Raw genomic sequence first — 57,671 nt, 5'->3', positions numbered from 1 at the left:
TCGATAATTTTTCGGCGATGCTGGAAGGGCAGGAAATGGAACGCAAAAGGCTCGCCCGCGACCTGCATGATGGCCTTGGCGGCACCATGGCCAGCATCCGGCTGAAGACGGCCGACATCGCCGATGAGGCCGCACGTGGCGGCGATGCGAAAGCCCTCCACCGGATAGTAGCGGAGCTCGACGGCGCATCACAGGAGCTACGGCGCATTGCGCATAACATGATGCCGGAAACATTGCTGCGGTTCGGGCTGGAGGCAGCGCTGAAAGATCTTTGCGCCGCTATTCCGCAAAATGGTATCAATATTGTGTTCCAGGGTTTCGGCATACAACCGGATCTGCCGCAGCCGCACCAGATCATGATCTACCGGCTGGTGCAGGAACTGGTGAACAATGCCGTCAGGCATGCGGGTGCGCGCAACATCCTGGTGCAATGCCTGCAAAGGGACCATGAACTGTCTGTCACCGTGGAAGACGACGGCAAAGGATTCGACACAAACGCTCCCATCCCGGAAAACAGCATGGGGTTACAGAATATTCAGGCACGTGTTGATTACCTGAAGGGGAAACTGGATATCCAGTCTACGCCCGGCACAGGCACAACGGTAAATATTGAGATCGATGTACAACAAACAACACCCGGTATCGCTACTGATCATTGAAGACCACCTCCTGATGCAGGAAGGCATCAGATCGCTGCTGGCCAATAACCCGGACATCGCACTAGCCGGCAGTTTTACGCATGGGCTCGAAGCGCTGGCTTTCCTGGAAACGCAGCCTGCGGACGTGGTGCTGCTCGATATCAGCCTGCCGGACATCAGCGGCATCGAGCTTTGCCGGCGGATCAGGCAGCTCGACAAGTCCATCCGGATCCTGGCGCTGAGCGCATCCGCCGAACGCACCATTATCCTGCAGATGCTGCAGAACGGCGCCAATGGCTACATGCTGAAAAACACATCGTCCGCCGCCCTCACCGACGCCATCAAACAGCTGATCGACAAACGCATCGTACTGGGCGCCGACGTGCAGGAAATCCTGGCTGCCGGCGGCAGTCCCGGGCCCGGTGAAATCCCCCATTTGACGCGCCGCGAAAAAGAAGTGCTGCGGCTGATCGCCGGCGGCCTCACCAACCCGCAGATCGCATCCACGCTTGCCATCAGCATTCTCACGGCCGAGACCCACCGGAAGAACATCATGCAGAAACTGAAAGTCAACAACGCCGCCGCGCTGATCAAGGCCGCCATCGACTATTCCCTGCTCTGACACGCGCCTTTTATTTAAAATATACCATCAACACGGTAGATCCGTCTACCGCCGCCATGGTATTGCCGCCGCTGTCGTACCGGTCTATTTTTGCAGCACCAATCATGGTGATTTATCAAATCAAGGCATATGAACATGACAGCATTCAACACCCACATCCTCCGCCTTGCGGCCATCCTGTTAACCGCGGGCCTGTTTGTTTCCTGCAGCAAAGACAAACCCGCACCTCCCGGTGGTGGCGGCTATCCGAAAGAAGTAACGATCGAATACAAGGTGACCGTACTGACTGGCGGGCTTACGGTAGGCAACATCGATTACGTGAATGAAACCGGCGGGATTACCATGGACAGGGACAAACCGCTCCCCTATTCCAAAAGTTTCAAAAGAACGGTGAACCAGTACGAATATGCGACTTTCACTTTCGCCAGCAGCAAGCCGGGCAGCGTTAAAGCGGAGATTCTCGTAAACGGGCAGCCGATGGAAACACAGACCTTCGCCGGCAGCAGCGGATCGTTTGCCGGTTCCGTCAAATACATTTTTCCTTAACGCCGGCAAAGCGGGCCATGCGGTGAGATTTTCGTATGGCCCGTACTGTTGCCTTCTGATCTTATGCGGCGGGATAGCCCCTCTCTTCCTCTCCGGACATCACATCCGCTACTTTTCCCCATTTCACCTACGGGTTTGTTTTTAACACTTTCGTGTTATGTTAAGAAAACCTTAAATTCCTATTATTGTGACGTCATTCCTGTACAGTAACGTAAACAAATCTAAATCGAAGAACTGCTTGTGAAGAAAGCCTTCTCCCGCTAACCTGTCTATAACCGCCTGAAAATACAATCGCGGGTTCTCACAGCTTTAAAGGTTTTGTTTCAACTGCGGCAATGTCGTCGAGTGTTTCATCTATGTCCATTGCCTGATCATGCCATCGGGTGGTCGACCATTTATTTCTATTACTAAAATCTAAATCGCTTCACATGAGGAAATTTCTATTCAGTGTAGTGCTATTGCTGTTGACAACAGGGGCGCTCTTTGCTCAGAGGACCATCAAGGGCAAAGTAACTGATGACTCCGGCGACCCGATCCCGGGTGCCACCGTTCAGGTAAAAGGCACTACCACCGGCACCGTGGCAGGTGCGGATGGCACTTATTCACTGGGGGTGCCCGCTTCTGCCAAATCCCTTGTATTTTCTTCCGTCGGCATGGAAACCATCGAAATTGCGATTGGGAGCCAGAGTTCAATTAATGCCGTATTGAAACTGAGTGATAAAAGCCTTACCGAGGTAATCATCACCGGTTATTCCAGGATTAAAAAATCTCAATATGCGGGTGGCGTAACGCGTCTCGACTCCAGAGTAGTGGAAACCGTACCCGTTGGGGCATTCGACCAGTCATTGCAGGGCCGTGCACCTGGCTTGCAGGTAAGCTCCGGTAGCGGCCAGCCTGGCGCCAGCGCCAACCTGACCATCCGTGGTGTTCAGTCGATCGCGGGTGCTTTCGTCCAACCGCTCTTTATCGTGGATGGCGTACCACTGGCCGCCAGCGATATGCAAACGATCAACCCGAACGACTTCGAATCGCTCACCGTACTTAAAGACGCTGCTGCAGCTGCTTTGTATGGCGCGCGTGGCGGTCTGGGCGTGATTGTGATCACCACCAAAAGAGGTAAATCCGGTGTCGGCAGCCTGACCTACCGCACGCAACTGGGCATCACCGAGAAACTCGGTGCAACCAACTTCGACCTGATGAACACGGCTGAAGCACTGGAGTATGAAGAAAGACTGGGGCTCGCAGGGCTCAGCATGAGCACCACTCCAGGCTGGGCTTATTCCAAGAAGAATCCCAGCTATGCTGCAGCCACCGCAGAAGAAAGAGCACGCCGCGACCGGTTATTGGACAGCGTTAGCCGTATCAACACCGACTTCAGGGATATCCTTTTCAGAACTGGTATCTCGCAGACGCATGAATTGAATTTCAGCGGTGGTACCGACAAGACGAAATTTTACCTTTCCGCCGGTTACTTCGACCAGGAGGGGACGGACCTTACGTCCAGCCTGAAACGTTATACAGCACGTTTCAACCTGGACCATGTGTATAATAAACTCACCGTTCAGTTCAACATGGCGGCAGGTTATTCCATCACCAACCTTTCTGAGGGCGTTTTCCTGGGTAACTCCGCCCGTAACTCTTTCCAGATGAGCTGGAGGGCCAAACCTTACGAGAATCCCTATAAAGCCGATGGCTCGCTTAATTTCGGGGCCAGCACCGGCCTCGGGCTCCGCGCGATCGCCAACGTAATCGAAGGGATGGAAAACACCATCATGCGGCAAAATCAGATCAAAATCAACTCCGGGTTTTCGCTCGCATATCAGCTCCATCCGAACTTCGTGCTCGCCAACCGTTTTGGTATAGACATGGCTGACGACCGGTATATCCGTAACATCAAGGCCGATTCCTATGTTGGCACCGTGCAGACGGCAGGTTCCGGTTACAACGCCGAAGCCACCAAAATCAGGGCACAGCTGATCAACACTACCAGTCTGACCTACTCCAAGGTGTTTAACCGCATTCACGATGTGGAAGCCGCCCTTTATTACGAAGCAGTACGGGAACACCAGAAAGGCCTCGGCTTCCAGCAGTGGAACCTTGACCCCCGCCTCACTGAAACAGGTCAGGGCGTTGGTACATTGCCGGTTGGTACAGGTCAGACTACCTATCCGCAAAACAGCTCCAGCGCCAAAGGCGGCTACGGCATACAGTCCTACTTCGGAACCGCCCGTTACACACTGGACGATAAATACACCATCAACGGTACTTTACGCCGCGACGCCACTTCCAGGATTATCAATAAAAACAACCGCAGCATCACCACCTGGTCTGCCGGCGTTACCTGGAATGCGATCAAAGAGAACTTCATGAATTCACAGAAGGTATTGACCAACCTGAATGTGCGCGGTTCTTACGGCATCATCCCCAACATCGGCAGTATCGCTACCAAAACTTACGCCATCAACGGCAGCCTCATTTCCGTTACCAACTACCTGGGCAACCAGCTGGTGGGCTGGACTACTTCCAACGCCTACTACGGTTCGCCGATCACCGGCATTGTTCCCGAAACACCCGGTTACCAGGACCTGAAACTCGAGAGGATCAAAAAACTGAACTTCGGGGTTGACCTCGGTGCCTGGAACAACAGGGCAAGATTGTCTGTAGACTACTACCGGAATAAAACAGTGGACCTCTTCGTAAGAAACCCGCTGACGTTCCTCAGTGGTTTCGACAACCTCGACATCAACGCCGGTATCATGACCAACAAAGGTTTTGAGTTCGATCTGGCCGTGGATGTGGTGAAAACGAGCGACCTGACCGCAACCATCGGCATTAATCACGCCATCAACAAAAACATGATCGAGGACCTCGGTCTGGTTGACGAGTATGTGTCCGGTACTTACCTGATTAAAAAAGGCCTCCCTTACGGCAGCCACTATACACCTCACTACCTCGGCGCCGACCCGCAGACCGGGCGCCCGATGTTTGAAGGAGCAGACGGGAAAGTAGTATATGAAGCCGGTGCTGCGCCGCAGTTCGCCAACTTCGGCACCTTCCTGCCCAAACATGTTGGCGGTTTCAACCTCGACGTACGGTATAAAAGATTTGCGCTCAGCGCACTGTTCTCTTACCAGTTCGACGTAGTAAGAAGCAACAACATCGAAAACTGGCTCGTAAGAGGCACTGCCGGCTACCAGGCTACTGTGAACGGTTCCAAACGCCTGCTGACAGACCAGTGGCAGAAACCCGGCGACAACAAACTGTACCAGTCTCCGCAATACGACAGGGGCTTTACCTCTACCGACCTGCAGGACGCGAAGTTCCTCCGCTTCAGGAACCTGAACCTGAGCTACCAGATACCCGAGCTGAACGTGGGCGGAACACGCCTGATCAGAGGCGCCAAATTTTATGTGCAGGCCCAGAACATCGCTATCTGGAGCCCCTGGCGCGGTCCTGATCCGGAAGATGACAACAATATCAGCCTGAACGAATTCCCGAACCCGAGAATGATGGTGGCTGGGCTTGACATCAATTTCTAGTTTCCTGACAGGAAGGATTGAAGTGTATTACAATTATTAAAAATGAATTTTCTGATGAAAAGATATTCAACAATATTATTGGCGCCTGTTTTAATGATGTCTGTCTCCTGCAGCAAGTTGCTGGACATCCCCGAAACCGATATGATCCAGGGCCAGGATGCGCTGAAAACCGTTTCAAACTGCGAACAGGCTGTAATCGGCGCCTATGGTGCGCTGGGTGTGGAAATGCCCATCCTGCTGAACGCAACATTTTCAGACGAGGTAAAAAAATCGGAGTTCTACAATGCGGCCACCACGCACGAGTGGCAATATAGCAGCGTAGACGTGGGCATCCGCGACAACTTCACGGCCATGCGCCCCAACTACCGCATCATCGACCGCGCCAACAGGGTGCTGGCGGCGGTGCCGGAAGCAGATTCCCTGAAACCGGCAGACAACACTGCACTGCGCAACAGGGTGAAAGGCGAAGCGCTGTTCCTCAGGGCGTTCGCTCACCTGGAAGTGTTCCGCTATTACTGCGACAAGTACAGCGCTGAAGGCCTTGCAATGCCTTACAAAGAGATCGCTTCTTTGGATGGTGAGGCCAGGATCAAGATGGCCCCTTACTTCGACAAACTGATCAGGGACGTAACGGAAGCCAAAAACCTGCTGCCCGCCAGCTTTGCCGGCGATGGCATCAACCGCGCTACCAAAGCAGCCGCCACCGCGCTGCAGGCCCGCATCCTGCTGTATAAAAACGACTGGGCCGGTGCCGAAGCTGCCGCTACGGAATACATCACCCAGAAACCGCTGTCGCCCATCGCCGAATTCGGTGACCTGTGGAAAGACAAAAACACCAACGAAGTGGTATTCCAGCTGGTGCGCACCACCGCCATCCGGCTCGGAAGCCTCTGGCGCAATACATCCGCCAGTGCTGCCAACATCGGCACCGTAACCTGGATGCCGACCGATAAACTCTGGAACACCTTCGATCCCGTCAACGACGTGCGGTTTGCCGCTTATCTGAAAGACGAGCCCCTGCTGTCTACCAAAGGCCGCCCCTCTAAAATCGTCGCGAAATATGCGGGAACTGACTACGGTACCGCTAATGAAAACGTAAACAATGCCAAAGTTTTCAGGACCGGTGAAATGTACCTTATCCGCGCTGAGGCCAGGGCCGAGCAAAACAGGTTTACCGGCGCCAACTCCGCCGAAAGCGACCTGAACGCGCTCCGGGCCGCACGTATCAGGAACTACGTCAACGTAACGCTGGCTTCCAAACAGGCCGCCATCGACGCTATCATGCTGGAGCGGTTTAAAGAGCTTGCTTTCGAAGGCCACCGTTTCTGGGATCTCAAAAGGAAAGGCCTGCCGGTTGAGCGTTTAGCCGCCGAAGCGCCGTCTACCGCCGCCGTAACACTGCCCGCCGGTAACTACCGCTTCCTGTTGCCGATTCCGAACGTGGAGATCCAGGCCAACAAACTGATGGAACAGAATCCCGGTTACGCGAACTAATTGCATAACGATTCCTGCCGACAGGAAAAAACAAAAGGCCGCCTCATCTTGCCGGGGCGGCCTTTGTGTTTCCCGGCGGCATTAAATACCAGGTGGTGTAACATTGTAAGCCCCGAAACCGTTTCATTTTTAACCAAAATCCCCATCTGATGTTCCGTCCCCTTTTATCCACCGCGAACCTGGTCATCCTCGTACTGGTGATGCCGTTTTGCCTTGCCTGTAAGAAAAACAAAAACACCCCTGCTCCCGGCGTGTTTAACGGCACTTACCTTGGCGTTTATTACAAAGAAAAAAACAGCACCGGCACATTATCCAGCGTGAATGTACAGGTTAGGTTTTCGGGCAGCGAATTCCGCATTACGCCCACTGGCACACCCCAGCAAAGCATCACCTTCAATCCCGACATCCCCGGTACTTACAGGACACGGGGTTCCGACAGTATTTTCATGGAGCAGTTCAGTCCCGTTTCCGCCCTTTATTCCCATAATTTCAAATTCTCTTTCGAGGGCGATTCCGTCATATTCAGCGGCTGGCGTGGCGACGACGTGTATGAGTTCCTCCGGATGAAAAAACAATAGCGCTTCACAAAGCATAAAACATTGCCGGAGCAACTTCCCTGAAAGTGGCCCGCCGATAATGTAGGGCTGCCCGCAAAACCAGCACTGCCGGTTCCTGCTGTCCAAACTCATCATAGCGCCGCATGCCACCTGCACGCGGCGTTTTTTTATACACCGGCCCGAAGCAGGTGAATATCCGCTCATAATCGGCCACAACCGTATCACCATCTCCCGGCGCCTTGTTGTACATTAGGATACCCGGCGGCTATTTGCATCATTCTTAAAATTCCATTTATGAAAATCACATTGTTTCTCTGCCTTTCTCTTTTAATGACGGTATGTCTGTCTGCCATCCCCTCCCGCCGCACCGCGCCGGGAAAAACGAACATGCGGGACTGGGGCGCGGCATGGATAGCCAGCAATTTCGATTTCCAGGCCTGCGAGGGCCAGCGTTACGAGGTGCGCGACGTCGAAACCGGCGCCACCTTCAAATGGTATGTGGTCGAAAACTCCTGGGGCAGCCCGCGGTATTACCTGGGCAATACCTCCCCCATCTGGATCGACCTGCAACCCGGCGATGAATTACAGCTTGAAGTGGATTTGCCCGACGACGGCGAAGACTATATGTACTGGGACACCCTGATCCCCTGCGAACAATAAAACAAACCGGTTTTAACCCGGCCGCCGGACAGCCTTAAGCCTCATGGCTTAGGGCTTTTGTTTTCCCGGATTATCCGTAGATTTATTGCCTAAATGCACGTTATGGGCAAAGCAGTCAACTGGCCGGAAGCGATCAAACCCCTGATCAAAAAATACAAGGGGCAAAAACACCCGCTCGATTATGGGAACACCTACCAGCTGGTAGTCGGCGTCGTTTTGTCGGCGCAGGACTCCGACAGGAATATCAACAAACTGGGCCCGGCCCTGTTCGAGGCCTTCCCGAATATGCAGGCGCTCTCGAAAGCCACCCCCGAAGACCTGTTTCCCTATATCAATAAAATCCGCAACTTCGGCAACAAGGCCAAATGGCTGGTGGAAATAGCGCAGACAATCAAAAAAGACAGCAACATCCCACTCACCCAGGCTACCCTGACCGAACTGCCCGGCATCGGCCGGAAATCGGCCAATGTGATCATGCGCGAATCCGGCGTGGCGCCGGAAGGCATCATTGTGGATCTCCACGTGGTGCGCGTGGCCCCGCGGCTGGGCATCGTCACCGCCACCGATCCGGTTAAAATTGAAAAACAGCTGATGGCGGCGCTGCCTCCTTCGGAGTGGGACGCCGGGATGGCCATGTCGTTTCTCGGCAGGGAAATCTGCCGGCCCACGCCCAAATGCGGCGAATGCCTCATGAACCCGGTATGCGAATATTATCAGAGCACGAAATCCCAGGGAGGGGCGCTGGAAACCGTAAAACAGCAGGAAACCAGGCCCGCAGGCGCTAAATCCGCACCGAAAGCGAAAAGCGCTAAACCGAAGGAACCGAAGGCGGAAGGCGTCAAACTCAAAGCGCCGAAGAAAAGCAAATCGTAAGCCCGGGCCATCGATTCAAACTGCCGCGGGCCGGATTTTCATGATGGCGGCAGCTTCCCCGGTATATTTTCCGGGATTACCGTCACCGGTGAATTCCGGCCGCCCGAAAAGTAGCGGCGTGTACGCCCCCGCATGGGGGAAACTCATCATCTTTTGATTACCTTTGGTGGCAGTAAAATTTATGGGGACCCAAATGATACCAAATCTCAATTGTTTATTGATTGATGACGACAAAGATGATCAGGAGATATTCAAACTCGCGTTGCAGGATATAAATGAGCACATCGTATGCCTTACCGTCGACAATGGTATGGAAGGCCTTCAGCTGTTGCGCAGAAACGAAAGTTTTGTTCCCGGTCACATTTTTTTAGATCTGAATATGCCACGCATGAGCGGAAAGGATTGCCTCGCCGCGCTGCGCAGCATTCCCCGGCTGGCGGAGGTACCGGTAGTGATCTACTCCACCTCTTCAGACCCGCGCGACATCCGGGAAACCAAAGAGCTGGGCGCCACGGACTATATCGTCAAACAATACAGCCTTGCCTCCCTGAAAGAAATCCTCCGCCGTTATTTCAATTAAAAAAGTAGCGCCTGTACCATGAAACTGTTGCCTGCGCTTGCCCTCCCAGCAATCGCATCATACCCTGAGGCCGGTGCATAAAAAATTAAGGGAACAACGCCTATCACCGCGTTGCTCCCTTTTCTGATCCTCACTATTGATTCGTCCTACTTTTTAATTGTTACGGCTGAGCCATTCCTGATCTCGTCATTGGCCTTTTCCATAAGCATATCTCCCGTTGTTAAATTGCCGGATATTTCCACTTTACCGTCCGCTTCTCTTCCTTTCCTTACTTCCACCCACTCAGCTTTCTGGTTATTGACCCGTATCACAAAAATCTTTTCGGTAGAGTTGGCTACGGCGCTCACCGGAACGATAAACACACTGTCGGCGGTATTCAGCGGAATGCTGACCTCCGCCACCATGCCGGGCAGCAGTTTTTTGTCGTTATTGATCACGTCCATTTCGATGCGCTGGGACCGCAGGCGGCTGTCGAGCGCGCCGGAGAGGCGGTTGATGTTGGCCTTGAATTCCTCGCCGGGTAATGATTTAACCGAAAAAGTGACCTCGCTTTTATTTTTAAGATAAGCGGTGTATGCTTCCGGCACCGCCAGCACGAGGCGCAGTTTCTTTTGTTCCTGCAGTGTGAACAGGGGGAACTCGGAACCTCTGCCGGAAGGACCTACATAGGCGCCGGCGCTGACATTGCGCGCGCTGATCACGCCGCTGAACGGAGCGCGGATCTGCAGGTAGTTGCGGTTATCAGAAATTTCACGGTAGGCGGCGCGGGCGGCTTCCTGCTGTGCGAAATCGGATTTCTGTTTAGCCAGTGCCAGGTCGAGGTCGTTCTGGGAAACGGTGCCCGGCGTCTGGCTGGTTTGATACAACCGGTCGTAGTTGGCTTTGCTGGCCAGGTAAACCGCCTCCTGGCTGCGCAGCCGAGATTCGGCGCCGGCCAGCTGCGAGCCGAGCTCGGGCGCTTCGAGGGTGGCCAGCACCTGGCCGGCCGTTACGGCGGAGCCTACGTCCACATATAACTTCTGCACGAAACTGTTCACTTTGGCGTACAGATCCACCTGCTGAAAAGCGATCAGTTCTCCCGGCATCCTGAGGGAAGCGGAGAAAATATCTTTTTTCAGCGCAAAGGCCGGCACCCCGGCAGGAGGAGCCGCCGCCGTTTTGTTGTTGTCCGGTTTACTTTGCGAAACGCCGCAACCCGCCAGCACTGCGGCAGCAAGCAGTGCCAGGTAAAGCGTTTTATTGGTTGTTGTGATCATACAAGGAGGGTATATAATGTTTACTTTCTTTGTTTTCAGGATTGAGTGACACGGATGCGGTGGACGCATTTTTCTGCACCCAGGCAAACACGAGCGGCAATATCACCAGCGCGGCAAAAGTGGAAGCCACCAGCCCGCCGATCACCGCGCGGCCCAGGGGCGACACCTGGTCGCCGCCCTCGCCGTGCCCGATGGCCATAGGTATCATACCGGCCACCATCGCGAGGCTCGTCATCAGGATCGGGCGGAGGCGCAGCGCGGCGGCTTCCTTCGCGGAGGCCAGCGCATCGCCGTTATGGCGCCGCAAATGCTCGGCATTGGTGATCAGCAGCACCGCATTGGAAATGGATACGCCCACCGACATGATGATGCCCATGTAAGATTGCAGGTTAAGCGTAGACCCGGTAATGGTCAGCAGCAGCAGCGAACCGAGTATTACCGCAGGCACCGTGGTGAGCACCACGAACGACACACGGAAACTCTGGAAGTTGGCGGCCAGCATCAGGAATATCACCACGATCGCCACCAGCAGGCCGGACTGCAGACTGTCTAGCGTTTCATTGAGCGTGATGGACATACCGATGGGTTCCATGACCAAACCGCGGGGCAGTTCTCCCAGCGATGCAATCGCCGCTTCCACGTCTTTGGTGGCGGTGCCGAGGTCTTTGTTGTTCACGTTCGCCGTCACGGAAATCATGGGGATGGCGCCGATGTTGTCGTTTTCTCCGTACGTCGTATCCGGCGTAATGGTGGCCACGTCGCTGAGCAGCGGGCGCGCCGCGTTTTTCTGCAACGGTATCTCCCCGATCTCGTGCATGTTGTTCATTTTGTTTTCCGGTATCTGCACCTGCACGCTGTACATGAGGTTCGCCTTTTCATCCACCCACACGTTTTTCTCCGTCAGGCGGGAAGAGGATGTGGAGGCGATCAGCGAGCGCGTTACGTCGGTCATGTCTACACCCAACTGGGCGAGGCGTGTTCTGTCGATATCGATTTTGATGGCCGGGTATTTGGTGGACTGCTGCAGCTGTACATCGCGCAGGTAGTCCACTTCTTTCAGTTTGCCGATGAGTCTGGCGGCATATTCTTCGTTCAGCTTTTTATTCCTTCCGCTGATGCGCACTTCCACCGGCGTGGGAGAGCCCTGGCTGAGGATTTTGTCCGTCAGTTCGATCGGCTCGAAGGACAGCTGCAGGTCCGGCGCGTTTTGTTTGATGATGGTGCGTATCTTTTCTTTCAGCTCATCCAGGTCTGCGTGAAAATCTTTGCTGAGGCTCACCTGCAGCACGGCTTCGTGCGGGCCGGGCATGAACAGGTAGATGGGGCTCACGGAAAACAGCGCGGGGTGCTGGCCTACGTAGGCCGATGAAATGGCGATGTTTTCTTTGCCCACCGCTTCTTCTATACTGCGCAGCGCCACCAGCGTTTTCTCTTCCGTGCGTTCCATCCGCGTGCCTTCGGGCGCCCGCAGCCGCAGCTGGAACTGGCCACCGTTGGTTTTCGGCAGTACGTCGCGGCCGATGTTCATCAGCAGCAATACCGCCAGCCCGCTGATCACGACCAGGTAAGCTATCACCACCGGTGCGCGGTACGGCATGAGACGGTTGATCCAGCGCATGAAACGGGCCCTGAACTTTTCGAAACGGCTCACCTTGCCGTCGAGGTTGCTGTCGCTTCTCTCCACCAGCTGCTTTTTCTGATCCCAGGTATCGTGCTCTCCTTCCGCAGCGGGTACGATATCTTTTTTGCGGTGGCTCTTCATGATCCAGTTGGCCATCACCGGTACAAAAGTCTGCGACAGGAAGTAAGACGTGATCATCGAGAAACCGATCGCCAAAGCCAGCGGCAGGAACAGCGAGCCGGGGATGCCCTTCATCGTGAACGCGGGGGCGAACACGGCGAGGATACAGAAAAGGATCAGCAGTTTGGGGAACGCGATCTCCTTACACGCGTCCCATATCGCCAGCGCCTTGGGTTTGCCCATATCGAGGTGCTGGTGTATGTTTTCGATCGTCACCGTGCTCTCGTCCACCAATATCCCGATGGCCAGCGCAAGGCCGCTCAGCGTCATGATATTGATGGTCTGGCCGAAGAGGCTGAGGAACATCACCCCGGAAATGATCGACACCGGGATGGTGAGGATCACGATGAGCGCGCCGCGGAGGTCACCGAGGAAGAGCACCACCATCAGGCCCGTCAGCACGGCGCCGATGATCCCTTCACTGATGAGGCTTTTAACGGCGTTCATCACGTAGGTGCTCTGGTCGAATTCGTACGACAGCGTTACGTCTTCCGGCAGCTGCGCCTGCAGGCGCGGAATGGCCTTCTTCAGGTTCTGCACCACCTCCCAGGTGGAGGCATCGGCGGACTTAGCCACGTTGAGGTATACGGAACGTTTACCGTCCACCAGGGCATAACCGGCGGCGATATCGGCGCCATCCTCAACTGTGGCTACATCACGCAGATAAAGCGTTTGCACGCCGCCTTTGAACAGCGGGATATTTTCGAAGTCCTTGATGTTCTGGACCGTTGTGTTGACAGGGGTGAGATAGTTTTTATCGCCGATGCGCACGTTGCCCGCGGGGGCTACCTGGTTATTGAGGCGAAGGGCCTCCACCAGCTGGTCGGGCGTCATCTGGTGCGCGCGCAGCGCTTCGGGGTCGGCTTTGATCACCACGGTGCGGATGTTCCCCCCGAACGGCGGCGGCGCCACGAGACCGGGAATGGACGTGAACGAAGAACGCACGTACACGTTGGCCATGTCCATCAGTTCGTTATTGGACCGTTTGGCGCTGCTGAGCACCAGCTCGCCCACCGGCAACGTGGACGCGTCGAAACGGATGATGAACGGCGGCTGCGAACCGGGCGGAAAAATCGCCTGCGCCCTGTTCGAAAACGCGCTTACTTCCGCGGCGGCCTGCGACATGTTGGTGCCGGGGTAAAAGGTCAGCTTCATCAAAGTGAGGCCCTGTACGTTTTTTGTTTCGATGGACTTCACACCGTTCACGAACAATAAAATGTTCACATAGTTTTTCGCAAAAAACGCTTCCATCTGGTTAGGTGTATAACCGCCGAAGGGATGCGCGATGTAGAGCACCGGCATATCCAGCTTCGGGAAGATATCCACCTTTACGTCCCGCACGGCTTTGATCCCGAAGAAAAACAGGCCCGCCACGAGTACGAGTACCGTGATCGGTTTTTCCAGTGCGCTTCTGATAAGTCCCATTATGTTGTATAATTAGAATTCGTTGATAAATAACCCAAAGTTGCCGGCGGCGGCGGCTTTCAGCAGCAGGGCCTGCCATACGTTGCTATAGGCCACATCCCGCTCCGTTTCCGCGCGGTTGAGGGAATAAAGCGCCTGCGTAACATCCACCAGCGTGCTGAGCCCGTTCTGGTACATCACCGTTTTCTGCAGGTATGCCTGCGAAGCGGAGCGCAGCTGGATGCCGGCTTCCTGGTAGTTGCTGAGCGCGTTTTTGATTTTCACGTCGGCCAGCACCAGCTGTGCTTTGAGTTGCTGGTCCACCACTTCCATTTCGTTTTGCAGCGCTTTGGATGTGAACTGTTGCGCGGCCGATTGTTGTTTTACGCGCAGGGGCGAAGTGAGGTTCCACGTAACGCCGATGCCCAGCAGGTAGTTGCTGCGCGTGGGTTTCACACCGTCCCAGTAATTATGTGTAAAGGCCGTCTGGTCTGTGGCGTAAGCCGAACTGAAGCCCGATGCTCTCGTTTGCAGCACGCTGAAAAACGAGAAAGCGGGGAAGTTGAGCGTTCTGATATATTTCTCCTGTTCGTGGCTGAGGTCTATCCGGCTGCGGTAAAACCGGAGCACGGGATGCGCGTCCGTATTGAGCGTTACCGTGTCTGTCATCACGGCGGGCAGCCTCGTCAGGAAGGCGGTATCCAGCACGAAGGCCGACGGCGCCACACCCATGAGCTGGGCCAGCTGGTTGCTTTGTTCCTGTTCCAGGTCGGCCGAGCGGGTCAGCGCGATGCGGGCGCTGGCTACTTCGGCGTTGGCAAGCGAGGAATCCACGCCGGCGATCAACCCGTTGGAGGCGCGGCGTTTCACCACGGCCCTGAACGTATCCGCACGCTCGAGGTTGCGCTCCCAGCTGCGGGTAAGGCGCTGGGCGGCCAGCAGGTTGAGATAGGTGGCGGCCACTTTTATTTCGTGGCGGAAACTCTCCTGCTCGCGGTCACGCTCATCGCGATAGGCGGCGGATTGTGCGGTTTTGACTTTTTCTTTGGCACGGCCGAAGGCAAAAAATTCCCAGTTGATATTGGCCAGGTAAAGCGCCCCGAACGCCGCATTCCAGTTCTGGTCGGGCAAAGGCAGGCCGGAAGAGGCCACGCCCAAACCACCGAAACCATATAACGGGCCGTTCTGGCCGTTCACCGTACCATAGTCCTGTTGAGCGGAAATACTCAGGTTGGGCAGGTAGTCGCGCCGCGCTTGTTCCGCCGTGGCTTTCGAAGCATTCGCATAGTTGGCTTTCGCCTTGATCGTTCCGTAATTGTTCAGCGCTGTTTGTATGGCATCTTTCATCGTCAGTACCTGCCCCTGGGCGGCAGCGGCACTCAAACACATCACCAGCAGAAGCAGATGAACAGGATAGCGTCTTGTCATCTTGGATTAAATGAGCGGTTATTTAGCATGGCCAGCTCTAAAGCTGATATTTCTCCTGCAAATAGCGCTCATCATTTTGAAGCAATTTTGAAGAATTGGCTTCACCTGCAAAGAAAACTTCTACATGATGACGGTCGGATGTATAATGGTAGCGGATTTCAAAGGAATTCATGTCGCAGATCTGTTTGACAATAGACAGACCAATCCCGATGGAATTATTGCTCTGGCTCCCTTTTTTGAAGCGCTGGAACATGTCTTCGGTAGCCCCTTCCGGCGGCAGGCCGGTGTTGCTGATAACGAGGCAGCGGCGGTTGAGGCTCACTTCGATGGAGCCGCCGGGAATGTTGTGACGGATGGCGTTACTGATGAGATTGTTGAGCAGGATGTCCGCCAGTGAGGCATGCAGCCGCACGTCCACATTGGTGTCTATATTGCACTGCAGGGTGAGCGACTTGAGCGAAACCAAGTCGCCGAAAGCGTTCACGGCTTCCTGCGTGTAGTGGCTCAGGTTCACCTCTTCCTCGGTTTCGTATTCGTTGTTTTCGAGCCTCGACAATAAGATCAGCGAGCGGTTGATGCGCGTCAGCTTGTCTACCGCGTTCTGCATGTCGGTGATCAGCACGGCCTGTTCTCCCTGGATGTCGGATTCGGAGAGCAGTTCCAGTTTGCTGCGGATGATGGCCAGGGGCGTTTGCAGTTCGTGCGAGGCGTTTTCGGCGAACTCTTTCAGGGAATTATAATCATCCACAGCCTTGTCGGTCATCTTGCTTACAAAACAGTTGAGCTCCTGCAGCTCTTTGGTGCGTGTGGGCGGTAGCACCAGTTTTTTCTTCAGCTTCAGGTTGAAGCGCTGCAGCTTTTTGAGCGTGCCGTAAAACGGCGCCAGCACAAACCGCGAAGCGAGCCGCGCGGTGAGCACCACGAGGCAGATGAGGATGATGAGCTTCCACATGATGGACGTGCGCAGGCCCGCCAGGATCTGCTCCGAGCGCGATACATAATCGCCTGAAATGATCTTGTAGTGTTTGTTGTTGATGGTGTGGAACGACGCCACGGTGATTTTGCGGTCGTTGTCTTTCAGCTCGGGATCGTGGGTCACATCCTTTTCGGTCACTTCGTACACATCCACCGGGTGGCCGGCGGCGGTGGTTTCCACTTTGATCTTGCAGCCCTGGCTGTATTCGCCCGGCACTTCTCCCCGCTCGATCTGCCCGGCTACCCGCACGTTCACATGTTTCAGCCGCTCAATCGCGGCCTTGTCTATTTCGCGCTTGATGCTCTGGTAGGTGATAAAACTATTCACGGGGATGATCAGCATCGTAATGCCGAGAAACCACAGTGTAAATCTGTCAACGAGCTTCATCAGAATGATTTGTTTAGAGGCAATATTATTGCTTCGATGTATTGAATTTATACCCTAACCCGTACACTGTGCCGATATAGTCCGTTCCGTTGGCCGCGCTGATCTTCTTGCGGATATTTTTCACATGCTGGTATACAAAATCGAAGTTGGCGAGGTTGTCCGTATAATCGCCCCAAAGATGGGCTGCGATCGACTGCCGGGACAAAACCCGGTTTTTATTGACGATGAAATACAGTAGCAGATCGAATTCCTTGCGCGTCATGTCGAGCAGGGTGCCGTTCACATGCGCTTCCAGCGTATCGATATTGAGGCTGATTTCGTTGAAGGTGATCATGTTGCTCCCGTTGAGCTTCTTGCGGCGGTAAATGGCGCGCAGGCGGGCGTGCAGTTCGGGAAGATGGAAGGGTTTGGTGAGATAATCGTCCGCCCCTTCTTCCAGCCCGGCAATCTTGTCGTCGAGCGAGTTTTTGGCCGACAGGATGAGGATGCTGCTTTGCACGCGCTCCAGGCGCATGAACGACAAAATCTGCAGGCCGTTCCCGTCCGGCAGCATAATGTCGAGCAGCACACAATCGTACTGAAATGAGATGAGTTTGTCCTGTGCGTCACGGATATTGTAACTCACCTCACAGATGTACCCTTCCCTGGCCAGGAATTCCGATATACTGCTGGCCAGCTCCAGGTTGTCTTCAATCAGCAACACCTTCATAATCCCCGCAAATTACACACAAATTTGAAGCAATTTTGAAGGCCGCCTCATGGGAATGTCAACAAAAAAGCATATCTTAATGTTTAATCTACTGAAAACCAGGGGCTCATTAATCTAGCACAACCTTTGCAGCTACTGCCCGTAAAAAAACCTATCGCATGAAACCATATCCGGTTCTATTATTCGGGATTGCCTTGTTCGCGGCATGCGCAGGCCCGTCGTCGGAAAAAAAGGCCGAAGGCAGCGACAGCACCATTGCGGCGGAAATCGAGCACACGACAGATATCAGCGCTTACATCGAAAATATCGACGACCAGGCTGCCAAATCAGGGCGCATGCTCGTTTCGCATAATTTTGCCATGGGCGATAACTCGGCCGGCCTCGTGGGGATCTATTCCGCCACCGGCAAACCGCTGCGCCTTTACCTGTACCCGGAAAGCCACCTCCCGGTGGTGAGCACGGAAAGCTGGATATACCTCGACTCCCTGAACGGACAACCCATGATGTTCCGCGAGATCGTCAAAGAAAAAAACACCGTGCGCGAGAACACGTTTTATTATAAAGGGAATAGCCTGGCCTATTCCGAAACCCGCTCCGCGGCCGACCTGGCGGCCCTCGAAAACGCGGCCTTCACACCTTACAAGTCGGCCACGCCCGATAGTGATTTCCGCCTGAAACCGGCCGACGTCAACACCCTGGCCACCCAGGTGATGACCGCACTGAACGCCGAGCGAAAAGACCTGAGCAAGGTGGCCAACGAAATGCGGCTGAAAGGCGCGTCGCACTGGGCTACCGGCAATGAGCCCGGCTGGTCGCTGGCCGTTATCCCGCACGAAAAGATCATTTACACCGGCAACTACGGCGCCGATGTAGTGGAGTTCCCCTATGCCGACGCGCAGAAAGGCGATAAGGATGCCACCGTCTTCACCACCTCCGTGAAAGGCCACACGCTGACGGCCACATTCGAGGTGAAAAGATGCACGGACGATGCCGACAAAAAACACGAACTGACCGTAACGCTGAAAGTGGACGGGAAAGCGTTGCGCGGCTGCGGAGATTCTTTATACTGACCATGGATAACCGGACATAAAAAAAGAGGGTGCGCCTTGCGGTGCACCCTCTTTTATATTTTATAGCCGTCGCTATTTTTTCACTTTTTTGAACGCGTCCAGGCCTGATTTCAGCCAGTTGGCATACTCCTGAATATCCGGCGTATAAGCCACCGGGAAGGTGAGCAGCTGCTCGTCCGGGCTGATCAGCACATACAGCGGCTGGGAGTTGTTGATGAAGTTCACCGTCTGCATGGTAGCGAATTTGTTGCCGATGGTGACGATCTCTTTTTTCTTGCCGTCGGGGAACTGGTACAGGAAGCGCTCTTCGTCGGGCAGTTTGGCGCGGTCATCCGTATACAGGCTCACCAGGATGTAATTGTCTTTGATGAGGGCGTGCACTTCGGGGTCCGTCCACACGTTTTCTTCCATGTTGCGGCAGTTCACGCAGGCCCAGCCGGTGAAGTCGATCAGGATGGGTTTATTCTTCTCTTTGGCGAGCGCCAGCGCTTTTTCGTAGTCGTTTATCACATCCGGTTCCACCGCGCCTTTTTCGTGGGCGTTGTTACCGTACCAGCTGTACGACATCGGGGGCGCAAAACCGCTCATGAGCTTGAGGCGCGCGTATTTGGTATTGGTCACGCCCGGCAGCAGGTAAATTGTATAAGCGCCGAAAACGATGGCGAAAATCCATCTTACCGGGCTCATTTTAGCCGTCCGCTGCAGCTTCCAGTTGAAGCCCAACAGGTACATGGTGAGGCAGATGCCGATGAGGATCCAGATGAGGAAAAACGTTTCCCTGTGCAGGATGCCCCAGTGCGTAACGAGGTCCGCGTTGGAGAGGAATTTCACGGCCAGCGCCAGTTCGATGTAACCCAGCACCACTTTCACGGAGCCCAGCCATCCGCCTGATTTCGGCAGGGAACTGAGCCAGTTGGGGAACATGGCGAAGAGGGCGAACGGCAGGGCCAGCGATACGCCGAAACCGGCCATGCCTGCGGTAAGCAGCCAGGCGCCGCCGTCGGAGTTGAGGGAGCCTGCCAGCAGCGAACCGAGGATCGGGCCGGTACAGGAGAAGGATACCACCACCAGCGTGAGCGCCATGAAGAAGATGCCGATGAGCGTTCCTTTATTGGCTTTGGAATCGGCCTTGCTGGCCAGCCCGCTGGGCAGGGTGATGTCGAACGCCCCGAAGAACGATATCGCGAACACTACGAACACGGCGAAGAAAAACAGGTTCAGCCAGACGTTGGTGGAGATGTTGTTGAAGATCTCCGGTTCTGCCGCGCCGGCAATGTGGAAGGGCACGCTGAACAGCACATAGATCAGGAAAATAAAGAACCCGTACATGCTGGCGTTGAAGATGCCTTTCTTTTTATCCTGCGCGCTTTTGGTGAAGAACGATACGGTCAGGGGGATCATCGGGAATACGCAGGGCGTGATGAGCGCTACGAGGCCGCCGAGGAAACCGAGCAAAAAGATGAACCAGGGATTGGTTTCGCCTTCGTTGCCGATGCCGCCTACTTTGTTGACGGGGTTCTTCAGGTCGATGGCGGAGCGCTTGAGGTCGTTCGCCTTGTCGGCCGATACCTGCAGGCCGCCTTTGCCCACGGTGAGGTTGCCCGTTTCGTCCGCGTTGAAGCGGAAGGGCGTTTCTTCGGGGTTGATCTCCTCCCCTTTGATCACCATGTAGGTGAGGGTGCCTTTGATATCTTTTACGGGGCCGTTGTATTTCACTTCGGCCTGTATGTCTACCGCTCCTTCGAAATATTTGATCTCCAGGTTATCGAGAACTGGCTCAGGCGCCTTTTTCAGGTCGCCGGCCTCTTTGATGCCTGTGATGGCGGCGCGGGTGGCGCTAAGGCTGTCGAACACGATGCGGGTGTTCGGATCATCGTCGCCCATGGTGGTGGAAAACAGTTTCCAGCCTTCGCCGAGCTTCGCTTTGAAATGGAGCGTGTAAATCCCTTCACTTTTCTTTTCCGCGGCAAAATCCCAGTTCACCAGTTTAGGTATGGAGTCCGTTTCCTGTGCCTGGGCGGTGGGGCCGAAAGCAAGCAGGAAGCCGGTTATCATTGAGAGTAAGTACTTCATCCGGTAGTGTTTGTCTTTTTGATTGTCTGATCAAAATATGCCCTGCTGCCTGGTGTGGGCGGGGCGCATATTTCATATGTACGATAGACTTAGCAGATTGTTCTGAACGTAAATGCAAAAAACGAGTTCCTTTGAAAGAACTCGTTCCTGCTATATCTGTTTAGAAGATAATCGTTGTGCTGGTAGTCACCCCCTTCTATTTTCCGCCCAGGTTAACGGTAAATGGAATTTCAGCAGGCGGCAGGCACTGATGATCGTCGCACACCATGAATTCCACGCTGCCTTTCAGTTTGGTGGCGGCTTTACCTTTAACGGTCACTTTCTGTACGAAAGCAACGGTGGTTTCGTAATATTTCAGCTCGGAGTTGAAGTTCTTGTCGAATGCTTTATGGAGCTTACCTACTTCTTTCGGTTTACCGGCTACGGTCACCAGCGGATTTTTGGTAAACTTGATGGACGTGGGGATAGGTCCTTCACCGGCGTCCTGCGCGTACAGGTGCCATCCTTTTTCGATGGTGGCTTTCGCGGTTACTTCATACACCTGTCCGCCAACGTTTTTGGCGGTAAAATCCCATTTCACAGGATTTTCTTCCTGTGCTACTGCCAGTGCAGGCAGTGCAAACATGCACAGTGCAACGAGTAATTTCTTCATAGTCCTTTTTTTTCTGGTTGGTGGTTGATTGGGTTTCTGATCTTAATTATTATTAATCAGGCTCTGGAAGATGAGCTGCCCGTCGCGGTTGCCCAGCAGTTCGTTGCTGGCCCTTTCCGGGTGCGGCATCATCCCAAAAACGTTTTTTTCCTTGTTGCTGATACCCGCAATGTTGCGGATAGCGCCGTTCGGGTTAGCATCTTCAATTATATTGCCAAATTCATCGCAATAGCGGAAAATAACCTGGTTGTGCTTGAAGAGCTCATCGAGGGTGGCCTCGTCTGCATGATACCTGCCTTCGCCGTGGGCGATGGGGATCATCAGCGGGCGGCCTGCCACATCTTTGGTGATGGAGGTATGCAGGTTTTCGCTTTTCATGTAAATGTTCTTGCAGATGAATTGCTGGTTCTGGTTTTTCAGCAGCGCACCCGGCAGCAGGCCGGCTTCGCAGAGAATCTGGAATCCGTTACAAACGCCGATCACACGGCCGCCCTTGTTGGCGAATTCAATCACGCTTTGCATCATGGGGCTGAACTTGGCGATGGCGCCGCAGCGCAGGTAGTCGCCGTAAGAAAAGCCGCCGGGCAGCAAAATGCAGTCTTCCGTACCGAACATGCTCAGGTCTTTGTCTTTATGCCAAAGGGAAATCACCTCCTGGTTCAGATCGTACTGAAGCGCATCGAGCATATCCTGATCACAGTTGGAACCGGGAAATGTAACTACTCCGAATTTCATATTAATTATCTCCGTTAGATTTAGCCTGGAAAAGAGCAAAATTACTGACCATTACGCAATTTCCAATAACCGCTCATCAGTTTTTATGATTCCTATAACATCAATGCGAAAAATATTGCATAATTATCACATATGCCAGCACCAGCAGGTGCACCGCATTGGCGAAGGTGTTATTGGTGATGGTCCAGAAAACGTTGCCGGCAAAGAGCGAGAGCGGCAAAATGGCCAGCACCCAGTAGCCGGGGGTGAAAGTGGCGCTGAAGAACGGGATGAAAATGGCCACCAGTACGTATACCGCCATGGCCGACCATATCTTGCGGCCCTGGATGAGCATCTTGTTAAAGGTGCGCTGAAGCATCAGCCAGCCGGTCACAAAAAACAGCAGCGACACCACAAAAGCGCCCCAGACCTTGTAATTGGTGATCATCGGGAGGTGGAAACCGATGCGGGGCAGGTTTTCGATGGCGTCCCAGCGGTTGGTGAGGAACAGCCAGGTGCCAAGCAGGTAAAAAGGGCAGATCAGCCCCAGCAGGCCAATGATCCACTCCGCCAGCCGGAACGACCGCATGATGAGCAGGCTCACGAAAAGCAGCGCCACAAACAGCAGGGCGGGGAAATAGAACAACCCGCAGATGCCCATGGCGAACCCCAGGTTGAAAGCCACATCGCGGGCAGACGAGCGCATGTACAGATCGGTGATCCCGGAAAATATCCAGAGCATGATGGTGTTGACCAGCACGGCCGGCGAAAACACGTTCCAGCTTTCCAGCAGCGACGTGAAGAGCAGGTAGCTCATGGCCGGCAGGTAAGTATCTTTCGGGAAAAGGCGGTGATTATTGATGATACGGGTCAGCAGCAACGCCTGCAGAAACTGCAGCATCACGGTGGCGGCGGTGAAAAAGAGGGGGCTTTTGCCCACTATCCCTTCCAGCCAGGCGGTCAATGCATCGTATACCAGCCCTTCAGACCCGTCGGCCTGGTAAACAGACGGATTGATGAGGTAGTAGAATTTAACGAACAGGGTGTATATGAACAGCAGCAATACCGTGAGGGGATTGCCCGATCGGAAAAAACGTATCACGTTGCAAAGGTGTGATTAAAAGTCAATTTTAGCAAAGCAAATATAATTCCTGTAAATACAGGGTATCAGCACGCTGCGGGCGCTGATCTGTTTGCCGTAGCGGGGCATCCAGGTAAACCCTTTATCGAGGTTGCGCAGGGTGGGCTTGCGGTTCACCTTCCCGTCGGGCCCGATGGTGTTCTCTGACAGCACATACTGCCGGCGGTCGAGCTCGTTGAACAGGAAATGCAGTTCGCTGCCTACGTTCACCAGCATATAGCTCAGGTAAAGGTCGGCCCCGTCGTCGAACTGGCTTTTGTGCACAAAATTGCTGTATTGCAGGTCGCCTTTTTCGTCGAAGGCCAGGATGGCGATGTTGTCGTAGTGATAACGGGTGCCCTGGCCGTCGTTCCAGCCGTACGGGTTATAATAGTACGGGGAATATGGCGAATAATAATAAGGATTGTACCCGCCGTAGCCGCCGTACATGTAGTTCCAGCGGTTCCAGGGTTGAGTGCGGGAAGTGGTGTAATAGGCTTCCGCCGTGAGCAGGAAGCCCCCGTTGCGGGTGTTCACGATCTTGCGGATGAAGTAGTCGTTGAAGGCGGCGGACTGCGAAGCATCGCCCCTGGCGCTCTGTTTCAGCTCGGCGGAGAAGGCGGTCATCTTTTCGAACAACCGGCTGCCGTTGGTATTGTCGACCCGCAGCATGTAAATCCCTTCCACGTTGCCCCGCTTCTGCTTGTAATAAAAGGAAGTGATCAGCGACTGTTTATCCTGATTATTGACTTTCAGTTTGACCTCATCGAGCAGCAGGCCTTTTGTTTCGAAGGGATATACCTCAAAACTGTCTATCACCGCCCGTTTCATTACCAGGCTGCCGTTCACGATATAGTCGCGGTTACTGGTCCTTTCCAGCTTGGTGAACACCAGGTCGCCTTCGTTACTGAGGCTGAAATTGCTGAGGAACTGGCGCTTGGCCTCCATCGGCAGCGATACGCGGCTGTTGTTGACGAGGTTGAAAGAGCTGTCGTACAGGAAGGTGTAGAACACGTGGTTGTCTTCCTTGTCCTGGTTGATCTTATAAACGAGGATGCGGTTCTTATCTTCCGAGATCTCCACCGAGTAGATTTTGTTTTCCCGGGAGAAGTTGCCGATGCGGGTGGAGTCAACCATGATGGGGGCTTCCCCGAACTGGCCGTTGCCGTCGACCGTTGCGCAGAAGCTGTAGACGGCGTCTTTCCGCTGGAACTGGTAGATCATGTAAGCTTTATCCTGGTAATTCACAAAATCCACGCTGATCAGTTTTTTGGGTAAAAAACCCAGTTTCACACGATCTTTCAGCTGCATGGCGTTATCATATACGGAGATGTGGTATTCCCCCCGGTCGGCCTTGTACACCAGAATGTTCCCGGACACCCTGCCGATGATCTCAAATTCCGTGGTTTTGTAGTCGTCCCGCTCCGGTTCTGAATAGGTGATTTTCTGGGCAGTGGCTATCGTACTGCACAGCATGAACACCCAAATTTGTACGATATGACGAATGCGCATGGATAATTGTTTAATGGATTTGATATAGGATAAACGTTATAATACGCAATTTTATGCAAGCTTGTGCTCCAAACCTACACGAAAATTGTGTGATTGCAAAGTGGTAAGGGAGGGCAGGCGACGAATGTTTCCTTTCACGGCAATTATTTCAGTAATTTTATTCCATAAAAGCTGGCTTTTAATATGATGGACACGGTATTGGTTACGGGTGGCACAGGCCTTGTCGGCAGGGCGTTAACCGCTTTTCTCATTGAAAGAGGGTACAGGGTGATTGTACTGACCCGGAAAAGAATGAGCTCCGATCATCCCCAATTGCAATACGCCCGCTGGGACCTTGCCCGCAAAACACTGGATACCACTGCCTTACAGCAGGCCGATCATATCATTCACCTCGCCGGCGCCAATGTGGCCGAAGGCCGCTGGACGAATGCCCGCAAACAGGAGATCCTCGACAGCCGTGTGCAGAGCAGCCAGGTGCTGTACGACCATCTCCGCCTCCACGCCAACAAAGTCAAAAAGGTGATCAGCGCTTCCGCTACCGGCTATTACGGCCCGTTCAAAGGCACCCCCTTTACGGAAAACGACCCCTCGGCCGACGATTTCCTGGGCACTACCACGCAGGCCTGGGAAAACAGCGTGCGGCAGATGGAAGACCTCGGCAAAAAGGTCATCATCCTCCGTACCGGCATCGTATTGAGCTTAAGAGGCGGGGCCCTGAAGGAATTTTATAAACCGGTGAAGCTGGGTTTCGCCATGGTCATGGGTAACGGCGACCAGTGGGTGAGCTGGATACACCTGCAGGACCTGGTGCGCCTGTATTTCAACGCCCTGGTGAACGACCAGCTGAGCGGCGTGTATAACGCGGTAGCCCCTACGCCGGTCACCAACCAGGAACTGATCACCTCGCTGGCCCGCGCGGCCAAGGGAAACAGCTTCGTTACCCTGCATGTGCCCGCCTTCGCCCTGAAGCTGGCACTCGGAGAAATGAGCGTGGAGGTGCTGAAAAGCGTCAATGTATCCGCCGATAAAATATTGCAAACCGGTTTCCAGTTTTCGTACCCCACGGTGCAGGAAGCGACGGAGCAGCTCCTGCGGGAGAAAAAATAGCCCCTACTCCACTCCCAGCGCGGCCATCAGCGCTTTCGCCTTCAGCTGGCATTCGTCGAACTCCTTTTCAGGATCGCTGTAAAACGTAATGGCGGAACCGGTCTGGAAGGATATGTACGGATTTTCCGCATTGTACAGGATACTCCTGATCACCACGTTAAAATCGAAGTCGCCCCCGGGCGTAATGTACCCGATGGCCCCGGAAAAGAGTCCCCGGCGCGTTTTTTCATAATGTTCTATCAGTTCCATCACCCGCACTTTCGGCGCGCCCGTCATGGAGCCCATGGGAAAGGCGTGGCGGATGGCGTCGGTGAAATGGAACCGCGCATCGAGCGTGGCGGATACGGTGGAGATCATGTGGTGCACCTGCGGGAAGGTATAGATGCCGAACAGCTCCTCCACCCGCACGCTGCCCTGTACCGCGGTGCGCGACAGGTCGTTGCGCACCAGGTCAACGATCATGACGTTTTCGGATTGTTCTTTGGCGCTGTTACGCAGCTCCGATTGCAGGGCGGCGTCGAGCGCCGGATCGGAAGAGCGTTTAGCCGTTCCCTTTATAGGCTGCGAAATCAGCCGGTCGCCTTTTTTCTGCAGGAACCTTTCAGGGCTGGAGCAAACGAGGTAACGCCGGTTCAGTTTATAATAAGCGGCAAAGGGGGCGGGTGAAAGATGATTGAGCCGGTGGAATAGTGTCACCGGGGAATGGAGGGTTGTTTCCATGAACTGCTCGCGGCAGAAATTCACTTCATAACAGTCGCCTTTGCGGATGTGCGCTTTCAGCGCCCTCACGGACTCGAGGTAATAGCTGCGGTCCATTCGCGCCCGGAGCATGCCGCCGAGTGCGGCCCATGTTTCTTCCTGTTCTTTTCCGCAGGCTTCAAAGATGTTCCGCGCTTCCTCTTCCGTGAGATTTTCGCCCTGGATCTGCACCTGCCCGTTCTGCAGCTGCAGCACATAACGGGGCCTGAAAAAACAGAGATCGGGGAAACCCAGCCCGTCCGCGTTGGCGGAGGATAATTTTTCCGTTTCGTTTTTCAGATCGTACGCAAAGTGGCCGAACAGCCAGCCGGGACGGGCGGCGTGCCAATCGCGGAGCTGGTCGAAAGCCGTGCCTGCATTGCATTGCAGCACTTCAACCGCATCTGCGGCCAGCAGCGCTTCAGCGTTTCCGCCGGGAAGGCGGTATTCGTTGTTGTCCAAAAAACAACAAATGTTGAACCGGTTACCCCAGCTCAACATTTGTTGTTTGAATGCGCTTATATTATTTACAGGAAAACTGTATGATAGCACGTTTACGGATTAGAAATCATCATCATCGTCATCATCAAACCGGTCGTTGAACATGCCCATGTCCTTGAACTCGTCGTCGATATCCAGGTCATCGTCGTCACCTTTTTTGGTGCTGGGGCGGCCGCGTTTGCTTTTGGGTTTGGGCATGTCGAACTCTTCGAAGTCGGGATCGTAGTCTTCATCTTCTCCTTTTTCCCAGGCATCGTCATCGTCGTCAAAATCCTCGTCGTCATCCTCTTCATCATCGTCGTCTTTCTTCTTTTTGGCGCCGGCTTTTGCTGTTGGTTTCTTTGCACCTTTTTTCGGAGCATCGTCATCATCATCATCGTCGTCGTCCTCATCTTCGTCTTCTTCTTTTTTGGATTTTGCCGCAAGCTTATCTGATTTTTTTGAAGCAGCAGACTTCCGGGGAGCATCCTCCTCATCCTCCTCTTCATCCTCGTCTACTTCCTTTTTAGGCTTACCTGCAGCCTTCTTTTCAGAGGCTTTGTCAGTCTTTGGTGAAGTAGTTTTTTTAGTCTCTTTTTCTTTATCAGATTTTGATTTCATAATGGTACGTTACAATTAGATTCTAAGGTAAAGTTTTAACAGTTTTTTTGATTAGCCAAATTTTTTTTTGACTCTTTTTTTTGTATTTTTTTGACTTTACTTTTCCAGTATCTGGTCCCTGCCAGGGCCGTTTGACACGTATTGTACCGGTACCCCCAGGTAGCTCTCCACAAAAGATAAGAAATTTTTCATTTCCGCAGGTAAAGCATTGTATTCCCGGCTTGCAGCAGTAGGTGCAGACCATCCGGGAAAACTTTCCAGTACGGGTTTGATGGTAAGGCCGTTGATCTGGAACGGCATCTCTTTCGTTTGTTTACCATTGATTTCATATGCCACGCAGGCGTTGACGGTTTTGAAAGCGTCGAGCACGTCGCTTTTGGTCATTACCAGCTGTGTAACGCCGCTGAGCATGCAGGTATAATCGAGGGCCACGAGGTCGATCCAGCCGCAGCGGCGGGGGCGCCCTGTTGTTGCGCCGAATTCGTGACCTGCCTGGCGGAGCGTTTCGCCGGTTTCATCTTCCAGTTCGGTGGGGAAAGCGCCGCTGCCCACACGGGTGCAGTATGCTTTGGTAACGCCGATCACTTCGCGGATCCATTTGGGCGCAATGCCCAGGCCGGTGCAAACGCCTGCGGAAATGGTGCTGGAAGAGGTGACAAACGGGTAAGTACCGAAATCCACGTCGAGCATGCTGCCCTGGGCGCCTTCGGCCAGTACTTTCTTACCGGCTTTCAGGTGGTTGTTCAGCCAGTATTCGCCGCCTACGATGTTCATTTCCCGGAGGAACTCCACCGCTTCGAAAAAGTCTTTTTCCCATTCGGTGATGTCTTCGGTGAAGTCGTAATTGGCCAGCAGTTGCAGGTGTTTGGTTTTGAGCTTGCCGTACAGCACCTCGAAGTCCGGGTGCAGCACGTCGCCCACGCGCAGGCCGTTACGGCCCGTTTTGTCCATATATGCGGGACCGATGCCTTTGAGGGTGGAACCGATCTTCTCCTGCCCTTTCGACAGTTCGGAAGCCTTGTCCAGCGCACGGTGCGTAGGTACGATGATATGCGTTTTTTCCGCTATAAAGAGGTTCTTCTTCAGGTCGATGCCAAGGGCGGCCACGGTCTGGCATTCTTTTTTGAACGTCACAGGGTCCAGCACCACACCGTTGCCGATGAGGTTGAGGGTATTACCATGGAACACACCGGAGGGAATGGTGTGCAGCACAACTTTCTGATTATTGACATACAGGGTATGGCCGGCATTCGGGCCACCCTGAAAACGGGCAATCACATCATATTTACCCGCAAAATAGTCCACGATCTTGCCCTTGCCTTCGTCGCCCCATTGCAGCCCCAGCAGTACATCTACCATTGTTGAAAAAGATTTATGTTTTTAAAGAAGGAGCAAAAATAAGGCGATTGAATGAATTGTTGCAGGAAATTTAATCTTCCAGGCGGCTGACGCTCTGAATGCCGTCCAGCCCCTTGAGGCGCTGCACCAGCTCTTCCAGTTCGTCTTTGTCGTGTACGAACACTTTGATCAGCCCTTCGAACAGACCTTCCCGGGATTCGATGGTGAGCCCGGCGATGTTGATTTTCAGCTCGCCGGAGATGATGTTGGTGATTTTGTGGATCACCCCCACATCGTCCATCCCCACAATGCGGAGGCCCGTCAGGAAAGAGATTTCGCGGTTCTTGACCCATTTCGTTTTTACCACCCTGTGCCCGTAATGCGACAGCAGCTGCGCCGCATTGGGACAGTTGGTGCGGTGTATTTTAAGGCCTTCGCTGGCCGTAATGAAGCCGAATACGTCGTCGCCGGGGATGGGCCGGCAGCAGTTGGCCAGCTTGTAGGCGATCTTGTCCGAGCTTTCCCCGAAAATGATCAGCTCGGCGTCTTTCTTGGAGGTCTGTTTGTGCGGTTCCTCGGCCGGCAGCTCGGGGAGCTTGACCGGTTTGGGCGCTTCCAGCTTGTCGCCCAACACGTTGAACTGCTTGAGCTCCTTCAGATCGATGTTTTTCACCGCGATCTGGTAGTACAGGTCGAGCGGGGAAGGCTGTTTATAGAACTGCACCAGTTCATTGATGTTGTACTGGCTGGCGGAGGCCTTCATATGGTCCAGCTTGCGCTCCAGCAGCTCTTTGCCGTCCATGGCCACTTTCCGCTTCTCTTCCTTGAGGGCGTCCTTGATCTTGCTTTTGGCTTTGGCCGTGAGCACGAAATTCAGCCAGTCTTCCGAAGGTTTCTGTTTGTTGGAGGTGATGATCTCCACCTGGTCGCCGCTGCGGAGCTTGTGGCTGAGGGGCACCAGTTTGTAGTTCACCTTGGCGCCGATACACTTGTTGCCCACGGCGCTGTGGATGGAATACGCGAAATCCAGCGCGGTAGAGCCCACCGGCAGGATCTTCAGGTCGCCCTTGGGCGTGTATACATATATTTCCTCGGTGAAAAGGTTGCTTTTGAAATCCGCGAGGAAGTCGAGCGTATTGGAATCCGGGCTGTTGAGGATTTCCCTGATCTGGCTGAACCACTGTTCGAACTTCGACTCCTGCACGCTCTGGTTGCCTTCTTTATAGCGCCAGTGGGCGGCTACGCCTTTTTCCGCATAGTCGTTCATCCTTTTACTGCGTATCTGCACCTCCACCCATTTGCCGTTGGGGCCCATCACCGTCACGTGCAGGGCCTCATAGCCGTTGCTTTTCGGGTTGCTGAGCCAGTCGCGGGTACGCTCGGGGCTGGGGTGGTAAAAGTCGGTGATGATGGAATACACCTTCCAGCAGTCCGCCTTTTCCTTGTCGAGCGCCGAATCCAGGATGATACGGATGGCGAAAAGATCATATACCTCTTCGAACTGCACGCCTTTGGTCTTGATCTTGTTCCAGATGGAATGGATGCTTTTGGGGCGGCCGTATATTTCGAACTGGAAGCCTTCTTCCTGGAGTACTTCCTTGATCGGTTTGATGAATTCGTTGATGTAGCGGGTGCGCTCGCGCTTGGTTTCCTTGAGGCGGCGGGCGATTTCGCGGTACTGGTCCTGTTCGGTGTATTTCATGGCCAGGTCTTCCATCTCGCTTTTGATGATGTAAAGGCCGAGGCGGTGCGCCAGCGGGGCGTAGATGAATACCGTTTCAGAGGCTATTTTCAGCTGTTTCTCCCGGCTCATGCTGTCGAGCGTGCGCATATTATGCAGGCGGTCGGCCAGCTTGATGAGGATGACCCTCGGGTCGTCCGCCAGGGTCAGCAGTATCTTTTTGAAGTTTTCGGCCTGCGCCGTACTGGTGCTGGAATCAATGACGGTCGATATTTTGGTGAGCCCGTTGACGATATGGGCGATTTCGGTGCCGAACTCGCGTTCCACGTCTTCCAGGGTCACCTCGGTATCTTCCACGGTATCGTGCAGCAGCGCGCAGATGGCGGAGCGCACGCCGAGGCCGATCTCTTCCACGGTGATCTGGGCCACGGCCAGGGGGTGGAGGATATAGGGCTCCCCGGATTTGCGGCGCATATCCTTGTGGGCATCGGCTGCCATCTCAAAGGCGGTGCGAACCAATTCCCTGTCACCTTTTTTGAGGCGGGGCTTAAGGGCTCGTAAAAGGGCCCGGTAATGCCGGACGATCTCTTTCTTCTCCTGCTCTTCGTCGAGGTTATATTTTTGAACGGTCACTGTTTCCATGCTAAGTCCAAAATTACGAAATCGGCAGCAGTATAAGAAGCGGGGGGAACCGGGTGATTTTCAGGGGGTTGGGGTGGCGGGCGGCAGTTCCCGGCGGGCGAGGCCCCCAGGGCATCCCGCCCCGCTTGGGACCGGGCGCCGTTCCCGCAAAACCTGCCGGGGGCAGGTGTTTTGCCCTTCCCCGCCTCGCCTTGCGGCCGTTTTGAACGAAGGATGAACGAAGCTACACAGGGAGATCAACGAAGGATGAGCGCAAAACTGCAGGTTCGTTCGTCCTTCGTTGGTCCTTCGTTGAAGGTTCGTTGAACACGGTGCAAAGCCGCTGTGGCGGCGGGGCAAAAATCTGAAACCCTTGCTGGTGAACGGTTAGATGGCGATTACAGAAGCGGTCTCCCTCATGTTATAATTATTTTTAAAATTGGCAAAAAACGATACCTTTGCAGACCTTTTTCGGGAGGGAAATTGCGGGTGTGGTGAAATTGGTAGACACGCCAGACTTAGGATCTGGTGCTTCACGGCATGTAGGTTCGAGTCCTATCACCCGCACGAAAAACGATCAATTTGTCAAAAGGCTGCTTCGGTAGCCTTTTCTGTTTTTCAGCAGAATGCAAGCTCCCGGGCATTACCCGTTACTTAAGCACTCCGCCGCATCAACCGCAAAAGCAGGCTGCCGGGCAACTGCCAGTATCTGCTCCCGGACGCCCTCCTTCGACCGTTCAAATATCTCACCGCCAAATTCTTCGTTATCCAGGGAAAACGTGGTGACGTCCGTCACGCCCATGATGCCGAAAAGGAATTGCAGGTAGCTGGTCTGAAAATTCATATGGGCATTTTTTTCGCCGGCACCGTAACCTGTATCGCCTCTGCTGGAAAGGATGAACAACTGTTTGTCGTGAAGCAGCCCCACGTAATCGCCATCGGGTACGCCGGAGCGGAATTTCCAGGTTTCATTCATGCGCATCACCTGGTCGAGGTAAGCTTTGAGCCCGCTGGGGATTGACCAGTTGTACATGGGCGTACCCAGTACATAAATGTCGTGGTCTTTCAATTCGGCAACGAGCTCGTTACTGAGCCGTAGCACCGCCTGGTTTTCTTCGGTTCTGGCGGCCGGCTTCGTAAACGCGGCGGCAATCCAGCGTTCATCAATATGCGGAACGATTTCGAGGCCCACTTCCCGGAAGGTAAAACGGTCTTCGGGATGGCTCTCTTTCCAGTTATCGACGAATAATTGGGTCAGTTTCCTGCTGTAGGATCTGTCTCCCCTTACACTTGCGTTGATCACTAATATTTTTTTCATGGCCCTGGTTATTTACAGGACAAAGTTGCGCTTGCGTTGCCGGGGAAAAATTGAACCAGGTCAATATTTTTTTCTTTTCCGCAAGCGGCTTAAAAATTCGGGGGAGATGCCGAGATACGAGGCAATGAGGTATTGCGGGATTTTGTCCGGCAGGGAGGGATAACGTTCCAGGAAATCCTTGTAACGATAGGCGGCATCGAATGTATTCGCCATGATGATGCGGCGTTGCATGGCGCCAAGGTAGGTTTGCAGGATTGTGCGGAAATAACGTTCCAGCCGGGGAATGGCGGTGAGCATGCCGTCGAACGCCTGGTGATGGATCTGCAGCAATGTTGTGTCTTTCAGCGCCTGGATGTTGTAGATGGAAGGCGTCTGGCGGGTGAAGCTGTCCATATCCGTGGCCCACCAGTCGTCTACCGAAAAAAAGAGAATCTCGTCTTTCCCGGTTTGCGGATGGATGTAAAACGCTTTCAGCGCGCCGGCAACCACATAGTTATCGTAGCGGCACACTTCGCCGTTGCGCAGCAGGTAATCGCCTTTCCGCAGTTGTTTCTCCGTCCAGAATGTACGGAAGAGCGTGATCTCTTCGTCGTTCAGCTGAACGTGGCGGGTGATGTTCTTGAGCAGATTGTCATACATGGCTTGCTGGAAACCGGCCGAATAAGCGGCCGTTTCAGGTAACGAAATAGGGGAAATTCGGGGGAATAACAAAATTTGGGCTGCGTATAATTCCCGGAATGCGCACATCGCGCACCTGTCCATTCATTTCTTACCCAAAGCCAGGTGAAACCTCCCACCTCCGAAATAATGAATTGTCTTCCTAAGGCATAAGTTTATCTCAACGATACAGGTTTGTATATTCCGGTTTCGTTCTATTGCTTCAAAATCCACCTGAAAATCCAATTATCTTTTGGGGCCATCCATCACAACTACATCCGCCTCGTACCGCTTCAACCCGATAAGGCTCCCTGGAACGGGACGGCTGTTCCACGCCGCGTGCAGCGCCAGGGCGGCGCCGAGTGCAGTGGCCTGCGGAATGGTGGCGGCATATATTTCCGTTTCCGGGAAAAGATTGGCGAGCAGATGCATGTAGAGATCGTTCTTGCCAAAACCGCCGTCCACAAAAATGCGTTTCACCGGCTGGTCTTGCAGCACCAGCTGCGTGGCGTGATACTGCTGCATGGCGATATCGAGCATCAACTGGTGATAGGCTTCCACATCCGACGAGAAAACAGACAAATCCCGTTCGCCGAACACGCCCGGTTTCAGACCGCGCATGATGCCGGCGTCGTATGTGATCGTGCGGTAATGCAGGGCGGACTGGTTAAAATGTGCGGCGATGCGCTTCACCTCCTGCTCATGTTCGTTGCCGGCAAACAACCGCGACGCTTTCACGGGCTTTCCTTCGTACGACAGGTAACAAAGACAGTCCTGCGCCAGTTCTTCCTGGGTCAGGGGCGTATCGTTAAAAGGATTGAGGCTGATGCACCAGGTGCCGGTGGATATCAGCACGAAAGGCTCGCGGAACTGGATGAGATATGGGATGAGTGCGGCGGAAGAATCGTGCAGCCCGGTGCCCGCCATAAAAGTATGTTTGCCGAAACGGCCGGGCATTTCTTTGTTGGACGGCAGGATGGGCGCCATCTTTACTTCGAGCCCTTCCTCCTGTACCCAGGCATGATAACCGTTGCGTACAAAATCCCACAAAGCGGTATGGCAGCCGATGCTGGTGATGTCTGAACAGAGCACGCCGGAAACCAGCGAGCTGATGTACTGCGGCAGATGCAGCGCATACCGGGTGGCGGCAAACACCGCGGGCTGCTCCGCTTTCAGGCGGTACAACTGCAAGCCGGAATTGAGGCTCCCCAGCGCGGGCGATGCGGTTTGCCGCAGGAAGGTTTCGCGGCCGCCGTATTTGTCGTACAGGTTTTGCTGCAGCGCCGCGGGGTATTGTTTCAGGTAGCTGTACAACGGCGCCAGCGGTTTGCCGTGCTCGTCCACATACACGAGGCTGGCCCCGTATGCGGATACGTTGACGGCTTTTATCTTAAAATCCTTTCTTTCGAACACTTCATGCAGCGAGTCGTACACCGACTGCGTAAGCGCCGCCAGGTTTTCGCAGGCGTCGCCATCTTCGTCGGTGATTTCCGTAAAACGCGCCGCCTTTTCCCATACGATCTCATACTGTTCGTTGAACACGAACAGCTTTTTATTCGTACGGCCTACGTCCAATACAACTATGACGGGTATCGCCTGCATATCTCAAAGTTGGTCTTTTTTTAGCGGACAAACGCCATGGCCACGCCGCCGTCTACATTCAGCACATTACCGGTGGATTTATCCAGCAGTCCGCCGACGAATGCATAACAGGCGTTGGCGATGTCTTCCGGCAGGATCACCTGGTTCAGCAGGGTCCTTTTGGCGTAATAGGCCGGCAGTTCTTCCACGGTGATGCCGTATGCCTTGGCGCGGCCTTCGGCCCAGGCGCCCGACCAGATGTGGCTGTCGGAAATCACCGCATCGGGGTTCACCACGTTCACGCGGATATTGTCTTTCCCCAGCTCCGCGGCATTCAGCCGGCTCAGGTGCAGTTGCGCGGCTTTCGCGGATCCGTAGCCGGCGTTATTGGGGCCTGACACGAGAGCGTTTTTGCTGACGATGTTCAGCACATCGCCGCCGAAACCCTGTTTGCGCATCACATCCACGGCAGCCTGCGTTACCAGGAACTGGCCTTTGACCAGCACGTCGTACAGCAGGTCCCAGTCCTGTGCGGTATGTTCTTCGATAGGTTTTGAAATGGACAGCCCGGCGCAATTTACGATGATGTCTATTCCACCGAAAGCAAGCGCTGCGAGGTTGAATGTTTTTTCGATGGTGGCGGGATCGGTAACGTCCAGCACTTCACCGGCCGATACGTCGCGGCCGAACTCCTTGGCGAAGGCGGCTTTCGCCGTATCCAGCCGGCCGGCATCGTTATCGCTGATCACGACTACCGCACCTTCCGCGGCGAATTTCCGGGCAATGGCTTTACCGATGCCGCCGGCGCTGCCGGTAACGAGCGCGATGCGGCCGGACAATGCGCGCGGCCTGGGCATGCGCTGCAGTTTTGCTTCTTCCAGCAGCCAGTATTCGATATTAAATGCTTCCTGCCGCGGCAGCGCGGTATACGATGAAATGGCTTCCGCGCCTCTCATCACGTTGATGGCGTTGATGTAGAACTCGGATGCCACGCGCGCCGTCTGTTTGTCTTTCGCGAAGGTAAACATGCCCATGCCGGGGATGAGGATCACCACGGGATTGGGGTCGCGCATGGCGGGACTGTTCGCATGTTTGCAGGTATTGTAATACTCCGTGTACATGGCGCGGTAAGCTTCGAACTGCGGCGCCAGGTCGGTGGTATCTTTCAACACCAACGGACTGATTTTCGTGCGGAGGAAGTGATCGGGGCAACTGGTGCCGAGCGGCGCGAGGCGATCGAGGTCGTTGGAATTGATAAACTCCAGCACCTTTTCATCATCCGTAAAATGGCCGATCATTCTGGTATGCGACGAGCAGTAACCCCGCAGCACCGGCGCCAGCAGCGCGGCTTTGGCGAGGCGTTCTTCCCGCGGCATCGCCTTCATTTTCTGCCCGCCGAATACGGGCTTGCTGCGGCCGGTGTGCTGCTGGAGATATTCCGCGCAGCGCTCCACTACTTCGAGCGTATTGATATAACTTTCGTAGGCGGTGTCCCCCCAGGTGAACAATCCGTGCGAGCCCAGCATGATGCCGCGAATGCCGGGATTGTCGGCGAGGCATTGCTGCAACTGCAAACCGAGGTCGAATCCCGGCCGTTGCCAGTCTACCCAGCCGATGCTGCCGCCGAACAACTCTTCCGTTATTTTACGGCCGTCTTTCGCGGCCGCGATGGCGATCGCCGCATCGGGATGCAGGTGGTCGATATGTTTGAAAGGCAGGAATCCGTGGAGCGGCGTATCGATCGAGGGGGCTTTGGAATGCAGGTCGTAGATGCAATGATTGAACAATTCCACCATCTCATCTTCCATACTGATGCCTTTGTATATCTGCTGCAGGCTCCGCAGCCTGTCCGTATACAAAGCCGCCAGACCGCTGCGTTTCAGCGTACCCAGGTCGCCGCCGGAACCTTTCACCCACATCACTTCCGTGGGAACGCCGGTCAGCGGATCGGGCGCCATCGCTTTACAGGAAGTATTGCCGCCGCCGTAGTTCGTTAACCGGAGATCGGCCCCCAGCAAATTGGAGCGGTAGATCAGCAAGGCAACTTCGTCGCCGGCCATGGTAGCGGCCTGGGCTTCATCCCATAAATAACTTACGTGTTTAAATTCTATCGTCATTTGATTCGTTTGATGGTTTAACGAACAGCGGCATGCGGGGGTTATGCATAGGATGGCCGAAACCGCCGGTACACTGAAAATTTATGCCAAGGATTGCGATCATACAAATCGTGGATTTATAAAGTCTGCTCAAATTAATTAATGCTGTGTGGTCAACTGTCATGGGCTGTCCTGCCCGCCCTGCATGCAATTTCAGTTTTAATTCTGTACATTGTTGATCCGGCGGAGAAGCCTCCTGCTTTTCTCCCGGATGAACCAAAAAAGGGGATTAACGGATGAAGCCATCAAATATTTTCAGATACCTCAACATCGACGATTTTTCCGCCACGCCGAAATACCAGCAGCTGGCCAATGCCATTATCAAAGCGGTGGGTGAAGCAAAGATACAGCGGGATGAAATCCTGCCCTCCATCAACGAGATGAGCTATGAGCTCGACATCTCGCGCGACACGGCGGAGAAGGCCTTCAAATACCTCAAAAGCCGCGGTGTGCTGGGCTCCGTGCCCGGTAAAGGATATTACGTGATGAATGCCTCTTCCGGCCAGCCGTACAAGATCCTGCTGCTGTTCAACAAACTCAGCGAGCACAAAAAGATCATTTACGATTCTTTTGCCGCCAAGCTGGGAACACAAGCCAGCATTGACTTCTATATCTACAACAGCGACTTCGGGCTGTTCAAGAAACTACTGTCGCGCAATCTGCAGGAATACACCCACGTGGTGATACTCCCCCACTTCCGTGAAAGGCAGCAGCATCTCGAGGAGCTGGTCAACGGCATCCCGCGCGAAAAACTTATCCTGCTCGATAAAAAACTGAAGGGCATCGCCGGCGAATACAGCGCCGTGTACGAAAACTTCCGGGAGGATATTTATCATGCGCTGGAACAGGCGCGCGAAAAGCTGCAGAAATACCGCTCGCTGCACCTCATCTTCCCGGAGAACACCTATTACCCGGAAGAAATCCGGGAGGGCTTTTTACAATTCTGCGAGGATTATGCCTTCCCCCACAGCCTGGTGCCCGACATCGCAGAGGAAAGCATCTCCGCCGGCTCGGTGTACATCAACCTCCGGGAGCACGACCTGGTGGCGCTGATCGAAAAGATCCGGTCGCTGCACCTCAACATCGGCAAAGACGTGGGCATCATCTCCTACAACGAAACGCCGCTGAAAAAATTCATCCTCAACGGGCTCACCACCATTTCCACCGATTTTGCCATGATGGGCGAACTGGCTGCCGGGCTGATCACCGACAATGCCATCGCCCAGATCGAAGTGCCGTTTAACGTTACCCTCCGGGAATCGTTGTAGGCGGGCGTATTATTTGCCTTTTCCCGCCGAATATGCCTTATATTTGCAGTCCTAAAGACAGGGTGCCACCTACCTAAAAAGATGAGAGTCAATTTGTTAGGTGCTGCCGGACGGTTCCGGAAGCCATCTTCCGGCCGGGGTATTTGACAGGGCAGGGCCAGTTTTCTCTGTCAACGCTTCACCCGGCCTGCTAAAAAGGCAGGCATTCCTTCTCTGCAGGGGCATGGCACAATCTTCGTGTACATGGTACTTCACTGGCCGAACATTTTTTATATTCTGTGTTTTAATATATTAACAAAAAACAAATGGCAACCGTAACCAGAGAGAACATTGGTTTATTAAATGATAAGATCACTGTGAAAGTGAGCCAGGAAGACTATCTTCCCAATTTCGAGAAAGCAGTGAAGCATTTTTCAAAGAATGCGAACATCCCGGGATTCCGTAAAGGCCAGGTTCCCGCCGGCATGATCAAAAGAATGAGCGGCCCGGCTATTTTCCAGGATGAAGTACTGAAAACCGTGGAAAAAGAACTGATGGGTTACCTGCAGCAGGAAAAGCTGGAAATCTTCGCCCAGCCCCTGTCTACCGACACAGAAGCCAAACAGCTGGATTATGCGAAACCCGCAGAATACGACTTTACCTTCGAAGTGGGCCTGAAGCCGGCTTTTGAAGTGACCCCGCTGAACGGCAAAACTTCCCTCACCCGTTACAATGTGAAAGTATCCGACGAAATGGTGAACCAGGAGCTGGAGCGCCTGCAGCTGAAAGGCGGCAAAATGAGCGATCCTGAAACCATCACGTCTGAAGATAATGTGCTGACCGTAGAGTTCATCGAAAGCGACGCCAAAGGCAACATCGCCGAAGGCGCCGAAAAGAAGGAAAATAACCTCCTGCTGAAATACTTCGCACCTGCGGTGCAGGAAAAACTGCAGGGCAAAAAAGCCGGCGACACCCTGGTTATCCAGCTGTCCAAAGGTTTCGACAAAGAGCGCCTGGAGTTTATCGCGAAAGACCTGGGGCTTGATGCCAACGATAAAGAAGCTGTGAAAAAATACTTCCAGCTCACCATTACCAAAGTAGGCCTGATCGAAAAAAGGGAACTGAATGAAGAATTCTTCAAAGAAGTATATCCCGGTCAGGACATCACCACCGAAGAAGCATTCAGGGCCAAACTGAAGGAAGAGATCGGCAAATACTGGAAACAGGAAGCCACCAACCACCTTCACAACGACCTGTTCGAGACCCTGGTGCACGAAACTCCGATCGAGCTTCCCAAAGAATTCCTCAAACGCTGGCTGCAGAAAGGTGGCGAAAAGCCCAAAACAGCCGAGGAAGCCGAGCACGAATACCCGAACTTCGACCATCAGCTGCGCTGGACGCTGATCAGCGATAAACTGATCCGCGAAAACTCCCTGGAAGTGTCCTTCGAGGAACTGAAAGAGAACGCCCGCGCTAAAATCATGGGATATTACGGCCTTGGCGGCGAACAGGCAGAGTGGCTGGACAGCTACCTGGAACGCCTGCTGCAGGACGAAAAATATGTAGACCAGACTTACCGTGAAATGATCACCCAGAAGCTGTTTGATTGGGCTGAAACCAAGGTGAACGTAAAAGAGGAGGAAATAACTGCAGAAGAATTTGTAAAATTACCTCATAAACACCACCATCATGAACATTAACAATAACGAATTCCGGAAATATGCCATACAGCACCGCGGAATCAGCAGCCTGGTAGTAGACAGCTACGCCCGCCACCAGATCAACTCGCTGACGCCGTACATCATCGAAGAACGCCAGCTGAACGTAACACAGATGGACGTGTTTTCCCGCCTGATGGCCGACCGGATTATCTTCCTGGGAGACCCGGTAAACGATTACGTGGCCAACGTGATCACCGCCCAGCTGCTGTTTTTGGAATCTGCAGACCGCAACCGCGACATCCAGATGTACATCAACAGCCCCGGCGGCAGCGTATACGCAGGCCTGGGTATTTACGATACCATGCAGATCATCTCTCCTGAAGTAGCCACTATCTGTACCGGTATGGCCGCCTCTTTCGGCGCCGTACTGCTGGTAGCCGGCCAGAAAGGGAAACGCACCGCGCTGAAACACGCCCGTGTGATGATCCACCAGCCGCACGGCGGCGCCGAAGGCCAGACTTCCGATATCGAAATCACCGCCCGTGAGTTCGTGAAGCTGAAAAAAGAGCTGAACGAAATCATCGCTTCCCACAGCGGCCAGCCCGTGAAAAAAGTGGAAAAAGACGGTGACCGCGACTACTGGATGACCGCCGACGAAGCCAAAGAATACGGCATTATCGACGATGTGCTCGATAAAAATCCGAAGAAAAAACTGGGTGAAAATAACCCGCAATAATGCTGAAACGTCCCGCTCCGGCGGGACGTTTTCCGTTTAAAAGGCTAACATCTAAAGCGTTGTTAAATCCGGCATTTTCCCCCGGTATCCCCGCAAAAAAGTGTAATTTTACGGTTCTGTTGAAGGAAGCCTCGGCAACGCATGAAAAAGATTGCTAATAGAACGTGAATGTCGTATACGCCGTACAAATCTGTGAAAGCATCGAAGGTCCCTCAGCCGTAGAAAAATCATGAATGTAACACCGGTTCCATTCTGCCCGTAAAAAACAAATTATCAACGAATGAACGACGCGTTTCATTCGCCTCATAAAAAGTCAAACGATAGCTAATGAAAGATGCCAAAATTCGCTGTTCGTTCTGTAACAGGAATAAGGACGAAGTGAGAATCCTGATCGCCGGCGCGGAAGGGCACATCTGTGAAAACTGCGTGGCCAACGCCCAGGAAATCATCGAGCAGGAATTAAGCCCCGGCGGCGAAACCCGCAAACCGGCCGGCTCTTCCAATTTTATCCCGAAAGTGGCCAAACCTGTGGAGATCAAACAATTCCTCGACGAATACGTGATCGGGCAGGACGACGCCAAAAAAATCCTGGCCGTGGCGGTGTACAACCACTACAAACGCCTCAACCAGCAGGTGACCGAAGACGAAGTGGAGATTGAAAAAAGCAACCTGATCATGGTGGGCGAAACCGGTACGGGCAAAACCCTGCTGGCCAAATCCATCGCCAAACTGCTGAACGTTCCCTTCACCATCGTAGACGCCACCGTGTTCACCGAAGCCGGCTACGTGGGCGAAGACGTGGAAAGCATCCTCACCCGCCTGCTGCAGGTATGTAACTACGATGTGGAAGCGGCGGAAAGAGGGATCGTATACATCGACGAGATCGACAAGATCGCCCGCAAAAGCGACAACCCCTCCATCACCCGCGACGTGAGCGGCGAAGGCGTGCAGCAGGGCCTGCTGAAACTGCTGGAAGGCACCGAGGTGCTCGTTCCCCCGCAGGGCGGCCGTAAACACCCCGAACAGAAGCTGATCAAGGTGAACACCCAGAACATCCTGTTCATCTGCGGCGGCGCTTTCGACGGTGTGGACCGCATCATTTCCCGCAGGATCCAGACGCACTCCATCGGCTTCACCGTGAATAAAGACAAGGAAGAAGACGCCCGCAAACACATCCTGCGGTATGTGAATTCCCAGGATCTGAAACAATTCGGGCTCATCCCCGAACTGCTCGGCCGTTTGCCCGTGGTGACCTATCTCAATACGCTGGACAAAGACGCCCTGAGCGCCATCCTCACCCAGCCGCGCAACGCGCTGGTGAAACAGTATAAAAAGCTGTTCAAGGTGGAAGGCATCGAGCTCGAAGTGGCCGACGATGCGGTGGAATATATTGTGGACAAGGCCCTGGAATACAAACTGGGCGCGCGCGGCCTCCGCTCCATCTGCGAAGTGCTGCTGGCAGACGCCATGTTCCACATGCCTTCCGGCACCGAAAAATCTTTCGTGCTCACCCGCGACTATGCCGTGGAGAAGCTCGAAAAAAGCACGCTGGTTACTTTAAAAGTCGCTTAAAACCCAATCTCATGCAAGAGTTGATTCAACAGTTGAAAGACAAGGCAGGCATTAATGATGAACAGGCTGTGAAAGCCATCGAAGCCGTGAAAGACTTTGTAAAAAGCAAACTGCCCCCGATGATCGCCGGCAACGTAGACGCCTGGTTCACCGGTATGGCCGGCGGAACGGCGAAGCCGCAGAAACCCGAAGAGGATTTCCTTGACTAACTGCTCAGGCAGCAGGACGGAACAAACGCAGGACGTCGTAAAAAAGGCAGAAAGCAATATCTCCGAGGTTCCTGAAAAAAGCGATAATCAACAATAACATATTCACACATTTTTTTTAGCGGAGGCGCACTGTACGGTGCGCCTCTTCTTATTTATCAATCCTTCCGGCGGGCGGAAGACCTTTTTGGCCGTCAAAACCCGCAGGCGGCGGGGGTGGCGCAAGTATAAGACGGCGCACGCGCCACGCCACCCCTACGCAGGGAAAATAAATTCCCGGCCCGCAGGCAAGCTATGGTTACAAAGTCTTGAGGTAGAGGTACAGCGCCTGCAGTTCGTCGTCCGTATATTTACTGGTCATTTTCCAGGGCATGTCTTCATTCTTCATCTGGCGCCCGTCAGGGGTTTTGCCGGTACGCATCACCGCCATGAATTCAGGCATGCTCCATTTGCCGAGGTTGCCGGCGGTTGTAATGTCGCGGACGGGCGTACCGCCGGGAATGGGGCTCTCGCCGCCCTTCAGGCCGGGTTTATGACAGCCGGTGCACGACATCGACAGGTACTGCCCGTATGCCGGAGATACGGCCTTTTCGACCCGCGCGGGGGATTTAAACGCATGGTCGATTTTTTCGGCCGGGATCAGCGGAAGTTTATCCAGACCCGACAGAATAGTGCCCAGCGGGCCCAGCGCCGGAGCGGGCACTTCGTGATCCACCGGAGGCATTGATTTGAGATAAGCAACAAGGCTTGCGATATCATGATCGGACATTTGATAATATTCGTAAGAGGGCATTATCACCAACGGTTTGTTGTGCGCGTTCAGCCCGTGGCGCAGCGCCAGCAGCCACTCCCGGTCGCCATAACCGGCCGGGCGGCCGCCCTTCCCGCGGGTGAGATTGGTGCCGGACAGGGTGCCCACCATGGGGTCTTCCAGAAAAAAATTTCCTCCTCCATTGTCGCCATGGCAGTCTGCACAGCCCTTTGTGGCGTAGATATGCGCACCATCCGCCATGGTGGCTGAATCCGAAGGAATATCGAGCATCCGTACTTGTACGTCGTACGTTTTATCCCTTCTGTTATTCACCTGTGTACGCATTACAAAATAAAAAATAGCAGCTCCTGCAATTAGTGTAGCGATAATGCCGCCTGTCCATTTCAGTATTTTCCGCAACATGTTTGTGATTATTTTTGTGGCATCAAAGTTATTTCGCGTTAAGACCCCGATAGGTACGACAAACGGATAAACATATACGAAAAACGGATTTACTGTTATGACCCCAAACATCACTTCACATGCGATGCACAGCATCGCCAATCATGCATTTTTTACAGACCATGCCGGCGCGTACGATGCCGCGGATTTTGCTGCAGACGAATTATGGGATCCCCTCCAGGCGCTGATGCACTTCCAGGTGAAAGCTTCGCCGGGGCTGCCCGTTTCCGCCGCCGACCTGCAGCGGTTGCAGCAGGTGAAAGATTACCTGCGCGATTCGTTCCTGAGCCCGGAACTGAGCCTGGACCTGCTTTGCAGGAAATTCGGGTTAAATGAGTTCAAGCTGAAAAGAGGATTCAAACAATTATTCGGGCACACGGTGTTCGGGTATGTGCAGGAGCTGAAAATGAAAACCGCGCGGCGGCTGCTGGCGGAAAAGAAGATGAATGTGAACGAAGTGGCGGATTACCTGGGGTATAGCGCCCCGAACCATTTTTCGGCCGCTTTCAAAAAAATGTACGGCCATGTGCCTTCCCGGTTGATGAGTTTTGCAGGCTGACCGGTTACCCAAAATTAAAACCGCCCCGGATGAGGCGGCTTTACTTTGGAGTAGAAATTTTCTCGATCTTTCTGTTTGTGTTTAAGGTTGATAAATTGGTAAGGAAAGTAATTAACCCAAATTTAACTTTCTGTTTACAATTTTCCATCACACTTATGTGTATTTATTAAAAAAAATTTAAAAAATGAAACGCTGGCCTGCTAAGTTTTAGCAGGCCAGCGCATTTACAATTGGTTAAAAAATATACTTTGTTGAAAGAAAGTTTGAAGTTTGTTCGCTGACGATCTGATTTATGAGCGCTTTGTTCTCATCCGTCTGTTTGGTGGCCACGAGCGAGCGGATGGAGAATGCCCGCAGGGCGTCGAAAACCGACAGGGTGGCTTCTGCGGAATCCTTTCTGCCGGTGAAGGGGAAGATGTCCGGGCCGCGCTGGCACTGGCAATTGATATTCACACGGCTGACCTGGTTCACGAGAGGATCGATGAGCGAAGCCAGTTCCACGGCATCGTTCGTGAAGAGGCTCACCTGCTGGCCATGGTCTGATTCGATCAGGTAATCGATCGGCGTTTCCATACTGTCGAAGGGCAGTACCGGAACAACCGGCCCGAATTGTTCCTCGCGATAGAGTTTCATCTTTTCATTGACAGGATATACCAGCGCCGGATACACAAAAGAGGCATTTGCAGCCCCGCCATTGGCATTTATCACCCTGGCCCCATGGGCGGCAGCATCGGCCACACAACTCTGTAAATACCCCGGTTTATGGGGCTCAGGCAGCGGGGTAAGGAAAACGTCTTTTTCCCAGGGCATCCCGAATTTCAATTGCCCGATCGCCGCGGCGAACTTTTCCAGAAACGCATCCGCCACGTTGCGGTGCACGAAAATGATCTTGATGGCGGTGCAGCGCTGCCCGTTGAAAGACAGCGAGCCCAGCACGCATTCCTTCACAGCCAGGTCGATGTCCGCTTTATCCGTGATGATGGCGGCGTTTTTGGCGTCGAGGCCCAGGATGGCGCGCAGGCGGTTGACCTTGGGGTGCATTTTTTTCAGCTGGTTGGCCACCTTGCTGGAGCCGATCAGCGTCAGCACGTTGATTTTCCCCGATTCCATCAGGGGGCCGATGATCACGTTGCCCCTCCCGTAAATTGTATTGACCACGCCGGCGGGGAAACATTCGCGGAATGCCTCCAGCAGCGGATAATGCAATAAAGTGCCGTGTTTGGGCGGTTTGAAAAGCAGGGTGTTACCCATGATCAGCGCCGGGATAAGGGTGGTGAACGTTTCGTTCAGCGGGTAATTGAACGGGCCCATGCACAGCACCACGCCCAGCGGGGAGCGGCGTATCTGCCCGATAATCCCCTGCTCGATGGCAAAACCCGACGATTTGCGGTCGAGGTCTTTCAGCGCATCGATGGTAGCGTTGATGTATTCCACCGTGCGGTCGAATTCCTTCACCGAATCCGCCCACGACTTGCCGATTTCCCACATGATGAGTTTGACCACATCCTGCTTTTTCGCGATCATTTTGCCCGTGAACTTCTCCACGCAGGCAATGCGCTCGGCTACCGACATGGTTGGCCATTCCCCGCGGCCATTATTATAGGCGCGGATGGCGGCATCCAGCGAGGCCATCGCCTCTTCTTCCCCGCATAACGGATAAGAACCGATCACCTTTCGCTCCAGGCCGTTTTCAGTTTTAATACAAATGGGCGACAGCACGGTGTGCACTTCCCCGCTCCATGTTTTCATAACGCCGTCAGAGAGGTACTCCCGCTGATGGACTTCCGCCGGCAAAGCAAACTCCGCAGGGATGTCGGAGGCAGCCGGATACAGATGGCTCAATTGTTCCTCGAAAGTGGTCATATTTTGGTTATTGTAGGTTTTTCCAAAAGAGAGTGAAATTAAAACTCCATTTTGCTAATTTAGTATCATGGAATGATAATTTTACACGATATATTTGCATCAATGCCAATTGCAAACGATTGCAAAATACACAGGATTTCAACCAAAGTATGTAATTCGCAGGCACAATTCAGAGATTTTACTTTTCATAAACATTTGCATTTCACTGTCTTGTTAAAAACCTGACAGCGACGGCGGTTTGAGAGAGATGAGTTTTTAGCGCCGGGAAGCGAAGATGAAATATTTACCGTAATCCCTGTATGGCCATGATTCCACCCGGGACCCCGTATCCCGTACTGGCCAGCGTGAGGACTGATAATTGAAAATTTTAAATTCCACTATTCGCGTATGTACTTAAAGCGTTCAACATTCGCACGAACACGATTATCCGAAACATTTACCTTGAATCGACCAAAAATATAGGGCGCCATGCCATGTATGCACTGAAAACAAAACGTTTCCGGCAGGCCGTCCGCGGCCTCCACACCTGTAATTCCTTAACCGGCGAGTAACACGTGGGAAATATCCGGATATCAGGCTCCGGGACGGCAACACCACCATTACCATTGCCATGCAGAGAAAATGGCGGCCTGCGCATGCAGGACATGCAAACGTTTGCAACATGCATCTACAGGCTCTGTCATACTTGCGACCTGACAAAAAATTCCAGCTTATGCAGCGATACGCTATGAAAGAACGAAACAGGAAAAATTTCCCGCGCGGGCAACCACCGTTGCGCCAGGCATTCTGCCATGCTTCTGAACGATTTATTTCTCATTCTAAAACACAGTTCCATGTTGAAAAAACTACTCCTGCTTAATTTTCTGTTGTTGCTGCTGCATATTCAGCATGCGGCTGCAGAATCTTCACCCAACCATTCTGCCGGGCCGGAGCGCCTGGTAGACCAGGAAATCAAAGGCCTGGTAACCGACAGTTCGGGTTCTCCCATACCCGGTGTAACCATCCTCGTAAAAAATAAAACTTCCGTGGGCACCACTACGGACATCAATGGCCGGTATATCCTCGTTGTGCCCGACAATGCCGTGATCATTGCGCGTATGATCGGTTTCGAAGAACAGGAAATTGCCGTCAACAAACGCACCACCATCAATATCACGCTGAAATCGGCGATTAACAGTCTGGGTGAAACCGTTGTAGTGGCCTACGGCACCCAGAAAAAACGAGAGGTGGTAGGTTCGGTGACGTCCATTAAAGTGGCCGACCTGAAAGTGCCGTCGAGCAACCTCACCACTGCCCTGGCTGGGCGCGCCGCCGGCCTCATCGCTTACCAGCGCAGCGGCGAGCCGGGAGCCGACAATGCGGACTTCTTCGTGCGCGGCGTTACCACCTTCGGTTACAAGCAGGACCCGCTCATCCTTATCGATGGCGTGGAACTGACGAAAGAAGACCTCGCGCGTTTGCGGCCGGACGACATCGAAAGTTTCTCCATCATGAAAGATGCCACCTCCACCGCGCTGTACGGCGCCAGGGGCGCCAACGGCGTGATCCTCGTTACGACCAAACGCGGTACGCAGGGGCCGGCGAAAATATCGCTGCGCATCGAAAACACGCTGACCATGCCCACGCAGAACGTGGAGGTAGCAGACCCCGTTACTTTTATGAAGATGGCCAACGAAGCGGTGCTGACGCGTAACCGCCTCGGAGAGCTCCCCTATTCCGAGGAAAAAATAGAACGCACGGCAGAAGGCCTCAATCCGCTGGTGTACCCGGCCAACAACTGGAACAAAATGATGTTCCGCGATCATACCAACGCACAGCGCGGCAACATCAACGTAAGAGGCGGCGGCAACGTGGCGAGGTATTACATTTCCGGATCCTATACCCGGGATGAGGGGTTGATCAAAATCGACAAGCTCAATAACTTCAACAGCAACATCAATATCAACCGGTATTCGCTGAGGGCGAACGTGGACGTGGATATCACGAAAAAAACAACCCTCTCTATGCTGGTGTACGGCAACTTCGACGATTACAAAGGGCCGCTGGGCGCGGGCGTGACCACGGGCGGCGAGCGCCTGTACAACATGGCCGTACGTTCCAACCCGGTGATGTTCCCCGCCACCTGGCCGAAAGATGCGGACCACTGGTATGTGAAACACATCATGTTCGGGAATGCGGATAACGGCTCCAGCCTGTACCTGAACCCGTACGCCATTATGCAGTCGGGTTACAAATCGGAAAACCGCTCTTTTATGTCGGCACAGGCAGAAGTGAAACAGGCGCTCGACTTCGTGACGCCCGGCCTGAATTTCAGGACCATGGTGAATGTGAACCGCACTTCACAATTCGCGATGGAGCGCGCCTATTTCCCGTTCTATTACGGGCTGGGCGGATATAACCGGAGAGAAGACAGTTATTCCATCGTTCCGCTGAATCCGGACCAGGGCACGGAATACCTCAACTACCTGCCGAGCGGCGCGGGCGTGAACGCCATCATGTACTGGGAATCGTCATTGATGTACAATCGCGCTATCGGCAAACACAATCTCAGCGCGATGCTGATCAACATCATGCGCAGTACGGTGGCGCCTCCCCGCACGATTGCCGGCGCCACGCTGCAGCAGGGCCTTCCCGCCCGTAACTCCGGCGTTTCCGGCAGGCTCACCTACAACTACGACGCCCGCTATTTTGCCGAGTTCAACTTCGGCTACAACGGCTCCGAACGTTTTTACGACACACACCGTTTCGGCTTCTTCCCTTCCGCAGGTGCTGCCTGGACGATCTCCAACGAAGAATTCTTTAAAAAATACAGCAGGTCCATCACCAACCTGAAAGTGCGCGGTACCTACGGGCTCGTGGGTAACGACGCCATCGGCAGTGAAACGGACCGTTTCTTCTATCTTTCCGAAACCAACCCCAACGACGGTTCGATGGGTGCCACCTTCGGGAAAGACAACGGCCGCACGCTTCCCGGCTATTCCATCCGCCGCTACGCCAACCCGGCCATTACCTGGGAAAAATCGTACCAGAGCAATATTGCCGTGGAACTGGGGCTGTTCAACAAATTCACGTTCGTGGGCGAATACTACACGTCCCAGCGTAAAGACATCCTGATGGACCGCGCCAACAACCCTACCACGATGGGGCTTACGGACACCGTACAGGCCAACATCGGGCAGGCGCAGAGCCGCGGCACCGACCTCTCGCTGAACTATAACCAGACCATCTCGAACGATTTCTGGATTGAGGCCATGGGCAACTTCACCTACGCCACCGGCCGCTTCAAGGTATATGAGGAACCGGATTACCTGCCGGCTGAAAAAGCATACCGTACACGGGTAGGCTACCCGGTTAACCAGACCTGGGGCTATATTGCGGAAAGGCTGTTTGTGGATGACGAAGAAGCCCGTAACTCCCCCCGCCAGTTCGGCGAATACGGCGGCGGCGACATCAAGTACACGGACGTGAACCGCGACGGGCAGATCACCCCGGCAGACATGGTGCCCATCGGCTACCCCACCCGACCGGAAATCACCTATGGCTTCGGTATATCCATGGGCTACAAAAACTTCGACCTGTCGCTTTTCTTCCAGGGCTCCGCAAGAGAATCGTTCTGGATAGACCCGGTGCAGACAGCGCCTTTCATCGCGGAAACACAGGTATTGAAAGCTTATGCCGACAGTTACTGGTCTGAAGAAAACAGGAATGTGTATGCCCTGTGGCCGCGCCTCAGCCCCATACCGAACTCCAACAACACGCAGCGCAGCACCTGGTTCATGCGCGACGGCAGCTTCCTGCGGCTCAAACAGGTGGAACTGGGTTATAACGTGCCCAAGAGTTTCCAGCGCCGGCTGAGCGCCAGCTCATTCAGGATCTACCTCAATGCCAGCAACCTGTTCCTGATCTCCGGCTTCAAACTGTGGGACGTGGAAATGGGCGGCAAAGGCCTCGGGTACCCGATACAGCGCGTAGTCAACTTAGGCCTGAGCATTCAATTTAACTAACCCGGAAATCTCAATGAAAATGAAACGTCAACATATCTGGAAGGCTGTCTGCTGGGCGATGTTAATCATGCCCCTGCTGAGCGCCTGCAAAAAGTTCCTGAACGTGGTGCCTGACAATGTGGCCACCATCGAAAACGCGTTCACCATGCGGAAGGAAGCGGAGAAATACCTCTTCACCTGCTACAGCTATCTGCCATCATCGGCCAGCGTTTCCGCCAACCCCGCCTATGCGGCTGGCGATGAAATATCTTATATCTGGCCTTTCGCGGCCAGCGCCGCACAACCCGGCGGTTACAACATCGCCCGCGGTTTGCAGAATGTGACCAGCCCGTACGTCAATTACTGGGACGGCCTCTCCGGCGGCAAGAAACTCTACAACGGCCTGCGCGACTGCAACACCTTTCTCGACAATATCAGCAAGGTGCCCGATATGACCGCGGATGAAAAGAGACGCTGGATCGCCGAAGTAAAATTCCTCAAGGCGTATTATCACTTTTACCTGGTGCGCCTTTACGGCCCCATCGTGCTGATCAAAGAAAACCTTCCCATCGATGTGAACTCGGAACAGGTGCGGGTGTACCGGCAGCCGGTCGATTCCTGCTTCCAGTATATCACCCAGCTGATCGATGAGGCGAAGGACGATCTGCCCAATATCATCTCCAATGAAATAGACGAACTGGGGCGCGTCACAAAACCCGTTGCGCTGGCCATCAAAGCCAGGATACTGGTTACCGCCGCCAGTCCGCTTTTCAACGGCAACCCGGATTATTCGTCGTATGCCGACAACCGTGGCGTGAAACTTTTCAGCGCCACCAAAGACGACAAAAAATGGGCGGATGCCGTGAAGGCCTGTAAAGAAGCGGTGGACCTGTGCCATGAAGTGGGCCTGAAACTGTACACGTTCAAACCGGATGTGGTGCAGTTCCAGCTGGCGCCCGAAACCATCACCCAGATGAGCATCCGTAACGCTTTCATAGAGAAGTGGACGCCGGAAGTGATCTGGGCCAACACCAACAGCATGACCAGCGAAATGCAAAACCTGAGCTTCCCCCGCGGACTCGACCAGGCGCAGGCCAACAGCACCGCTCCCCGCGGGCAGCTGGCGCCGCCGCTGAAAATAGTGGAGATGTTTTATACCAAAAACGGCCTCCCTATTTCGGAAGACAAAACCTGGGATTACGGCAAACGCTACACGCTCCGTACGGCCACAGCCGCTGAAAAGTTCAACATCGAAGAAAACTATACTACCGTTTCGCTGCACTTCGACCGTGAGAACCGCTTTTACGCCAGTATCGGGTTCGACGGCGGCAAATGGTACGGCCAGAATTATAACGACGATAAAACCTGCATGACGCTGAAGATGAAAAAAGGGCAATCGTCCTCCCAGCAGGTACAGTTTTCCTACTCCACCACCGGCTACTTCACCAAAAAGCTGCTGCACTTCCAGAGCATCGTAAGCTCCAACTCCGCGGTTTCCATCAGGAACACCCCATTCCCGGAAATGCGGCTCGCAGACCTCTACCTGCTGTATGCGGAAGCGCTGAACGAAACCGAAGGGCCCACCGGCGAAACACTGAAATGGATCAACCTCGTCAGGGAAAGAGCCGGCATTCCTTCCGTACAGGATGCCTGGACGACTTATTCCAAAACACCCGGTGCTTTCCAGGGTAAAGACGGCATGCGCAAGATCATCCACCAGGAACGCCTGATAGAACTGGCATTCGAAGGCTCCCGCTTTTACGATGTCCGCCGCTGGAAAGAAGCCACCGAACTGTGGAATCAGCCCATCACCGGTTGGGATATCGAACAAAGCACGGCAGAAGCTTATTACCGCGTGCGCCCGATCTTCCAGCAAACCTTCGCCCTGAAAGATTATTTCTGGCCGCTGCGCGAGCAGAGCATCACGGTGAACAGAAACCTGGTACAATCACCCGGCTGGCAATAAAGCGGTCCGCCATGCAATACAGATCAATTCATGAATAGCATAAAATATTTAAGTATGAACAGGCATCACATTCTTGTATTATTGCTCGGTCTTTTCCTCTGGTCTTCCTGCAAGGAAAAGAACATGCTGTTATATACGGACGATAACGCCCCTGCTCCCAAACCCGTATCCAACGTGCAATTCATCCGCACGCCGGGGGGCTCTAAATTATATTACAAGGTACCGGCGGACAACAACCTGCTGTATGTAAAAGCGGTATATGATATCAGCCAGGGCGTTACGCGCGAAACGAAAACGTCCATTCACCAGGATACGCTCGTGCTGGAAGGGTATGCAGACACGCTGGAGCACGAAGTAAAAGTGTACACGGTCGGCAAAAACAAAAAAGAATCGGATCCGGTAACGCTGAAAATCCGTCCGCTGACGGCACCCGTGCACAATCTTTTTAAAACCATCGAAATGAAGGAAACGTTCGGCGGCGCGTCCATCACCTTCCAGAACAAAGACGAAGCGGCGCTGGCCATCGTGATGATTTACGACAGCACCGGGCAGGGTGACTGGGCGGAAGCCGACACCTATCACTCCAAAGCGCCCAAGGGAGCTTTCTCGGTGAGGGGATTCGATACGATTCCCGTCAAATTCGCCACTTATGTGCGCGACCGCTGGAACAACAAATCGGATACATTGGCCCTCACTTTGAAGCCGCTGTTCGAAACCAAGCTCGACCGTACGCTGATGAAAGAAGTGTCGCTGCCGACGGATGAAAACATCGGCCACGTATTTTCCGGGCTTTCACCCAGGAACATCAATTTTATGTTCAACAACGTGTTTGGCACAGGCAGCACGAACGATTGTTTTCACACAAGGCCCGCTGCCGCCAAAATGCCCCAGTGGTTTACATTCGACCTCGGCCAGCAGTACAACCTTAGCCGTTTTAAATTTTATCACCGTGGCGGCTCGAGCGGTTATTACCGCGGCGCCGACCCGAAGCGGTTCGAGATTTACGGCAGCAACAGTCCGAACGCCGACGGTAGCTGGGACAGCTGGACCTTACTGGGCACCTTCACCTCGTTCAAACCTTCCGGCGATGCCGCCACGCCCACCAAGGAAGACGAAGAGTTTGCGGTAACAAACGGCGAGGATTTCGACTTCCCCCCAGGCACTCCGCCCATGCGGTATCTCCGGTGGAAAACAACCGAAACCTGGGGCAACAGCCAGTATATCTACATTGCCGAACTCATGTTCTGGGGCGCTAAACTCTAACGGCTTTTTTAACTTATTAACTTGAATCCAATGCAAAAATATTCTGTATATAGCCTGCTCACCATGCTGCTGGCGATACTGTCCATATCCTGCAGTAAAATGGATGCCACCTTCAGGGAGTATGTGGTGCCGGGGGGTATCACATACGTAGGGAAAGCGGATTCCGTGGCGGTGTACCCCGGCCGGGAACGGCTTAAAATAACCTGGCGGCGCGGCACCGATCCCAACACACGCTCCGCCGTTGTGTACTGGAACAATAAAAAAGATTCCCTGATCGTACCGGTCAAAGAAACCAATGCGCCCGACGTCGTGACCGCCATGATCGACAAGCTGCCGGAAGGTACCTACACTTTCCAGATCTACACCCGCGATGCGCAGAACAATTCATCCATCCGTGTAGATGTGCAGGGCACTTCCTATGGCCGGATTTACGAATCCACCATCCTGTCCCGGCCCATCAGCTCGGTCAAGATCAGCGGCAGCAATGTGGTGATGAACTGGCTGGCGGCTGATACCGCTTCTTTTTCCACCGAAATCAAATTCATCGATCAGGCCGGCGTGGAACAAAAAGTATTCCTGCCTGCCTCGGAAGATGACATCACACTGCCGAACGTAAAGGAAGGCTCCTACATTACCTACCGTTCGCTATACAGGCCTTCGCCCCGCAGCCTCGATACATTCTACACCGTGTATGAATCCAGGCCGCTGAACATGGCTGCCGGCAAAACGGTGAAAACGAGTTCCGCGCAAGGCACCAATACCGGCGCCCTGGCGGTAGACGAACTGACCACCACCAACTGGCAGCCCACCGATGCCGACCGGAAGGATGCGGATAAAACCGTGTGGATCTCGATCGACCTGAAAGCGCCCAAAGAATTCAACGCCATCCGTTTTCTGCGTGCAGGCGCGGGCGTGCTGAAATCGTGCAAGGTGCTGGGTTCCGATAACGAAACCACCTGGGCCCCGCTGTTCGAAAAAACGAGCGGTTTTACCACCACCGAGGATATCAGCTTCAATACCGCCACCCGGCGTTATGTAAGGATTGAATATGTTTTTGAGACAGACGGTACTTTCAACATACCGGAAGTGGAGATCTATAAACGGTAAAAACTGCCCGGGCACGCCCTGTGATAGAACGGTGGCCGGGAAAACGCCGCCCTCGCCTGCACAGGGGCCTGCCGCACAAACAGAAAGGGGATGGCTCTCACCATCCCCTTTCATGTTTTATTGACCACTTTTTATTTCTTCAGTGCTTCGCGTGCGATCACGATTTTCTGTATCTCGGAAGTCCCTTCCCCGATCGTACAGAGTTTGGCGTCGCGATAGAATTTTTCTACGGGGAAATCTTTCGTGTACCCGTATCCCCCGAAAATCTGCACCGCATCGTCGGCCGTTCTCACGGCCACTTCGGAGGCGTAGTATTTCGCCATGGCCGCCTGCTGCGTCATGGGGAGGTGTTTATTTTTCATATCCGCGGCCTGCAGCGTGAGCAGCTCGGCGGCCGCGATATTGGTATGCATATCGGCGAGTTTGAAAGACACGCCCTGGAAATTGGCGATGGGCTGGTCGAACTGGTAGCGCTCCTGTGAATATTTCAACGCGGCGTCGTAGGCGCCTTTGGCGATGCCGAGCGACAGTGCGGCGATGGAAATGCGCCCGCCGTCGAGCACCTTCATGGATTGAATAAATCCTTCTCCTTCCGCCCCGATGAGGTTTCCGGCGGGAATGCGGCAGTTATCGAAAATCATTTCCGCGGTTTCGGAGGCCCGCATGCCGAGTTTATTTTCTTTTTTACCGCCGCTGAAACCGGGCGTGCCCCGTTCCACGATGAACGCGCTCATGCCCCGGCTGTCGCGCAGCTCGCCGGTGCGGGCGATCACCACGGCCACGTCGCCGCTTTTGCCGTGGGTGATCCAGCATTTGGTGCCGTTGATCACCCATTCATCGCCTTCCTTGCGGGCGGTACATTTCATGTTCATGGCGTCGGAGCCGGTGTTCGGCTCGGTGAGGCCCCAGGCCCCTATCCATTCGGCGGAGGCCAGTTTGGGAAGATATTGTTGTTTCTGTGCTTCGCTGCCGAACTGGAGAATGTGGCCGGTGCAAAGAGAATTGTGTGCCGCCAGGCTCAGGCCCACGGCGCCGCAAATGCGCGACACCTCGCTGATCACGGTCACGTATTCGAGGTAACCGAGCCCCGAGCCGCCGTAACTTTCCGGTACCAGCACCCCCATCAGCCCCAGCTCGCCCATTTTTTTGAAGAGCTCCACGGGGAAAGTCTGCGTTTCGTCCCACTCCAGCACATGCGGCTGGATGTGTGTTTTTCCAAAATCCCTGATGACCTGTGCTATCTGTAATTGCATGTCCGTTGGCTGGAAATTCATAACCGGAAAATTTTGTTTTACCTGACCTCCAAGTATTTTTCAAGTTTACGATAAATGGAGTCATCCACCAAAGCAATGCCCCGGAGCTCGTTGAGGTGCCTGAAAGGCCCGTGGTTATTGCGGTACCGTACTATCAACCGGGCCAGTTTCGTGTTGATGTATGGGTGATCGGCCAAAGATTTTTCATCTGTCTGGTTAAGGTCAGTCTTTCTTAGAGAAACCTCACCCAGCACCAGCATCCCTTGAATTTTTTTAAATACGCTATCGGCCAGCCCATAGGTTTCACCCACCTGCGCCACCTCGTGGAAGCCGCCGAGGCGCTCCCGGAACCGCACGATGCGCTGCGCCAGCACCGGCCCGATGAGCGGCAGGCGTTCCCACTGCGCGCTGTCGGCAGCGTTGATGTCGATCAACAGCGGCTTGCGGAACGGGATTGTTTTGCCCGGCGATCGTTCCCGGCCGATGGAACGACTGCTGTCAGATACATACGGCCGCCCCCTTTCGTATTTGCGGTAGCCGCTCCAATACCCGTAACGGGCGCTGTCACGGGCATCATGCCACCTGCCGCGGCCGTACGCATATTGCCCGTTCCGGTAACGATCGTGATCGCGGTTGAAGGCGTATTTCCTGTAACGGTAACGGCTGCTGTCGTAGGAATTTTTTCTCCGCCGGGCGAGCGCGGCACTGTCTTTCCGCATCATGTTGTCCACAGCGAGCGCGGCCTCGTGAAAGCCCGCCGTATCGCTCCGCGCGCGGCCTTCGGACAAATAGCCCCATCCATAGGGCAAACAATAGATCAGTACAATGAGGATTAAAAGACAGGCGATGCCTGTACGTTCGCGGCGGGAGAAATCAAAGAATTCCCGGAGGGTTTTATTCGGCACAAACAATGGTTTTTGATCGGCACTGAATATCGTAAAAAATCAGGAATCTGCTGCCGGGCAACCCGGTTTTACCCGGAAACAAATCTGCGCCCCTGCCGCAGGGCGACGCAAATCAATTTGTGTTATGTCCCCGGCCTTCAGGCCAGGTGCCGGAATGACCCCGGGCTACCCTACTCTGCGACCGGCAGCGGAGGTGTTGCAGGACGAGTCAAGCTACAAGCCTGTATGTGGATTAACAACAAGGGTGCAAACCTCAATCCGGATGATCTCACGAGGGTGTAAACCTGTTTCAGGGTGAATCAACCTGTAAAGATTTATATAGATAACAATGAGGGTGTAAACATTTAACCGGATGACCTCATCAGCATGTAAACCTGTTTCAGGACGGGCGAGGGCGGATACAGGGAGAAAGACGAACCTACAACGAACCTTGAACGAACCTACAACGAACCTTCCCTTTTTGGCGTAGGTTCGTTATTCCCCCAGTGTAGCTTCGTTGTAGGTTCGTCTTTTGCCCTCCAAATCTCCACTCAGGTCAAATTTTTGTCCATTCGCGTATATTTTCCGGGATTGGAGGCGAAATCCGGTTTGCACAAAATTGTGTAGTGGAACAGGTGCCGGTTTGTGGGGAACTTCGGAGATTTTCCGGCCAGGGGATGCCGGAAGGGGCCTACAGCTCGATTTCAAGCCCGTCGTACGCCAATGCGGTACCTGCCGGCAGCGAAGGGTCCACTTCGGCATGCAGGCCCAGCTGGTGGCTGATGTGCGTAAAATAGACCTGCGGCACGTCCAGTTCCTTGCCTACTTCGATGGCTTCGTCGAGGGTAAAGTGGGAAATGTGCTTTTCGCGGCGAAGGGCGTTCAGTACCAGTACTTTCGAGCCTTTGATCTTTTCCTTTTCCTCCGGGGCGATGTAATTCGCGTCGGTGATATAGGTAAAGTCGCCGAAACGGAATCCCAGCACGGGCATTTTGTGATGCAGCACGTGGATGGGCGTAAACTTCAGGCCGTTGATATTGAAGGGATCGTCGAGGATGGTGCGCAGGTTCAGTTCGGGAATGCCGGGATACTTGAAATCCGCAAACGCGTAGGAGAACTCGCGCATGATGACGTTCTGCGAATAATCGGAGGCATAGATATCGATGGGGCGCTGCTGGAAATAATTGAACGCCCGGATGTCGTCCATCCCGGCGATATGATCTTTATGGGAATGGGTGACTACCACGGC

44 protein-coding genes and 1 tRNA gene (2 of these 45 running past the window's edge) are annotated in these 57,671 nt (G+C 53.9%); 22 read left to right on the top strand and 23 right to left on the bottom strand.

What is annotated here, in order from left to right; translation table 11 throughout:
- The 9 genes from EGT74_RS11480 to EGT74_RS11435 all read left to right on the top strand — a co-directional run.
- On the top strand, nt 1-659 hold the end of the coding sequence (locus EGT74_RS11480) for a tetratricopeptide repeat-containing sensor histidine kinase (protein WP_123846640.1). 1,351 nt of this gene lie to the left of the window's left edge; 659 of the gene's 2,010 nt are visible here — the last part of the coding sequence; its start codon lies off the left edge, out of view; its stop codon occupies nt 657-659.
- Entirely contained in the window at nt 619-1,260 is a 642-nt protein-coding gene (locus EGT74_RS11475; protein WP_123846639.1) for a response regulator, read from the top strand. Before EGT74_RS11480 ends, EGT74_RS11475 begins: the two co-directional genes overlap by 41 nt.
- Before the next feature lie 129 nt (nt 1,261-1,389).
- Entirely contained in the window at nt 1,390-1,806 is a 417-nt protein-coding gene (locus tag EGT74_RS11470) for a hypothetical protein (RefSeq protein ID WP_123846638.1), read from the top strand.
- A gap of 428 nt (nt 1,807-2,234) precedes the next feature.
- Nucleotides 2,235-5,345, top strand: coding sequence for a SusC/RagA family TonB-linked outer membrane protein (locus EGT74_RS11465; RefSeq protein WP_123846637.1), 3,111 nt, complete (start codon nt 2,235-2,237; stop codon nt 5,343-5,345).
- A 54-nt stretch (nt 5,346-5,399) separates the two neighbouring features.
- Nucleotides 5,400-6,839, top strand: coding sequence for a RagB/SusD family nutrient uptake outer membrane protein (locus EGT74_RS11460; protein WP_158618093.1), 1,440 nt, complete (start codon nt 5,400-5,402; stop codon nt 6,837-6,839).
- Between the two features lie 149 nt (nt 6,840-6,988).
- Nucleotides 6,989-7,417 (top strand): hypothetical protein, encoded by a 429-nt coding sequence (locus tag EGT74_RS11455; protein ID WP_123846635.1) that lies wholly within the window; start codon nt 6,989-6,991, stop codon nt 7,415-7,417.
- Nucleotides 7,418-7,690: 273 nt separating this feature from the next.
- Entirely contained in the window at nt 7,691-8,056 is a 366-nt protein-coding gene (locus EGT74_RS11445) for a hypothetical protein (RefSeq protein WP_123846633.1), read from the top strand.
- 102 nt (nt 8,057-8,158) lie between these two features.
- Complete coding sequence (locus EGT74_RS11440; protein WP_123846632.1) at nt 8,159-8,929, top strand: endonuclease III domain-containing protein; 771 nt, start codon at nt 8,159-8,161, stop codon at nt 8,927-8,929.
- Nucleotides 8,930-9,110: 181 nt separating this feature from the next.
- Entirely contained in the window at nt 9,111-9,509 is a 399-nt protein-coding gene (locus EGT74_RS11435; protein ID WP_317126709.1) for a response regulator, read from the top strand.
- Nucleotides 9,510-9,655: 146 nt separating this feature from the next.
- Here the strand turns inward: EGT74_RS11435 and EGT74_RS11430 are convergent, their stop codons facing one another.
- From EGT74_RS11430 to EGT74_RS11410, 5 genes are read right to left on the bottom strand one after another with little or no spacing between them, the layout of a single operon-like run.
- Nucleotides 9,656-10,765, bottom strand: a complete 1,110-nt coding sequence (locus tag EGT74_RS11430) for an efflux RND transporter periplasmic adaptor subunit (RefSeq protein WP_123846630.1) — start codon at nt 10,763-10,765, stop codon at nt 9,656-9,658.
- On the bottom strand, nt 10,746-13,991 hold the full coding sequence (locus EGT74_RS11425) for an efflux RND transporter permease subunit (RefSeq protein ID WP_123846629.1): 3,246 nt from the start codon (nt 13,989-13,991) through the stop codon (nt 10,746-10,748). The genes EGT74_RS11430 and EGT74_RS11425 overlap by 20 nt, the downstream gene beginning before the upstream one ends.
- Before the next feature lie 12 nt (nt 13,992-14,003).
- Nucleotides 14,004-15,398: a TolC family protein gene (locus EGT74_RS11420; protein ID WP_123846628.1), complete on the bottom strand. Its 1,395-nt coding sequence runs from the start codon at nt 15,396-15,398 to the stop codon at nt 14,004-14,006.
- 37 nt (nt 15,399-15,435) lie between these two features.
- The gene (locus EGT74_RS11415) at nt 15,436-16,761 is read right to left on the bottom strand and encodes a sensor histidine kinase (RefSeq protein ID WP_123846627.1); all 1,326 of its coding nucleotides are present in this window, start codon (nt 16,759-16,761) and stop codon (nt 15,436-15,438) included.
- 25 nt (nt 16,762-16,786) lie between these two features.
- The gene (locus EGT74_RS11410) at nt 16,787-17,470 is read right to left on the bottom strand and encodes a response regulator transcription factor (RefSeq protein ID WP_123846626.1); all 684 of its coding nucleotides are present in this window, start codon (nt 17,468-17,470) and stop codon (nt 16,787-16,789) included.
- Nucleotides 17,471-17,628: 158 nt separating this feature from the next.
- On the opposite strand from EGT74_RS11410, the gene EGT74_RS11405 reads away from it, so the two are divergent.
- Nucleotides 17,629-18,540: a hypothetical protein gene (locus EGT74_RS11405; RefSeq protein ID WP_123846625.1), complete on the top strand. Its 912-nt coding sequence runs from the start codon at nt 17,629-17,631 to the stop codon at nt 18,538-18,540.
- A 72-nt stretch (nt 18,541-18,612) separates the two neighbouring features.
- On the opposite strand, the gene EGT74_RS11400 is transcribed toward EGT74_RS11405, so the two are convergent.
- The 5 genes from EGT74_RS11400 to EGT74_RS11380 all read right to left on the bottom strand — a co-directional run bounded on the left by EGT74_RS11400 (nt 18,613) and on the right by EGT74_RS11380 (nt 24,611).
- Nucleotides 18,613-20,613 carry a protein-disulfide reductase DsbD family protein gene (locus EGT74_RS11400; protein ID WP_123846624.1) on the bottom strand — a complete coding sequence of 667 codons (2,001 nt, stop codon included), beginning with the start codon at nt 20,611-20,613 and terminating at the stop codon, nt 18,613-18,615.
- 196 nt (nt 20,614-20,809) lie between these two features.
- Complete coding sequence (locus EGT74_RS11395) at nt 20,810-21,265, bottom strand: protein-disulfide reductase DsbD domain-containing protein (RefSeq protein WP_123846623.1); 456 nt, start codon at nt 21,263-21,265, stop codon at nt 20,810-20,812.
- A 42-nt stretch (nt 21,266-21,307) separates the two neighbouring features.
- The gene (gene purQ / locus EGT74_RS11390) at nt 21,308-22,000 is read right to left on the bottom strand and encodes a phosphoribosylformylglycinamidine synthase subunit PurQ (RefSeq protein WP_123846622.1); all 693 of its coding nucleotides are present in this window, start codon (nt 21,998-22,000) and stop codon (nt 21,308-21,310) included.
- A gap of 100 nt (nt 22,001-22,100) precedes the next feature.
- A complete protein-coding gene (locus EGT74_RS11385; protein WP_123846621.1) occupies nt 22,101-23,081 on the bottom strand; it encodes a hypothetical protein in 981 nt (326 codons plus the stop codon).
- A 15-nt stretch (nt 23,082-23,096) separates the two neighbouring features.
- Complete coding sequence (locus tag EGT74_RS11380) at nt 23,097-24,611, bottom strand: hypothetical protein (RefSeq protein ID WP_123846620.1); 1,515 nt, start codon at nt 24,609-24,611, stop codon at nt 23,097-23,099.
- 183 nt (nt 24,612-24,794) lie between these two features.
- Between EGT74_RS11380 and EGT74_RS11375 the strand changes: the two genes are divergently transcribed.
- Nucleotides 24,795-25,718 (top strand): TIGR01777 family oxidoreductase, encoded by a 924-nt coding sequence (locus tag EGT74_RS11375; protein WP_246008191.1) that lies wholly within the window; start codon nt 24,795-24,797, stop codon nt 25,716-25,718.
- A gap of 3 nt (nt 25,719-25,721) precedes the next feature.
- On the opposite strand, the gene EGT74_RS11370 is transcribed toward EGT74_RS11375, so the two are convergent.
- From EGT74_RS11370 to EGT74_RS11355, 4 genes are all read right to left on the bottom strand, one after another.
- A complete protein-coding gene (locus EGT74_RS11370; RefSeq protein ID WP_246008190.1) occupies nt 25,722-26,918 on the bottom strand; it encodes an anthranilate synthase component I family protein in 1,197 nt (398 codons plus the stop codon).
- Between the two features lie 99 nt (nt 26,919-27,017).
- Entirely contained in the window at nt 27,018-27,557 is a 540-nt protein-coding gene (locus tag EGT74_RS11365; RefSeq protein WP_123846618.1) for a hypothetical protein, read from the bottom strand.
- Nucleotides 27,558-27,653: 96 nt separating this feature from the next.
- A complete protein-coding gene (locus tag EGT74_RS11360) occupies nt 27,654-28,916 on the bottom strand; it encodes an adenylosuccinate synthase (protein WP_123846617.1) in 1,263 nt (420 codons plus the stop codon).
- Nucleotides 28,917-28,986: 70 nt separating this feature from the next.
- On the bottom strand, nt 28,987-31,218 hold the full coding sequence (locus tag EGT74_RS11355) for a RelA/SpoT family protein (RefSeq protein WP_123846616.1): 2,232 nt from the start codon (nt 31,216-31,218) through the stop codon (nt 28,987-28,989).
- Nucleotides 31,219-31,682: 464 nt separating this feature from the next.
- On the opposite strand from EGT74_RS11355, the gene EGT74_RS11350 reads away from it, so the two are divergent.
- Nucleotides 31,683-31,764 (top strand) — tRNA-Leu (locus EGT74_RS11350).
- 76 nt (nt 31,765-31,840) lie between these two features.
- Here the strand turns inward: EGT74_RS11350 and EGT74_RS11345 are convergent.
- The 4 genes from EGT74_RS11345 to EGT74_RS11330 form a co-directional block, all read right to left on the bottom strand.
- The gene (locus EGT74_RS11345; protein WP_123846615.1) at nt 31,841-32,515 is read right to left on the bottom strand and encodes an FMN-dependent NADH-azoreductase; all 675 of its coding nucleotides are present in this window, start codon (nt 32,513-32,515) and stop codon (nt 31,841-31,843) included.
- Nucleotides 32,516-32,575: 60 nt separating this feature from the next.
- Complete coding sequence (locus EGT74_RS11340; protein ID WP_123846614.1) at nt 32,576-33,154, bottom strand: Crp/Fnr family transcriptional regulator; 579 nt, start codon at nt 33,152-33,154, stop codon at nt 32,576-32,578.
- Nucleotides 33,155-33,418: 264 nt separating this feature from the next.
- On the bottom strand, nt 33,419-34,774 hold the full coding sequence (locus EGT74_RS11335; protein WP_123846613.1) for an FGGY-family carbohydrate kinase: 1,356 nt from the start codon (nt 34,772-34,774) through the stop codon (nt 33,419-33,421).
- A gap of 20 nt (nt 34,775-34,794) precedes the next feature.
- Nucleotides 34,795-36,870, bottom strand: a complete 2,076-nt coding sequence (locus tag EGT74_RS11330) for a bifunctional aldolase/short-chain dehydrogenase (protein ID WP_123846612.1) — start codon at nt 36,868-36,870, stop codon at nt 34,795-34,797.
- A gap of 275 nt (nt 36,871-37,145) precedes the next feature.
- On the opposite strand from EGT74_RS11330, the gene EGT74_RS11325 reads away from it, so the two are divergent.
- The 5 genes from EGT74_RS11325 (at nt 37,146) to EGT74_RS11305 (ending at nt 42,334) form a co-directional block, all read left to right on the top strand.
- The gene (locus EGT74_RS11325) at nt 37,146-38,177 is read left to right on the top strand and encodes a GntR family transcriptional regulator (RefSeq protein WP_123846611.1); all 1,032 of its coding nucleotides are present in this window, start codon (nt 37,146-37,148) and stop codon (nt 38,175-38,177) included.
- A gap of 305 nt (nt 38,178-38,482) precedes the next feature.
- Nucleotides 38,483-39,856 (top strand): trigger factor, encoded by a 1,374-nt coding sequence (tig, locus tag EGT74_RS11320; protein WP_123846610.1) that lies wholly within the window; start codon nt 38,483-38,485, stop codon nt 39,854-39,856.
- Nucleotides 39,846-40,553 carry an ATP-dependent Clp endopeptidase proteolytic subunit ClpP gene (gene clpP / locus EGT74_RS11315; RefSeq protein ID WP_123846609.1) on the top strand — a complete coding sequence of 236 codons (708 nt, stop codon included), beginning with the start codon at nt 39,846-39,848 and terminating at the stop codon, nt 40,551-40,553. The genes tig and clpP overlap by 11 nt, the downstream gene beginning before the upstream one ends.
- A 327-nt stretch (nt 40,554-40,880) precedes the next feature.
- Complete coding sequence (gene clpX / locus EGT74_RS11310) at nt 40,881-42,125, top strand: ATP-dependent Clp protease ATP-binding subunit ClpX (protein WP_123846608.1); 1,245 nt, start codon at nt 40,881-40,883, stop codon at nt 42,123-42,125.
- Nucleotides 42,126-42,136: 11 nt separating this feature from the next.
- Nucleotides 42,137-42,334, top strand: coding sequence for a DUF2267 domain-containing protein (locus EGT74_RS11305; protein ID WP_123846607.1), 198 nt, complete (start codon nt 42,137-42,139; stop codon nt 42,332-42,334).
- A gap of 295 nt (nt 42,335-42,629) precedes the next feature.
- Here EGT74_RS11305 and EGT74_RS11300 read toward each other — a convergent pair whose 3' ends face one another.
- Nucleotides 42,630-43,505, bottom strand: coding sequence for a c-type cytochrome (locus tag EGT74_RS11300; protein ID WP_158618092.1), 876 nt, complete (start codon nt 43,503-43,505; stop codon nt 42,630-42,632).
- 97 nt (nt 43,506-43,602) lie between these two features.
- Between EGT74_RS11300 and EGT74_RS11295 the strand changes: the two genes are divergently transcribed.
- On the top strand, nt 43,603-44,103 hold the full coding sequence (locus tag EGT74_RS11295; protein ID WP_123846605.1) for a helix-turn-helix transcriptional regulator: 501 nt from the start codon (nt 43,603-43,605) through the stop codon (nt 44,101-44,103).
- A gap of 234 nt (nt 44,104-44,337) precedes the next feature.
- On the opposite strand, the gene EGT74_RS11290 is transcribed toward EGT74_RS11295, so the two are convergent.
- Nucleotides 44,338-45,966 (bottom strand): NADP-dependent glyceraldehyde-3-phosphate dehydrogenase, encoded by a 1,629-nt coding sequence (locus EGT74_RS11290; RefSeq protein WP_123846604.1) that lies wholly within the window; start codon nt 45,964-45,966, stop codon nt 44,338-44,340.
- An 833-nt stretch (nt 45,967-46,799) separates the two neighbouring features.
- On the opposite strand from EGT74_RS11290, the gene EGT74_RS11285 reads away from it, so the two are divergent.
- Genes EGT74_RS11285 through EGT74_RS11270 form a run of 4 tightly spaced genes read left to right on the top strand, consistent with a single transcriptional unit; the run spans nt 46,800 to nt 54,285 of the window.
- Complete coding sequence (locus tag EGT74_RS11285) at nt 46,800-49,970, top strand: SusC/RagA family TonB-linked outer membrane protein (protein ID WP_123846603.1); 3,171 nt, start codon at nt 46,800-46,802, stop codon at nt 49,968-49,970.
- Between the two features lie 19 nt (nt 49,971-49,989).
- Entirely contained in the window at nt 49,990-51,915 is a 1,926-nt protein-coding gene (locus EGT74_RS11280; RefSeq protein ID WP_123846602.1) for a RagB/SusD family nutrient uptake outer membrane protein, read from the top strand.
- Between the two features lie 54 nt (nt 51,916-51,969).
- Complete coding sequence (locus EGT74_RS11275) at nt 51,970-53,178, top strand: DUF5000 domain-containing lipoprotein (protein WP_158618091.1); 1,209 nt, start codon at nt 51,970-51,972, stop codon at nt 53,176-53,178.
- Between the two features lie 30 nt (nt 53,179-53,208).
- A complete protein-coding gene (locus tag EGT74_RS11270; protein WP_123846600.1) occupies nt 53,209-54,285 on the top strand; it encodes a DUF4998 domain-containing protein in 1,077 nt (358 codons plus the stop codon).
- Between the two features lie 131 nt (nt 54,286-54,416).
- On the opposite strand, the gene EGT74_RS11265 is transcribed toward EGT74_RS11270, so the two are convergent.
- The 3 genes from EGT74_RS11265 to EGT74_RS11255 all read right to left on the bottom strand — a co-directional run.
- Entirely contained in the window at nt 54,417-55,559 is a 1,143-nt protein-coding gene (locus EGT74_RS11265) for an acyl-CoA dehydrogenase family protein (RefSeq protein WP_123846599.1), read from the bottom strand.
- A 17-nt stretch (nt 55,560-55,576) separates the two neighbouring features.
- Entirely contained in the window at nt 55,577-56,443 is an 867-nt protein-coding gene (locus tag EGT74_RS11260) for a helix-hairpin-helix domain-containing protein (RefSeq protein WP_123846598.1), read from the bottom strand.
- Nucleotides 56,444-57,113: 670 nt separating this feature from the next.
- On the bottom strand, nt 57,114-57,671 hold the 3' portion of the coding sequence (locus EGT74_RS11255) for an MBL fold metallo-hydrolase (RefSeq protein WP_123846597.1). The gene runs 204 nt beyond the window's last position; the window shows 558 of its 762 coding nt (coding positions 205-762); its start codon lies off the right edge, out of view — the gene reads right to left on this strand; the stop codon is at nt 57,114-57,116.

Source organism: Chitinophaga lutea (assembly GCF_003813775.1).
In the GTDB taxonomy this organism is placed as follows: Bacteria; Bacteroidota; Bacteroidia; order Chitinophagales; family Chitinophagaceae; genus Chitinophaga; species Chitinophaga lutea.
This window is presented reverse-complemented; position numbering and strand designations above follow the sequence as displayed.

What these genes read in the sequence shown, in the direction of transcription:
- EGT74_RS11475 (WP_123846639.1), top strand. Translation starts at nt 619, where the DNA reads ATGTACAACAAACAACACCCGGTATCGCTACTGATCATTGAAGACCAC.
- EGT74_RS11470 (WP_123846638.1), top strand. Translation starts at nt 1,390, where the DNA reads ATGAACATGACAGCATTCAACACCCACATCCTCCGCCTTGCGGCCATC.
- EGT74_RS11465 (WP_123846637.1), top strand. Translation starts at nt 2,235, where the DNA reads ATGAGGAAATTTCTATTCAGTGTAGTGCTATTGCTGTTGACAACAGGG.
- EGT74_RS11460 (WP_158618093.1), top strand. Translation starts at nt 5,400, where the DNA reads ATGAAAAGATATTCAACAATATTATTGGCGCCTGTTTTAATGATGTCT.
- EGT74_RS11455 (WP_123846635.1), top strand. Translation starts at nt 6,989, where the DNA reads ATGTTCCGTCCCCTTTTATCCACCGCGAACCTGGTCATCCTCGTACTG.
- EGT74_RS11445 (WP_123846633.1), top strand. Translation starts at nt 7,691, where the DNA reads ATGAAAATCACATTGTTTCTCTGCCTTTCTCTTTTAATGACGGTATGT.
- EGT74_RS11440 (WP_123846632.1), top strand. Translation starts at nt 8,159, where the DNA reads ATGGGCAAAGCAGTCAACTGGCCGGAAGCGATCAAACCCCTGATCAAA.
- EGT74_RS11435 (WP_317126709.1), top strand. Translation starts at nt 9,111, where the DNA reads ATGGGGACCCAAATGATACCAAATCTCAATTGTTTATTGATTGATGAC.
- EGT74_RS11430 (WP_123846630.1), bottom strand. Translation starts at nt 10,765, where the DNA reads ATGATCACAACAACCAATAAAACGCTTTACCTGGCACTGCTTGCTGCC.
- EGT74_RS11425 (WP_123846629.1), bottom strand. Translation starts at nt 13,991, where the DNA reads ATGGGACTTATCAGAAGCGCACTGGAAAAACCGATCACGGTACTCGTA.
- EGT74_RS11420 (WP_123846628.1), bottom strand. Translation starts at nt 15,398, where the DNA reads ATGACAAGACGCTATCCTGTTCATCTGCTTCTGCTGGTGATGTGTTTG.
- EGT74_RS11415 (WP_123846627.1), bottom strand. Translation starts at nt 16,761, where the DNA reads ATGAAGCTCGTTGACAGATTTACACTGTGGTTTCTCGGCATTACGATG.
- EGT74_RS11410 (WP_123846626.1), bottom strand. Translation starts at nt 17,470, where the DNA reads ATGAAGGTGTTGCTGATTGAAGACAACCTGGAGCTGGCCAGCAGTATA.
- EGT74_RS11405 (WP_123846625.1), top strand. Translation starts at nt 17,629, where the DNA reads ATGAAACCATATCCGGTTCTATTATTCGGGATTGCCTTGTTCGCGGCA.
- EGT74_RS11400 (WP_123846624.1), bottom strand. Translation starts at nt 20,613, where the DNA reads ATGAAGTACTTACTCTCAATGATAACCGGCTTCCTGCTTGCTTTCGGC.
- EGT74_RS11395 (WP_123846623.1), bottom strand. Translation starts at nt 21,265, where the DNA reads ATGAAGAAATTACTCGTTGCACTGTGCATGTTTGCACTGCCTGCACTG.
- purQ (WP_123846622.1), bottom strand. Translation starts at nt 22,000, where the DNA reads ATGAAATTCGGAGTAGTTACATTTCCCGGTTCCAACTGTGATCAGGAT.
- EGT74_RS11380 (WP_123846620.1), bottom strand. Translation starts at nt 24,611, where the DNA reads ATGCGCATTCGTCATATCGTACAAATTTGGGTGTTCATGCTGTGCAGT.
- EGT74_RS11375 (WP_246008191.1), top strand. Translation starts at nt 24,795, where the DNA reads ATGATGGACACGGTATTGGTTACGGGTGGCACAGGCCTTGTCGGCAGG.
- EGT74_RS11365 (WP_123846618.1), bottom strand. Translation starts at nt 27,557, where the DNA reads ATGAAATCAAAATCTGATAAAGAAAAAGAGACTAAAAAAACTACTTCA.
- EGT74_RS11360 (WP_123846617.1), bottom strand. Translation starts at nt 28,916, where the DNA reads ATGGTAGATGTACTGCTGGGGCTGCAATGGGGCGACGAAGGCAAGGGC.
- EGT74_RS11355 (WP_123846616.1), bottom strand. Translation starts at nt 31,218, where the DNA reads ATGGAAACAGTGACCGTTCAAAAATATAACCTCGACGAAGAGCAGGAG.
- EGT74_RS11345 (WP_123846615.1), bottom strand. Translation starts at nt 32,515, where the DNA reads ATGAAAAAAATATTAGTGATCAACGCAAGTGTAAGGGGAGACAGATCC.
- EGT74_RS11340 (WP_123846614.1), bottom strand. Translation starts at nt 33,154, where the DNA reads ATGTATGACAATCTGCTCAAGAACATCACCCGCCACGTTCAGCTGAAC.
- EGT74_RS11335 (WP_123846613.1), bottom strand. Translation starts at nt 34,774, where the DNA reads ATGCAGGCGATACCCGTCATAGTTGTATTGGACGTAGGCCGTACGAAT.
- EGT74_RS11330 (WP_123846612.1), bottom strand. Translation starts at nt 36,870, where the DNA reads ATGACGATAGAATTTAAACACGTAAGTTATTTATGGGATGAAGCCCAG.
- EGT74_RS11325 (WP_123846611.1), top strand. Translation starts at nt 37,146, where the DNA reads ATGAAGCCATCAAATATTTTCAGATACCTCAACATCGACGATTTTTCC.
- tig (WP_123846610.1), top strand. Translation starts at nt 38,483, where the DNA reads ATGGCAACCGTAACCAGAGAGAACATTGGTTTATTAAATGATAAGATC.
- clpP (WP_123846609.1), top strand. Translation starts at nt 39,846, where the DNA reads ATGAACATTAACAATAACGAATTCCGGAAATATGCCATACAGCACCGC.
- clpX (WP_123846608.1), top strand. Translation starts at nt 40,881, where the DNA reads ATGAAAGATGCCAAAATTCGCTGTTCGTTCTGTAACAGGAATAAGGAC.
- EGT74_RS11305 (WP_123846607.1), top strand. Translation starts at nt 42,137, where the DNA reads ATGCAAGAGTTGATTCAACAGTTGAAAGACAAGGCAGGCATTAATGAT.
- EGT74_RS11300 (WP_158618092.1), bottom strand. Translation starts at nt 43,505, where the DNA reads ATGTTGCGGAAAATACTGAAATGGACAGGCGGCATTATCGCTACACTA.
- EGT74_RS11295 (WP_123846605.1), top strand. Translation starts at nt 43,603, where the DNA reads ATGACCCCAAACATCACTTCACATGCGATGCACAGCATCGCCAATCAT.
- EGT74_RS11290 (WP_123846604.1), bottom strand. Translation starts at nt 45,966, where the DNA reads ATGACCACTTTCGAGGAACAATTGAGCCATCTGTATCCGGCTGCCTCC.
- EGT74_RS11285 (WP_123846603.1), top strand. Translation starts at nt 46,800, where the DNA reads ATGTTGAAAAAACTACTCCTGCTTAATTTTCTGTTGTTGCTGCTGCAT.
- EGT74_RS11280 (WP_123846602.1), top strand. Translation starts at nt 49,990, where the DNA reads ATGAAACGTCAACATATCTGGAAGGCTGTCTGCTGGGCGATGTTAATC.
- EGT74_RS11275 (WP_158618091.1), top strand. Translation starts at nt 51,970, where the DNA reads ATGAACAGGCATCACATTCTTGTATTATTGCTCGGTCTTTTCCTCTGG.
- EGT74_RS11270 (WP_123846600.1), top strand. Translation starts at nt 53,209, where the DNA reads ATGCAAAAATATTCTGTATATAGCCTGCTCACCATGCTGCTGGCGATA.
- EGT74_RS11265 (WP_123846599.1), bottom strand. Translation starts at nt 55,559, where the DNA reads ATGAATTTCCAGCCAACGGACATGCAATTACAGATAGCACAGGTCATC.